The organism is Mycolicibacterium neoaurum ATCC 25795 (genome assembly GCF_000691525.1).
In the GTDB taxonomy this organism is placed as follows: domain Bacteria; phylum Actinomycetota; class Actinomycetes; order Mycobacteriales; family Mycobacteriaceae; genus Mycobacterium; species Mycobacterium neoaurum.
In genome coordinates this window covers 56,549-98,018 of record NZ_JMDW01000022.1, presented here as the reverse complement: position 1 = coordinate 98,018, position 41,470 = coordinate 56,549, and the positions used below count along the sequence as shown (strand labels likewise).

39 protein-coding genes and 1 pseudogene (1 of these 40 only partly in view) are annotated in these 41,470 nt (G+C 66.5%); 14 read left to right on the top strand and 26 right to left on the bottom strand.

The features are described 5' to 3' along the window. Nucleotides 1-37: 37 nt before the first annotated feature. From IC40_RS0124700 to IC40_RS0124665, 8 genes and pseudogenes are all read left to right on the top strand, one after another. Nucleotides 38-1,147: an acyl-CoA dehydrogenase family protein gene (locus tag IC40_RS0124700; protein ID WP_030137341.1), complete on the top strand. Its 1,110-nt coding sequence runs from the start codon at nucleotides 38-40 to the stop codon at nucleotides 1,145-1,147. Nucleotides 1,148-1,197: 50 nt separating this feature from the next. Then, nucleotides 1,198-1,950, top strand: coding sequence for an acyl-CoA dehydrogenase family protein (locus tag IC40_RS0124695; protein WP_191293584.1), 753 nt, complete (start codon nucleotides 1,198-1,200; stop codon nucleotides 1,948-1,950). Between the two features lie 235 nt (nucleotides 1,951-2,185). Next, nucleotides 2,186-2,839, top strand: coding sequence for a TetR/AcrR family transcriptional regulator (locus IC40_RS0124690; RefSeq protein WP_030137339.1), 654 nt, complete (start codon nucleotides 2,186-2,188; stop codon nucleotides 2,837-2,839). 171 nt (nucleotides 2,840-3,010) lie between these two features. Continuing rightward, complete coding sequence (locus IC40_RS0124685; protein WP_030137338.1) at nucleotides 3,011-3,856, top strand: mycofactocin-coupled SDR family oxidoreductase; 846 nt, start codon at nucleotides 3,011-3,013, stop codon at nucleotides 3,854-3,856. Nucleotides 3,857-3,859: 3 nt separating this feature from the next. After that, complete coding sequence (locus IC40_RS0124680; protein ID WP_030137337.1) at nucleotides 3,860-4,927, top strand: NAD-dependent epimerase/dehydratase family protein; 1,068 nt, start codon at nucleotides 3,860-3,862, stop codon at nucleotides 4,925-4,927. 14 nt (nucleotides 4,928-4,941) lie between these two features. After that, nucleotides 4,942-5,110 (top strand): annotated as a pseudogene (locus tag IC40_RS28390) (NAD-dependent epimerase/dehydratase family protein); the annotation flags it as partial. A 183-nt stretch (nucleotides 5,111-5,293) separates the two neighbouring features. Then, the gene (locus tag IC40_RS26690; protein WP_051644434.1) at nucleotides 5,294-6,100 is read left to right on the top strand and encodes a hypothetical protein; all 807 of its coding nucleotides are present in this window, start codon (nucleotides 5,294-5,296) and stop codon (nucleotides 6,098-6,100) included. Between the two features lie 364 nt (nucleotides 6,101-6,464). Further along, nucleotides 6,465-7,826 (top strand): HNH endonuclease signature motif containing protein, encoded by a 1,362-nt coding sequence (locus tag IC40_RS0124665; RefSeq protein WP_030137336.1) that lies wholly within the window; start codon nucleotides 6,465-6,467, stop codon nucleotides 7,824-7,826. Nucleotides 7,827-7,874: 48 nt separating this feature from the next. Here the strand turns inward: IC40_RS0124665 and IC40_RS0124660 are convergent, their stop codons facing one another. From IC40_RS0124660 to IC40_RS0124580, 17 genes are read right to left on the bottom strand one after another with little or no spacing between them, the layout of a single operon-like run. Further along, nucleotides 7,875-10,259, bottom strand: a complete 2,385-nt coding sequence (locus IC40_RS0124660) for a CaiB/BaiF CoA transferase family protein (protein WP_030137335.1) — start codon at nucleotides 10,257-10,259, stop codon at nucleotides 7,875-7,877. 3 nt (nucleotides 10,260-10,262) lie between these two features. After that, complete coding sequence (locus tag IC40_RS0124655) at nucleotides 10,263-11,222, bottom strand: enoyl-CoA hydratase/isomerase family protein (RefSeq protein WP_030137334.1); 960 nt, start codon at nucleotides 11,220-11,222, stop codon at nucleotides 10,263-10,265. Next, nucleotides 11,215-12,348, bottom strand: a complete 1,134-nt coding sequence (locus IC40_RS0124650) for a M24 family metallopeptidase (protein WP_030137333.1) — start codon at nucleotides 12,346-12,348, stop codon at nucleotides 11,215-11,217. The genes IC40_RS0124655 and IC40_RS0124650 overlap by 8 nt, the downstream gene beginning before the upstream one ends. Next, entirely contained in the window at nucleotides 12,338-13,606 is a 1,269-nt protein-coding gene (locus IC40_RS0124645; protein WP_030137332.1) for a M24 family metallopeptidase, read from the bottom strand. The genes IC40_RS0124650 and IC40_RS0124645 overlap by 11 nt, the downstream gene beginning before the upstream one ends. After that, on the bottom strand, nucleotides 13,603-14,772 hold the full coding sequence (locus IC40_RS0124640) for an amidohydrolase family protein (protein WP_030137331.1): 1,170 nt from the start codon (nucleotides 14,770-14,772) through the stop codon (nucleotides 13,603-13,605). The genes IC40_RS0124645 and IC40_RS0124640 overlap by 4 nt, the downstream gene beginning before the upstream one ends. A gap of 41 nt (nucleotides 14,773-14,813) precedes the next feature. Then, entirely contained in the window at nucleotides 14,814-16,031 is a 1,218-nt protein-coding gene (locus IC40_RS0124635; protein WP_030137330.1) for a cytochrome P450, read from the bottom strand. Nucleotides 16,032-16,038: 7 nt separating this feature from the next. Next, complete coding sequence (locus IC40_RS0124630) at nucleotides 16,039-16,233, bottom strand: ferredoxin (RefSeq protein ID WP_030137329.1); 195 nt, start codon at nucleotides 16,231-16,233, stop codon at nucleotides 16,039-16,041. Next, nucleotides 16,230-16,889: a TetR/AcrR family transcriptional regulator gene (locus tag IC40_RS0124625; RefSeq protein WP_030137328.1), complete on the bottom strand. Its 660-nt coding sequence runs from the start codon at nucleotides 16,887-16,889 to the stop codon at nucleotides 16,230-16,232. The genes IC40_RS0124630 and IC40_RS0124625 overlap by 4 nt, the downstream gene beginning before the upstream one ends. Nucleotides 16,890-16,947: 58 nt before the next feature. Further along, a complete protein-coding gene (locus tag IC40_RS0124620) occupies nucleotides 16,948-17,751 on the bottom strand; it encodes an SDR family NAD(P)-dependent oxidoreductase (protein WP_030137327.1) in 804 nt (267 codons plus the stop codon). Next, entirely contained in the window at nucleotides 17,748-18,572 is an 825-nt protein-coding gene (locus tag IC40_RS0124615) for an alpha/beta fold hydrolase (protein ID WP_030137326.1), read from the bottom strand. Before IC40_RS0124615 ends, IC40_RS0124620 begins: the two co-directional genes overlap by 4 nt. Beyond that, the gene (locus tag IC40_RS0124610) at nucleotides 18,569-19,555 is read right to left on the bottom strand and encodes a cyclase family protein (protein WP_036470801.1); all 987 of its coding nucleotides are present in this window, start codon (nucleotides 19,553-19,555) and stop codon (nucleotides 18,569-18,571) included. The genes IC40_RS0124615 and IC40_RS0124610 overlap by 4 nt, the downstream gene beginning before the upstream one ends. Nucleotides 19,556-19,564: 9 nt before the next feature. Beyond that, on the bottom strand, nucleotides 19,565-20,377 hold the full coding sequence (locus IC40_RS0124605; protein WP_030137324.1) for a coniferyl-alcohol dehydrogenase: 813 nt from the start codon (nucleotides 20,375-20,377) through the stop codon (nucleotides 19,565-19,567). Nucleotide 20,378: 1 nt separating this feature from the next. Beyond that, on the bottom strand, nucleotides 20,379-21,689 hold the full coding sequence (locus tag IC40_RS0124600; RefSeq protein ID WP_030137323.1) for an LLM class flavin-dependent oxidoreductase: 1,311 nt from the start codon (nucleotides 21,687-21,689) through the stop codon (nucleotides 20,379-20,381). Next, a complete protein-coding gene (locus IC40_RS0124595; RefSeq protein ID WP_030137322.1) occupies nucleotides 21,686-23,413 on the bottom strand; it encodes an FAD-binding protein in 1,728 nt (575 codons plus the stop codon). The genes IC40_RS0124600 and IC40_RS0124595 overlap by 4 nt, the downstream gene beginning before the upstream one ends. Then, nucleotides 23,410-24,348 carry a 3-carboxyethylcatechol 2,3-dioxygenase gene (locus tag IC40_RS0124590; protein ID WP_081843542.1) on the bottom strand — a complete coding sequence of 313 codons (939 nt, stop codon included), beginning with the start codon at nucleotides 24,346-24,348 and terminating at the stop codon, nucleotides 23,410-23,412. The genes IC40_RS0124595 and IC40_RS0124590 overlap by 4 nt, the downstream gene beginning before the upstream one ends. After that, complete coding sequence (locus tag IC40_RS0124585) at nucleotides 24,302-25,954, bottom strand: bifunctional 3-(3-hydroxy-phenyl)propionate/3-hydroxycinnamic acid hydroxylase (RefSeq protein WP_030137320.1); 1,653 nt, start codon at nucleotides 25,952-25,954, stop codon at nucleotides 24,302-24,304. The genes IC40_RS0124590 and IC40_RS0124585 overlap by 47 nt, the downstream gene beginning before the upstream one ends. Beyond that, a complete protein-coding gene (locus IC40_RS0124580) occupies nucleotides 25,951-26,865 on the bottom strand; it encodes an alpha/beta fold hydrolase (protein WP_042510013.1) in 915 nt (304 codons plus the stop codon). The genes IC40_RS0124585 and IC40_RS0124580 overlap by 4 nt, the downstream gene beginning before the upstream one ends. A gap of 73 nt (nucleotides 26,866-26,938) precedes the next feature. On the opposite strand from IC40_RS0124580, the gene IC40_RS0124575 reads away from it, so the two are divergent. Together IC40_RS0124575 and IC40_RS0124570 are read left to right on the top strand one after the other, a co-directional pair. Next, nucleotides 26,939-27,661, top strand: coding sequence for an IclR family transcriptional regulator (locus IC40_RS0124575; protein ID WP_030137318.1), 723 nt, complete (start codon nucleotides 26,939-26,941; stop codon nucleotides 27,659-27,661). Nucleotides 27,662-27,680: 19 nt separating this feature from the next. Beyond that, a complete protein-coding gene (locus tag IC40_RS0124570) occupies nucleotides 27,681-29,303 on the top strand; it encodes an FAD-dependent oxidoreductase (protein ID WP_030137317.1) in 1,623 nt (540 codons plus the stop codon). Nucleotides 29,304-29,362: 59 nt separating this feature from the next. Here IC40_RS0124570 and IC40_RS0124565 read toward each other — a convergent pair whose 3' ends face one another. The 4 genes from IC40_RS0124565 to meaB all read right to left on the bottom strand — a co-directional run bounded on the left by IC40_RS0124565 (nucleotide 29,363) and on the right by meaB (nucleotide 32,871). After that, entirely contained in the window at nucleotides 29,363-30,280 is a 918-nt protein-coding gene (locus IC40_RS0124565; RefSeq protein ID WP_030137316.1) for an enoyl-CoA hydratase, read from the bottom strand. A 46-nt stretch (nucleotides 30,281-30,326) separates the two neighbouring features. Beyond that, entirely contained in the window at nucleotides 30,327-31,472 is a 1,146-nt protein-coding gene (locus IC40_RS0124560) for a thiolase family protein (protein WP_030137315.1), read from the bottom strand. Nucleotides 31,473-31,486: 14 nt separating this feature from the next. Continuing rightward, nucleotides 31,487-31,900, bottom strand: coding sequence for a Zn-ribbon domain-containing OB-fold protein (locus IC40_RS0124555; protein ID WP_030137314.1), 414 nt, complete (start codon nucleotides 31,898-31,900; stop codon nucleotides 31,487-31,489). A 77-nt stretch (nucleotides 31,901-31,977) separates the two neighbouring features. Then, nucleotides 31,978-32,871 (bottom strand): methylmalonyl Co-A mutase-associated GTPase MeaB, encoded by an 894-nt coding sequence (meaB, locus tag IC40_RS0124550; protein ID WP_030137313.1) that lies wholly within the window; start codon nucleotides 32,869-32,871, stop codon nucleotides 31,978-31,980. Nucleotides 32,872-32,978: 107 nt separating this feature from the next. On the opposite strand from meaB, the gene IC40_RS0124545 reads away from it, so the two are divergent. After that, the gene (locus IC40_RS0124545; RefSeq protein WP_030137312.1) at nucleotides 32,979-33,743 is read left to right on the top strand and encodes an SDR family NAD(P)-dependent oxidoreductase; all 765 of its coding nucleotides are present in this window, start codon (nucleotides 32,979-32,981) and stop codon (nucleotides 33,741-33,743) included. Between the two features lie 56 nt (nucleotides 33,744-33,799). Here the strand turns inward: IC40_RS0124545 and IC40_RS0124540 are convergent, their stop codons facing one another. Beyond that, a complete protein-coding gene (locus tag IC40_RS0124540; RefSeq protein ID WP_030137311.1) occupies nucleotides 33,800-35,155 on the bottom strand; it encodes a class I adenylate-forming enzyme family protein in 1,356 nt (451 codons plus the stop codon). Between the two features lie 81 nt (nucleotides 35,156-35,236). Here IC40_RS0124540 and IC40_RS0124535 point away from each other — a divergent pair, with 81 nt between their 5' ends. Continuing rightward, on the top strand, nucleotides 35,237-35,533 hold the full coding sequence (locus IC40_RS0124535; protein ID WP_030137310.1) for a 2Fe-2S iron-sulfur cluster-binding protein: 297 nt from the start codon (nucleotides 35,237-35,239) through the stop codon (nucleotides 35,531-35,533). On the opposite strand, the gene IC40_RS0124530 is transcribed toward IC40_RS0124535, so the two are convergent. From IC40_RS0124530 to IC40_RS0124515, 4 genes are read right to left on the bottom strand one after another with little or no spacing between them, the layout of a single operon-like run. Beyond that, nucleotides 35,521-36,513 (bottom strand): CaiB/BaiF CoA transferase family protein, encoded by a 993-nt coding sequence (locus IC40_RS0124530; RefSeq protein WP_042510036.1) that lies wholly within the window; start codon nucleotides 36,511-36,513, stop codon nucleotides 35,521-35,523. The genes IC40_RS0124535 and IC40_RS0124530 overlap by 13 nt on opposite strands. A gap of 44 nt (nucleotides 36,514-36,557) precedes the next feature. Continuing rightward, complete coding sequence (locus IC40_RS0124525; protein ID WP_030137308.1) at nucleotides 36,558-37,514, bottom strand: LLM class F420-dependent oxidoreductase; 957 nt, start codon at nucleotides 37,512-37,514, stop codon at nucleotides 36,558-36,560. After that, nucleotides 37,511-37,918, bottom strand: a complete 408-nt coding sequence (locus IC40_RS0124520) for a cobalamin B12-binding domain-containing protein (protein WP_030137307.1) — start codon at nucleotides 37,916-37,918, stop codon at nucleotides 37,511-37,513. Before IC40_RS0124520 ends, IC40_RS0124525 begins: the two co-directional genes overlap by 4 nt. A 34-nt stretch (nucleotides 37,919-37,952) precedes the next feature. Further along, on the bottom strand, nucleotides 37,953-39,530 hold the full coding sequence (locus IC40_RS0124515) for a methylmalonyl-CoA mutase family protein (protein WP_030137306.1): 1,578 nt from the start codon (nucleotides 39,528-39,530) through the stop codon (nucleotides 37,953-37,955). Nucleotides 39,531-39,748: 218 nt separating this feature from the next. Here IC40_RS0124515 and IC40_RS0124510 point away from each other — a divergent pair, with 218 nt between their 5' ends. Together IC40_RS0124510 and IC40_RS0124505 are read left to right on the top strand one after the other, a co-directional pair. After that, nucleotides 39,749-40,585: an SDR family oxidoreductase gene (locus IC40_RS0124510; protein WP_030137305.1), complete on the top strand. Its 837-nt coding sequence runs from the start codon at nucleotides 39,749-39,751 to the stop codon at nucleotides 40,583-40,585. Continuing rightward, on the top strand, nucleotides 40,582-41,470 hold the 5' portion of the coding sequence (locus IC40_RS0124505) for a class I adenylate-forming enzyme family protein (RefSeq protein WP_030137304.1). It continues 605 nt past the right edge of the window; only the first 889 of its 1,494 coding nucleotides appear in the window; its start codon is at nucleotides 40,582-40,584; the stop codon falls past the right edge of the window. Before IC40_RS0124510 ends, IC40_RS0124505 begins: the two co-directional genes overlap by 4 nt.

Here is a 41,470-nt window from a genome sequence, read left to right as displayed (position 1 = left end):
GTCTGCAATGCGAGAGCCGAGCCTGCGAGGCAATCGCATGAGTGCGTTGCACGAACCCGCAGCGTTCCGGTCCGCATTACGGGATTGGCTGTCCGACAGCGACCTGACCCCACCCGACGATCATTCGCTGGAAGGCGACATCCGCCAGTTTGCGCGGGTCCAGAAGGCGTTGTACGAGGCCGGCTGGAGCCGCTATGGCTGGCCCGAGGCGGCCGGCGGACTCGGGGGCCCGGCAATCCTGCGCGCCATCGTCGGCGAAGAGGTGGTCGGCAGACGTCTGGCCGAGCCCGGACCGTACTCGATGATCGAGGTGTTGGCGCCGACGATGATCGACTACGCATCCCCCGAGTTGGCCGCCGAGATGGTGCCCAAGCTGCTGTCCGGTGAGGAGCGGTGGTGTCAGGGGTTCTCGGAGCCGGGTTCCGGCAGCGATCTGGCGTCGTTGACGACGAAAGCAACCCAGGATGGTGACCGTTGGGTGATCAACGGTCAGAAGGTATGGACCAGCTTCGCGCAGTTCTCCCATCGATGCATCCTGCTCACCCGTACCGGTGAGGGCCACCAGGGGATCACGGCGTTCTTCGTCGACCTCGACACCCCGGGCATCAGCGTGCGCCCGCTGCACACCATGCACGGGGTCGACGAATTCTGTGAGGTCTACTTCGACGATGTCACGATCGGGACCGATCGCATCCTCGGGAAGCCCGGTGACGGCTGGCAATTGGCGATGGACCTGCTGCCCTATGAGCGCTCCACCTGCTTCTGGCAGCGCATCGCCTATCTCTACTCGCGATTCGACGCACTGATCGAGGACGTCAAACGGCAGGGTTCGGGCGTCGACACCGACCTCGGCGAGGCGTACCTGGCGCTGCACACACTGCGGTGCCGGTCACGGGCCACCCAACTGCGGTTGGCCGAAGGACACAAACTCGGTGCGGATACCTCCATCGACAAGGTCTTGCTGGCGACCGCCGAACAGCGGCTCTATGACACGGTGCGCGATCTGCAGCCGGGTCTGATCGAACTGGACGACAACGAGTGGCGGTCCGAGTTCTTGTATTCGCGGGCGGCCACCATCTACGGCGGAACGGCCGAGGTGCAACGCAACATCATCGCTCGCCGCCTGCTGGACCTCGGGAAGGAATAGACGTGGACACCCGCGAAGTCGAACTGCTCGAAGACACGCTGCGCAAGACGATGCTCGCCAAGTCGGGCGCCGAGCTGGATGCGGCGTTGGCGGAGCTGGGCTGGGCCGAGATGCTCACCGATAGTCCCGACCTCGCCGTGCCGCTGGTCTTTCGACTACTGGGCGAAACCGGTTCACACGCCTCGGTTCTGGTCGACGTGGTGCTCAACGCCACGGGAAACAGGATCGGTGACACCGTCGAGTTGCCACTGCCCTACGCCAACAACACCTGGGTGGTGTGGGACCGAAGCACCGACCCGCGGCCGTCGGCAACACTCGGCGGGCTGCCGATCTTCCCCGAGGAAGAGGGATACCCGATCCGGATCGCCGAGGCCCGCGTCGCGGTGAGCTGGTGGCTGATCGGTGCGGCGCGGGCGATGCTCAACCTGGCTCGTACACATGCCCTGGACCGGGTGCAGTTCGGCAAGCCGATCGCGTCCTTCCAGGCGGTCCGGCACCGACTGGCCGAGACGCTTGCGGCCATCGAGGGCGCCGAGGCGATACTGACGTTGCCCGCAGTGGACAACCCAGACCTCACCGCACTGCTGGCCAAAGCGGCCGCCGGGAAGGCAGCGCTGACCGCGACCAGGCACTGTCAGCAGGTTCTCGGCGGGATCGGATTCACCGAGGAACATGATCTGCACCACCATGTGGAGCGCGCCCTCGTTCTGGACGGACTGTTGGGGACCTCCCGCGAACTCACCCGCAAGGCCGGAGCCGGTTTGCGGGCGCGCGGCTCGGCGCCGCGACTCGCTCAGCTGTAGGCAAAACACACCAGCTTTCACCAGGTACCGGAGCTTTCTCGGGGAGCCGAGCCCACCCTCGGCCGGAAACGCGTGTTTCCCGGTAGCCCTTCTGAAACTGCGAACTTGAGAATAGTATTCTCTCTATGAGGAAGCTTGAGTCTCCGACACGCACGTCGAGAGGGGGTGGAGCGCGGCAATGCCTGGGTATTCTCCGGTACAGTCCATTCATGTTCTCCCCAGAGGCGAGGCGTCGGTGACCAGCGCAAGCGAGGAACCCGCCTGGAAGCAGCGCGCCGTCGAGCGGTCCATCAAGACCGCCAAACTCCGCGCCGCTCAACGTGTCCAGCGTTTCCTCGACGCTGCCCAGTCGATCATCATCGAAAAGGGCAGCACCGATTTCACGGTGCAGGAGGTCGTCGACCGCTCGCGCCAGTCGCTACGCAGCTTCTATCTCCAGTTCGACGGCAAGCATGAGTTGCTGCTCGCGCTGTTCGAGGACGCCCTCAGTCGGTCGGCAGACCAGATTCGCGCGGCGACGGCCGGTCATACCGACCCGACCGAACGGCTCAAGGTCGCCATCGAGCTGTTGTTCGAGTCCTCGCGCCCCGACCCGACAGCCAAACGTCCGTTGTTCACCGACTTCGCGCCCCGACTGCTGGTGTCACATCCTTCCGAGGTGAAGGTGGCCCACGCGCCACTGCTGGTGCTGCTGACGGAGTTGATGGAAGAAGCGGCTGCCGCCGGCCGACTGCGTCCGTCGGTCAATCCCCGGCGGATGGCGGCGATGACGATGCAGACCGTCATGTTCGTCGCCCAGTCCAGCGGCAGCGACGATGCCACCAACAAGCCGATCACCGCGGCCGAAGTCTGGGATTTCGTGGCGCACGGCTTCGCCACCGAGGACTGACTCGCGCTTCTGAAGCGCGGTTCTCGTCGTGCCGCTACGAGAATCTTGTTCTCTTTATGAGAGAGCAAAAATGTTCACATATGAATCTGTCATTGACACCGCATCCTGCCGATGACAGAGTGCTGAGCAAGTGCCAAGCAGGCCACGAAATCAGCGCAGAATCGAGGAACCATGGCAGGGCGGGTAGAAGGCAAGGTCGCATTCATCACCGGCGCAGCACGCGGACAGGGCCGTAGCCACGCCGTCCGGCTCGCCGAAGAGGGCGCCGATATCATCGCCATCGACATCGCCGGCCCGATCCGGCCCGGCGTCGACACCGCCATCCCCGCCTCGACCCCCGACGATCTGGCCGAGACCGCGAATCTGGTCAAGGGACTCAACCGCCGCATCGTCACCGCAGAAGTCGACGTCCGCGATGCAGCCGCGGTGAAGGCCGCCGTCGACAGCGGCGTCGAACAACTCGGCCGCCTCGACATCGTGGTTGCCAACGCCGGCATCGGCAACGGTGGCGACGTGCTACACGAGACCAGCGAACTCGACTGGGACGAGATGATCGACATCAACCTCTCGGGTGTCTGGAAGTCCGTGAAAGCCGCTGTGCCGCATATCATCGCCGGCGGACGCGGCGGGTCGATCATTCTCACCAGCTCGGTCGGCGGGCTCAAGGCCTACCCGCACTGCGGCAACTATGTGGCCGCCAAGCACGGCGTGGTCGGCCTGATGCGAGGCTTCGCCGTCGAACTGGGCCAGCACAACATTCGCGCCAACTCGGTGCACCCGACCCACGTCAGCACCCAGATGCTGCACAACGAGGGCACGTTCAAGATGTTCCGGCCCGACCTGGAGAATCCGGGACCCGACGACATGGCGCCGATCTGCCAGCTGTTCCACACCCTGCCGGTGCCCTGGGTGGACGCGGTGGACATCAGCAATGCCGTGCTGTTCCTGGCATCCGACGAGGCCCGCTACGTCACCGGCGTCACACTGCCGGTGGACGCCGGTAGCTGCCTGAAGTAGCCGATGTCCGACACCGTCCTGGTCACCGGGGCGTTCGGACTGGTCGGGTCGGCGACTGTCAGGGCATTGGCCGCCGAGGGCCGTGCCGTGGTCGCCACCGACCTCGGCACCGAGACCAATCGGGCCAAGGCGCAAGACCTTCCGAGCGGCGCCCGCGCGCAGTGGGCGGACTTGACCGCACCTGCCGAGGTGCAGCGGCTGATCGACGAGATCGCTCCGGAGGCGATCGTTCATCTCGCCGCGGTGATTCCGCCGCCGATCTACCGCAACCGGGCGCTGGCCCGTCGGGTCAACGTCGATGCCACCAGAACCCTGGTCGACATCGCCTCGGCCGCCGCCGAGCCTCCACGGTTCGTGCAGGCGTCCAGCAACGCCGTGTACGGATCCCGCAATCCCCACCGCAATCCGGACCCGGTGCGCGCGGACACTCCCCCGCGGCCCACCGAACTGTACGGGCAGCACAAGTTGGAATCCGAAGCGTACGTGCGGGCCTCGTCGTTGCCGTGGGTCGTGCTGCGCCTCGGCGGGGTGATGAGCACCGATCTGTCCGCGCTTCCGTTCACCATGGACGCGCTGTACTTCGAGAGTGCGCTGCCCACCGACAATCGCATCCACATGGTCGATGTCCGGGATGTGGCGAGTGCGTTCGCCGCGGCCACGGTCGCCGACGCGGTCGGTGAGATCTTGCTGATCGCCGGTGACGAAACCCACCGCATGCGCCAAGGGGATGTCGGTGCGGCATTGGCGGCGGCGCGCGGGATGCCCGGGGTACTGCCTGCGGGCAGACCGGGTGATCCGGCCAGTGATGACGACTGGTTCATCACCGACTGGATGGACACCACCAGAGCCCAGGAACTGTTGAAGTTCCAACACCATTCCTGGCCCGACATGCTCGACGAGATCCGGGTACAGACCGGCTGGAAGCGGTACCCATCGCGACTGATCGCCCCATTGGCGCGGGCCTTTGTGAGACGGCAAGGCGCCTACCGTGGCGCGCCGGGCCGGTATGCCGATCCGTGGGGGGCGCTGAGCGCCAGGCTCGGTGACACCAGCGTCGACTCCCCGCCCTAGTGACCACCCTGGTGATGGGTGCCAGCGTGTTTCTCGGATCCCACGTCACCCGTCAACTGACCCGGCGCGGTGATGATGTCCGGGTGTTGCTGCGCCGCACCAGCGACACCCGCGGCATCGACGACTTGGACGTACAGCGTTGCTATGGTATGCCTTTTCGACGATGACGGGTTGCGTGCCGCGACCGGGGCAGGACCCAGATGGACCTCGAAATTCGATTCGCCGCGCTGTCGGCGGCCGTAGTGCTGCCGGTACCGGTGCCGGTCTGCCTGTTCGGTGCCTATCAGGACGACACACCTGCACCGGCATCCTGGTGACCCAACGCATCGGTTACGGCAGCGGAAATGTCGAGCGGCACTACGAGAAATGCGTGACTACGCGATGCCCGATCAGCTCGGCCACTACCGCGCGCTGCTGACCGGGGTGGCCCGGTTGGCCGGCGCGCACCGGTCGGGTCGGTTGCCTGCCTCGGTGAATGACGAGTTCGCGTTCGATGCCGAGCGGGTGAGCGTCGGCAAACGTATCCGGTGCGACGATGCCGAACTGCTCGACCGTGTCTGGCGGGTAAGGGATTTCGGCGCGGCCCACCCGGGTCTGTTGCCCGATGTGACCGCATTCGCTGACCGCCCGCTCGACGATGTCGCACGGGTGGCGGCGGCCGAGGACGAGATACTGGCCTGGCTGCAGGACACCGGCGCCCACAACGCGCTGTGTCATTGGAATGCCAACGTGGACAACGCGTGGTTCTGGCGAGATTCCGACGGGGCGCTGCGCTGCGGGCTGATGGACTGGGGCTGCGTCAGCGTGATGAACGTGGCCATGGCGCTGTGGGGTGCGCTGTGCAGCGCGGAGACCGATCTGTGGCGTGAGCACCTGGTTGATCTGCTCGAACACTTCGCGATCGAATTCACCACTGTCGGTGGACCCGAGCTCGATACCGCGCTGCTGCGAACCCAGTTGGTGCTCTACGCCGTCGTGATGGGGTGGCCTGGCTCCTGGACACCCCTCGCATTGTGCGCGGCGATTCCGGATCTGGCCGACGTGGTCGATCGGCGCGATCCACGGATCAGCGGCACCGAGGCGGTGCGGGCGCCGTTGCTGATGCTGTCGAATGTGCTGCACCTGTGGGGAACCAAGGATGTCGGGGTGTTGTTGGGACGCGTGCCCAGGTAAGACCGGAGCGGGCGCCGGGGTTGACGGGTTCGCCCGGCGCATACCGAGCCGTGTCGCGGCCACCCGGACAACGCGCACACAGTGGACCCACGAAAAGGCACACCGAATCTGCGCATCAAGCGCATCCCAGCCTCGACTCGGCCGGTCCCGAGTTCTTCGAGAAAGTGCTTGCGCGGCCGCCACTTCCGGCGTAGACTCGAACACAAGTTCGAAGCAAAGTGGCTCCCACTCTCCAGGTGAGCCCGTGTCGGCGGCACCACGCCGCCGAGAAGGTTCGACCGACCCTGACGAGGGTCCGATCGGGCCGTAGTGCCCTTGTGGGGGCGAGTGTGTGTTGGCCTTGTCCGAAAGGTTGGGTCCCGTGATGGACGCCAGCGATGTGAGTTGTTTTGTTGATGCGCTGATCGATGATCTGGCTCCGGCCGAGGTCCCGGCCGATGCTGCGCATCGCACGTTGTTTCATATGTTGGAGTGTCCGCGGCCGGTTGTTGATGACGAGGCGCTGTTGGCGGTGTTGGCTGCGGCGGTCACGGCGGGCAATCTGCTGGCGTTCGTTGTCGCGTCGGCGGTCGCGGCTGCTGAACGCGCGGGGGTGCCGGCGCGGCGGCATGTGAAGACGGGCACCGATCTGCTGTCCCTGCTGGGCATGGCGCCAGGGGCGGCGGTGCGCGCGGTACGGGTGGGCCGGGCGGCGCACCTGTTACCGGCGTTGACCACCGCGCAACGGCTGGGTGGGGTCGGGATCGAGTTCGCCGACGCCGTCGGCAAAGGCGTCACCCACATCAATGCCAGAACCGAGCTCTCCGAGCAGGATCGGGCGAGCGTAGTCACCAAGCTGATGACCCAGACCACCCCGGCCGAAGTCGCCAAAAAAGCCCGGGCGATCGGCATCGACCGCACCGCAGATCTACCCCAGGACGAGCGGGCGGTACCCGTCGCCGAGGACACCGACCTCAACACCATGACGCTGGTTTTGGGCGAGGAGGGCCGCTACGAGGCCACCCTCAACCTCGACGTCGGAACCGGCGAAGAGCTGTGCGCTTCGCTGGACCCGCTCTGCCGGCCGGTCCCGCTGCCAGACGGGTCACCGGACCCCCGGCCGATCGAGAAACGTCGGGGGGATGCAATCGGGCAGATCCTGCGCACCTATCTGTCGCATTCGACACGGCCGATGTCCGGCGGGGTGCTGCCGCACGTCACGTTGATCCGGCCCGACTCGGCGGTGGGAATGCGCGCGGACGGGTCGGTCGACCGGCGTGGTGTGAGCGGGGACGAGGCCGTCGACCGGCTCGGCTTCGGCGGACCCGTCAGCGCGGCGACCGCGGACCTGATTGCCTGCGATTCCAACCTGACCAATGTGATCGTCGATTACTCCGGGGTGCCGCTCGATGTCGGCCGCGCCGAGCGGTTGTTCACCCCAACAATCCGCAAAGCGCTGGGCGTGCGCGACGGCGGGTGCGCGCACCCAGGCTGCGGTCGGCCGGTGTCCTGGTGCGATGCCCACCACATCCAACCCTGGAGCCACGGCGGGACAACGAGTCTGGACAACGGTGTGCTGCTGTGTCGGCTGCACCACAGCCTGATCCACCACGGTGGTTGGCAGGTCTACCTCGGCCGTGACCGACACCCCTGGTTCATCCCACCGCAGAAGCCAGGTGAGCCCGAACCCCAGCATCTGCGATCGCACAACCGACGCACCATGACCGACCTACCGGCCGCCGCGTAACAAAAGCCTCGAAGCACCTTGAAAACTGAACAGTGAGAGCCGATCCGGCTAACGTGCCACCTTGCGGCTGCCGGGCTCGGTGCCGATCACGCCGAGATCTTCGAGTACCGCGATTTCCTCGGGTGTGAGGCCCAGCTGAGCCAGCAGTTCCTGATTGTGCTCGCCGAGCGTGGGCGCCGCTGCGCGGTGGAACTCGGCGGGTCCTCGTGACAGCGCGATCGGCAGCGTGCTGTGCGGAGCCGCCGAATTCACCGGGTGTCCGACGTACTCGAAGAAGCGGCGGTGTTGCAGCTGCGGCAACTCGGTTTGCCGGTGGGGCTGCATCACTTTCGCGACCGGCACCCCCGCCGTCCAGAGGGTCTCGACGATATCGTCACCGCTGCGGGTCGCACACCAGTCCGCGAGGTGTTCGTCGATCAGATCGTGCTGTGCCACCCGACCGGCGTGGGTGGTCAATGCCTCGGCGGCGGTCCATTCCGGTGCACCCAGGGCCTCCCGCAGCGCCTTCCAGTGCGCATCGGTGGCCACCGCGACCGCCACCCAACTGTCGGCGCGGCCGAACTCGTCGATATCGGCGCATCGGTAGATGTTCTGCGGCGCGGCAGCCGGCCCCCGGTTGCCGTCACGCTGCAACAGCGCACCGTAGGCGGAGAATTCGATCACCTGCTCGGCGGCGATGTTCAGAGCGGCATCGGCCATCGCGGATTCGACGAGTACGGCCTGGCCGGTTCGACGGTGGTGTTCGAGTGCCAGCAGCAGCGCGTTGAGCGCATGGATGCCGGCATTGGGATCACCGACCGAATAGGGCTCGAACGGGGTGCGGTCCGGAAACCCGGTGAGCCAGCTCAGGCCGGTGGCGTCCTCGATGATGTAAGCGAACGCCGGGTTGTCCCGCCACGGACCGTCCAGCCCGAAGCCCGGCATGCGCAACATGATGATGCCGTCACGCATCTGACGCACCGACTCGAAGTCCAGTCCGATCTGATCGATGACCCGCGGCGTGAAGTTCTCCACGACGACATCGCAGGTAGCGATCAAACGCCGCAGCACATCCCGGCCCTGGTCAGTCTGGAAGTCCAGCGTCAGCCCCAGCTTGTTGGTGTTGAGCGCCGAGAAGATGGGTGACCGCTCCCACCACAGTTCCTGGCTGGCCGGGATGCCCGCAATCAACCGGGTGCCGTCGGGACGTGCGGTCGATTCGAGATGGATCACCTCGGCGCCGAGCATGCCCAGGATGTGGGTGCACGACGGGCCGGCCCAGAAGGTGGTCATGTCCAGCACACGCAAACCGCTGAACGGCAACCGGTCCCGATCGGGCGGGTCCGCCGGTGCTCGACGCGGGGCCGGTGCCTTCGCGGTGACCTCGGCGGTATGCGCGCCGAGCGCGGGGGCGGCACTTGGCGGACGCAGGGACACCCCGCCGATGCGGTACGGATGGGCGGGCTGGACGAAGCCGTGCGGGTTGGGCACGAACGCGCCGCGCTCGACGAAATGGTCTACCCCGGTGACATTTTCACCATTGCCCACCGGTGAATTCGGAATGCGGAACGCCGAGGCGAGGTCGCGGACATCGTCGACGTTCTGGTCACGCAGCCAGGCGTAGAGCTCCTCGGCGTGGAGGTTTGCCTGCTCGGTGATGGTCAGCATGGTGTCTTCGTCGATCCAGTCGTCGTGCCCGGACATGGCGCACAGGTCGTGCCACTGCTGGGCGGTACCGCAGCCGAGGCCCACCAGTCCGTCGGCGGCTTCGGCCACGCCCGGCACCGTCGGGCGACGCTCGCTGCGCCAGGGTCGGCCGAGCGTCTCGTAGTAGGTCACGGGATAGTACGTCAGGCAGAGGATCTGAGCTTCCAATGCCGAGAGATCTATCAGTTCGCCGTGCCCGTCGCGCAGGGCGCGCATCCGGAAGGCCTGCGTCATGGCCGCGGCATAGGCTCCGGTCACCCACTCCCCCACCTGACCTCCGACATGCACCGGTGCCCGGTCCTGACTGCCGCGACCGATACCAATTGCGCCGCCCGACCACGCCTGCAGGGTGAACTCGGTGGCCGCCCGGTCGTGCCACGGTCCGTCCAGACCGAACGGTGAGATTGCAGTGACGACCAGATGTGGATACCGGCGGTGCAGATCCTGCGGTGACACGTCGGACTCCGGTGACCACACCACCGCGTCTGCCGAGCCGAACAAGCGATCCAGCAGGGCAGGGTCGGCGATCACACTGCGTTTCCCGCCGGCCAGGAATTGGAAGAGTGCGCCGTCCTCGTCAGCGGCGATCTGCGCCCCCGATGCCGACCAGCGGCGCAGCGGATCGCCCTGCTGCCCCTCGACCTTGATGACGTCGGCGCCACCATCGGAGAGTAGCTTGGTGCAGTAGTTGCCCGCGATACCGGTGGACAGGTCGACGACGGTGTATCCGGAAAGTGGAGCGGTCATGGCCTATTCGGGTTTCGCCCGGTTCTTCTTGGACAACCGGAAGTCCGGTGGGAACTTGTTGTCGTTGTCGTTGACGGCCGCCGACAGACCGGAGTCGATCGACTCGAACATGTCCAGATCATCGTCGCTGTCGTTGGCCACGCCGTTGCCCATCGACTCGAAGAACGCGCTCAGCAGGCTGCCCATGTACTCACCCTGCTGCTGTTTGAAGATCTCGAAAAACATCTTCTGCTGGAACACGGTGTCCACCGGCCTGTTCCGGGCGCATGCCAACGCGTACTTCTGCGTCTCGCCCTCCAGTTGGTCCCGGGCGACGACCTTGTTGAGGAAGTTGCAGTCATACATCTCGGCCGCGGTGAAGGGCCGCCCGGTGAAGACCATCTCCTGGAACTTGCGCAACCCCATCATCTGTACCCAGGTCCACATCCGCGGCCCCCAGCCGTGATAGCGGAACGACGGATGACCGAACAGCGCGTCGTCACTGGAGATCACCAGGTCGGCGTCGGCGCACTGATAGAAATGCCAGCCGTAGCAGTAACCCTTGGCCTCGACGATGCTAATCTTCTTGAAGTCCTGCAGGGCGCGGTTACCGGCCTGGGAGTTGGCATACCACGAACTGATCGTCGCGCCGTTGCGGAAGGTGCCCTTGGGCGGGTAGGTCACCTCGCCGACACCGTCATCCTCCAGTCGCAGCTCGGCCAGCCGGGCCGCGGGATTGTCGTTGCCCTCCATGAACTCCGGCAGATCCGCACCGCTGCCCAGGTTGTCCCCGACACCGCGGATGATGACCACCTTGACGTCGTTGTCGGCGTTGGCGGCGCGCAGGACGTCGGCATAGCGCAGCCGCGCCATCGACGTAGGGGCGTTGAGGAACTCGGGCCGGTTGAACGTGATGGTCGCGATCTTGGTCCGGCGTTCCTTCTCGTAGAGGATGATCTCCTCCGGTGTGGGTCGTTCAGACATGCACAGCCTCACTGGTCGACGGCGTCTGGGTCAGCACCGTGGGCCCATCCGCGCCGATCACCACGGCATCGCGGGTGAACACCGCGCCGACACCGGCCTCCCAGACATACCCGGTCACCGCCAGCACATTGCCCTCGGCCAGCACGTCGCGGTCGGCGGTGGCGCGCAGCGAAGGTGACACCACCGGCGGATCGAATCCGAGGCCGAGGCCGTGCGCCACCGGCATCGCCGGCAGCGGCTCACCGGCGTGGGCGTAGGCGTCGAGCAGCGCGCTGGCCGGGTTGCCGGGTCGACAGGCATCGATCAGCCTGTCCCACAGCTCGTCTCGGCGCCGGTACAACGAACGGACTGCATCGTTCGGTTCGCCCACGGGAAAGGTGCGCGCCACCTCCGCGACGTACCCGTCGGCCAGCACCCCGGCCGAGAGAGCCACCAGGTCGCCCGCGCGAACGGTGCCGTCGAGGCGGTCGCGCCGCCACGGGTGGTCCTTGGAGGTCACCCACGCGGCGTCCTGGGTGGCGGGGGTGCTGACCCCGCCGGCCGCCTCGGCCTCCAGGATCACTCCGGCGAGGTGCTGTTCGCCTGCGCCGGGCGTCAGCTCGGCGGCCCCCTTGGCCAGTGCCTCCTCTGCGACGACCAGTGCCCGGCGTAGCGCGGTGATCTCCTCGGACGTCTTGACCCGCCGGGCGGCCCGCATGGCAGGTTCGGCATCGACGAGTTCGGCTTGAGGGAACACCATCGGCAGCAGTTTGGCGAACATCGGTGTCAGCGCGTCGGTTCCGACCCGTCGTGCGGTGTCGGCGCCCTTCATCTTCTGCATGATCCCGACCAGGGTCATCGGGTTCCAGGCGAACCCGTAGAGATTCTCGTGCGGTATCTCTTCGGGGATGCCCTCGTCCCAGGTGCTGTTCAGGTGGATCTCACCGGTGGCTCGGACATAGGAGCAGATGGGCCCGAACGGCCGGGTGCCCACCACCCACAGTTGCGGTGCCCCGGAGATGTAGCGCACGTTGGCCTGCCGCCCCAGCACCAAGATGTCCAGGTCGTGGGCGTCCATCTGCGCGATGGCGCGCTCGCGACGGCTGACCCGCAGTGCCCGGCCGTCGGCCTCGATCTCAGTTCCCACCGGACACCTCGTAGGGGTCGTACGGATAAGCGGTGAGCGGCATCCAGCCGTCCTCGGTGACCACCACGATCTCCTCGCCGCGGTAACCGCCGGTGCCGTCCTCCCAGACGACCGGCTCGAACACCAGCAGCATGCCTGCCGGGAAGACGAAATTGTCATCCCAGGCCTGCCCGAGATCCGTTCCGATCATCGGCATCTCGGCAGCACTGGTCCCGATCCCGTGGCCCAGATAGAAGTGCGGCAACCACGGCTTCTGCCCGCCGGCGGCGGCGGTCGCCGCGCGTCCGAGATCGCCACAGCTGGCACCGGCCTTGGTCACCGACAGAACGGCGTCGACGATGGTGCGCCACTTGTCGAACTGCGCCTGCTGGGCGGGGGTCGGATCCTGCCCGACGATCCAGGTGCGGCCGTGATCGGAGCAGTACCCGCGGTAGGCGATGGAGACGTCTGTCCACAACACATCGCCCTCGGTGACCTCACGCTCGGTGGTCAGCAGTGGAAGGGCGAGATCGCCGGTGGTGGTCCAGGTGCCTGCCGCCTTGGACGCGGGCATGACCTGCCAGATGGAGTCGAACATATTGGTGGTCGCGCCGAGTTCGAATGTGCGCCGGACGAATTCGGCCGACAGGTCGATCTGACGTACACCGGGTGCGAGCGATCTGTGGATTTCCCCGATGGCCTGCTCGGTGATCTGGCAGGCCCGCCGGATACAGGAGATCTGATCGATGGTCTTGACAAGTTTGGCCGCGCCGATCACCGGTGCGGCGTCGACCGGTTCGGTGGGGAACAGGGCGCTGCCGGCCCGGCGCATCGCACCGGTCAATTCGTCGACGGCGATGGTGGCATCGGCCGGGAGCAGGCGGCGCAGGATCCGCGCGAAATCCTCGACGCCCTCCTCGAACTCCAGATACATCGGCCCGTTGAGGTGATCGTCGGGCAGGCCGGACTCACTCGCAGACCCCGCGCGGAACGGGAGGAACAGATGCGGATGTTCGTCGCCGGCCAGCACGACCGCGACCGGTCGCTCGATATGGGACAACCCGGCATCGGCCAGCGGCCAGCTGATCCCGGTCGCGTACATGACGTTGCTGTTGCCCAGCAGCACCAGGACATCGACGCCCTGGTCGGCCATCGCCGCCTGCAACCGCGCCGACACCTCGCGGCGCATCCGGTCCAGGTCGGGTTCGTCCGGGATGTCCAACCGGCTGTATCCGGTCCGGGCGATCTGGGTGACCCCAGAATGCGTCGCCGCCGTCATGACTGCAGGCCGAGGAACTTCTGGATGTTCGTCGACACGATCTTGGCGGCGTTCTCCGGGCCGACAGCATCCACGACGGTGGCCAGCGACTTCTCCGAGTACCCGAAGGTGGACTCGTTGTGCGGATAGTCGCTGGACCACATCACGTTGTCCACGCCGATATCGTCGATCAGCCGCAGCCCCAGCGGGTCGACCATGAACGAGGCGCTCATGTGTTTGTCCCAATAGTGGCGGATATCTTGCTGCAGTTCGTGATTGAACATATGTCGATAGGAGGCCAGCATGTGCTCGCCGTCCTGCAGCGCGGTCGGCACCCAGGCGATACCACCCTCGAACCAGCCGATCTTGAGCTTCGGGTGGCGGTCCAGGATGCCGGAGAACAGATACTTGGCGAATTGTTCGCGGAACGAATCGACGTTGACCATCATGCCGACGACGACGCTGTTGTTCTCGCATGGCGTCTTGGGTGGGGTCTCCCCGATGTGATGGCTGACCGGTAGACCGGCGTCCTCGATCTCGTCCCACACCGCGTCCAGCGCGGCGCCGCCGTAGTCGTAGATGTTGCCCTCGTCGTCCTTTCCGGGATTGAGCGGCAGCAGGAAGGTCTTGAGTCCGAGGGCCTTCAGCTCTCGGAGGGTGGCCCTGGTTCCAGCGGGATCCCACCAATTGATCAGGCCTACGCCGTAGAAACGCCCGTTGGAACGCTCCTGCAGGTCGGCGATGTGCTCGTTGTAGATGCGGAAAACGCGCTCGCGCAGCGACTTGTCCGGATAGTGGAACAACGCCAGCACGGCGTTGGGGAACGCCAGCTCCTTGTCGATACCGTCCTCTTTGAGCTCGCGGATGCGTGCCTCGATGTTGTTGGACGCGGCACCGGCCAGATCGTCGTACTGCATGAGCACACGGCCGAAGTCACCACCGGTCCAGGCCTTGCCCTTCATCCCGACCATGTAGGCGCCGTCCTCGTACCAGATCCGCGGGGCGGCGCCCTTGAGCTCCTCGGGGAACCGGTCGTAGAAGATGTCATCGGCCACCGAAATGTGGTTGTCGGCGGAGAAGATCTCGGTGCCCGCGGGCAGTCCGGCCGGGCCGTCAGGGGACGCGTGGCCGCGGCGGTCCTTCGGGGCGCCGAATCCTTGTGGCGGATAAAGCGTGGATGTGGTCATTTCCGTCTCCGATTGGGCTGTTGGGCGGGAGTTCGGTTGGCTTACCAGGTCACCGGGAGTTCGTAGACGCCGTAGGCGAGACGGTCGTGTTTGAACGGCACCTGGTCGAACGGGATGGCCAGCCGCATCGTCGGGATGCGACGCAACAGGGTGTGGAAGACGATCTGCAGTTCGGCGCGCGCCAACTGCTGGCCGACGCACTGGTGCCGGCCGTATCCGAAGCCGAGCTGCTGGCTTGCGTTGCGGGACAGGTCGAGCTTGTCCGGCTCCGGGTAGGCCTTGGCATCCCAGTTGGCCGGGGCCAGGTCGATGATCACGCCGTGGCCGGCCTTGATGGTCTCACCGCCGATGTCGATGTCCTCGATGGCAACCCGGCGCTGGCCGTTCTGGATGATCGACAGGTAACGCATCAACTCCTCGACGGCGTTGGCGATGACCTTGGGATCGTCGGCGTTGCGTAGGAAGTCGGCCTGCTCAGGGTTCTCCAACAGGGCCAGGACGCCGATGCCGATCACGTTGGCGGTGGTCTCGTGCCCGGCGATCAGCAGACCGGTGCCCAATTGGGCTGCCTCCTTGACGCTGATCTCACCGGCGTTGACCCGCTCGGCCAGATCCGACACCGCATCCTCGGCCGGATCGGCCTGTTTCTTCTCGATGAGGTCGACCAGATACTGGTGCAGGCTCATCGCGCCCTTCTGCATGGCGTCGGCGGCCGCGTAGCGGGCCAGCCCGGCATTGGCATGCTCCTGAAAGAATTCGTGATCCTCGTAAGGGACACCGAGCATTTCGCTGATCACCACGGTGGGCACCGGCAGGGCCAGCTTGTCGACGATATCGGCGGGCTGCGGACCGGCCAGGATCTCGTCGATGCACTCGTCGGTGATCTTCTGGATCACCGGACGCAGACCCTCGACCCGCCGGAAGGTGAAGGGTTTGGACAGCATCCGGCGGAACCGGGTGTGTTCCTCGGCGTCGGCGGTGAACACCGAGCGCGGACGCTTGTCCACCGTGGAGAGCATGTGCTCGTTCCAGTGCGGGAAGCCGTCGCGCCGGTCATCGACGCTGATCCGGGCGTCGGCGAACAGCGCCTTGGCCTCCTCGTGCCCGGTGATCAACCAGGGCGTGTCACCATTCCATATCTTCACCCGCCACAAACCCTTGTCGCTGTTGAGCATTCGGCGCGGCGGGGCGAACGGACATGCTGGCTCCCGTTCCATCGGGTACTCCGGCACTTCGGTCTCGGTCAGCATTTCAGACATGGATCCCTCAGTCCTGGATGTCGATGGCCAGGGCCGGGCAGGCCGCGGCAGCCGCACGCACGATGTCGTATTGCGCGGCGTCGGGTTCGGGCTCGAGCAGTTCCACAACGCCGTCCTCGTCACGCTGGTCGAACACGTCCATCGCGTTGAGGACGCACTGACCCGACGAGACACACTTGTCCTGGTCCACCGTGACTCTCATGCGGGCCCACCGGTCACCGGCGCCAACCACAGTCCGACGATCGCGTCGATCAGTCCGCCGCCGGCCGCACTCCAGGTCCGCACCACCGGCATCGAGCCGGTGTTCAGCGCCCTTTCACGGTCTGCACAACTGTGCATCAACAGGTTTCGTGCCATGATGTTGCGCTCGTAGCGGACTTCGGCGGGAAGTTCGGGCAGGCATCGGTTGATGCCCTCGATCACCTGAACCAGCGATGCCGAGCTGAGCGCATCACGAACCACAATCCCGTGGTAGGCAGGGTCGGCCATCGCCTGCGCCGCGAAGCGCGCGTACCACGTCGGGTTTCCCAGATCGGCCAGGTGGTCAGTGAGGGGACGGACCAGACATTCCACCCAGCCGCGCAGATCGGTGTGCTCGTCCGTGCGCGCCACCAAGCGTTCCCTGATCTGTTCGATCGGTTCGCGGTGGCGCTGCTCGATGGCGCGGACCAGATCGGTCTTGGTGCCGAAGTGATAGCCGACGGCGGCGTTGTTACCTTGCCCGGCCGCCTCACTGACCTGCCGATTGGACACCGCGAAGACGCCATGCTCGGCATACAGCCGTTCTGCAGCGGTAAGGATGGTCTCACGGGTACTGCTCGTCCGCTCGGTTCGCAGAGGTCGGGCCGCGGTCACCATTACAGTCAACGCCGAATCTGTAATTAAGTCAAGCACTTGATTTAAAACGCGCCGGAGATCACGCCCTGCGGACGATCACTTTCCCGGCCACCGTGCCACCGTCGACCGGGAGCACGGTGCCCGTCACATACCGCGACTTGTCGGTGGCGAAATACAGTGCGGCCTCGGCGACGTCGTCAACGGTGCCCTCGCGCTTGAGCGGTCGGTCGTTGCGCATCTGGGTGCGGATCTTGGCCTCGAACTCCTCGAGGCGCTCCCGGTCCTCTCTCGATGCCGACTTCGCCACGATGGCGGTACGGATATTGCCCGGGGCGATGGCGTTGACCCGAACGTCGTGATGCGCCAACTCGATGGCGGCCGACTTGGTGAACTGGATGACGGCGGCCTTGGACGCTCGGTAGGTCATCACCCCGCCCCCGGCCTGGATGCCGCCGATCGAGGTCAGGTTGATCACCGACCCGCCGCCGTGCTCGGCCATGTGCCGGGCGGCATCACGGGTGCCGGCCATCACGGCGCGCACGTTGACGCGCATGACCGCGTCGAAGTCGGCGAGGTCGTCGTCGAGGAACCGCCGGTGCATGGTGCCCGACACCCCGGCGTTGTTCACCATGATGTCCAGGCCGCCGAACTCGTCGACGGCCGTGCCGATCAGGGTGGCGATCTGCGCGATATCGGTGACGTCGGTGCCCAGAAATCGCGCCGTGGCACCGAGTTCGGTGGCCAGCGTCGCGCCGCGTTCGCCGTCGACGTCACCGAAGACCACCCGGGCGCCCTCGGCGACGAACCGGCGTACCAGACCCTCGCCCAATCCCCCGGCGCCCCCGGTGATGACGGCGACCCTGCTGTCCAGTTCGGCTGTCATGAAGCGCCTTTCAGGAAGTCCAGCAGCACCTGTGCGACGGCTGCGGGTTGTTCGATCTGCGGGCAGTGGCCGGCGTCCTCGATGACCACGGACTGCCCGCCGGGGATCTGCGCGGCGATCTCGGCGGCCCAGCCGGACGGGAGCAGCTTGTCCGCGGCGCCTTCGATGATCAGCGTGGGCACGGTGATGCGCTCATAGGCGCGCTGCGCGGACGGCAGCGCCGGTGCCTCAAGTCCAGGTCGGCGAAACCTGGCCGCCGCCAGTGATTCCCACGCCCCCGGCGCGATGCTGGATTCAAAACGTCGCCGAACATAGGATTCGTCGGCAGCATACGCGGGGTCGGCGAACAGCGCGGTGACGATGCGGCGCATCGCCTCGGGCGTCGCGTCGTAGTCGTACAACGCGGCCGTGTGCTCGTTCTTCTCGATCTCGCCGCCGCCACAGATGGCCACCAGGCTGCGGGCCGACAACAGCGGTTGCCCCGACGTCGCGTCGACCAGCAGGTTGATCGCACCCATCGAGTTGCCGACGAAGTGTGCCGCCGGGACGCCGACGGCGGCGCAGAACGCGGCGATATGGCGGATCCGCATACCGCGGCCGTCGGTGAAATCGACGACCTTCGCGCTGTCACCGAATCCGAGCATGTCCGGTGCCAGCACCCGGTGATGCTCGGCCAGCACGTCGATCACGCGTTCACAGCCCAGTTCCGCGCTGGCTCCGAACTCACCGCCGTGCAACAACACCACCGGGTCGCCGGTACCGGCCTCCAGATAGCTGGTGCGCAGACCGTCGACGGTGATCGTCGTGCGCCGGAGACTCATTTGATGGCAATCGGGCTGACGGGCGCGCCGACCGCGCCCACCACCTTCAGCGGCGGCGCGATGAGCTGGAACTCGTAGACACCGTCGGCGCGGCAGTCGGCGGCCAGCCCGGTCAGATCCCAGTACTCGCCGAGCATCAGACCCATGTCTCGCAGGCAGATCATGTGCATCGGCAGGAAGGTGCCCTCGACGCCGTTGGCCGGGTCGGGATCCTCGACCATCAGATTGTCCGAGGCGACGGCGGCGACCTCGTGATCGTGCAACCAGGAGGCGCAGGTCCAGTGCAGGCCGGAGCCGGCCTCCTGGCCGTCGCCGGTGGACAGGAAACGCGTCCACCAGCCGGTGTGGACGACCACGATGTCGCCGCGGCCGATCCGCACGCCCTGCGCTGCGGCGATGTCGTCGAGTTCGGCCGGGGTGATCGGCCGGCCCGGCGCGCAGAACACCTCTTCGCCGCGGTGGGCCACCACGTCGAGCAGCACACCGCGCGACACGATGCCCTTGCCGTCCACCTTCTCGATACCGCACCGGTAGGCGCCGAAGCTGGTCACCGAGTCCGCCGGGAAACCGTTGTACAGCTTGTCCTCGTAGTACACGTGCGAGAGCGCATCCCACTGCGTGGCCGACTGCAGCGACATGGTGATCATATCGTCGTTGAACCGGAACGGGTTGTCGACGAAGAACGAGCTGAGTTCCTGGGCAACGGATTTGCGGGCCCACTCGGGGGCGTACCTGACCAAGGTCTCGGCATCGCCACCGTCGACGGTCATCACATGGATCGGGTTGATCCGGAACTTGAAGGCGCCCTGCGGTCCGTTGGACCCGAAGTCCCCGCCCAGCGAGATCACCTTGCCACGCTTGACCAGCGTCGCGGCCTCGGCGACCTTCGCCTCGGTGATCAGGTTGAGCGTGCCGAGTTCGTCATCGTCGCCCCAGCGGCCCCAGTTGCGCACGTCATCGGCGATCCGGCGGAAATCCTGCATGGTGGACATCTAGCCGATTCCTTCCAGTGTCGCCTGCGCGATCCGGTGTGCAACGACGCCGCCGTCCACCCAGATCACCTGTCCCGAAATGTAGCTTGCCGCTGGGCTGTTGAGAAAGGCCAGCACCGAGGCCTGTTCGTCCGGTCCGCACACATGGCCCAGCAGCGTGGGGAACGAGTCGAGGTAATCCTGCCCGTAGGCCGAGCGCAGCTGGTCGAGAATCGGGGTCTCGGTGACGCCCGGGCCGGTGCAGTTGATCCGGATGCCGCGCTCGCCGAGCGGGATTGCCTGTGCCATGCCGTAGAGGATGATCGCCTCCTTCGACAGTCGGTAGCCACCGTCGGCGAGCGCCTCGGGATGCGCCTGGCACCACGCGATGCCCTCGGCCATCGACCGGGTCGCCAGCAGACCGGCGGTCACCGCGGCGTTCTCCCGGTAGCCGGCCGCCGCCAGGGAGGACACATTGGCGATCGCCGAGCCGGCCGGCAGCTGCGGCAGCAGCGCCTCGGTGAAATGCCGCATCCCAAGGAAGTTGATGGTCACCACCAGCAGCGGCTTGCCGATCCCCGAGGACACCCCGGCCACATTGAACAATGCGTGCACCGGTCCCTCGATCGCCGCGACCGCGGCGTCGACGGAGGCTTCGTCGGCGAAGTCGACCTCGACGAACTCATCGGGGACGGACGCGGGTCGGCGCAGATCCACTCCGGTGACACGGGCACCGAGGTCGGCCAGTTGCGCGGCCAGATGCGCACCGATACCCGATGCGCATCCCGTCACCACGACCCGGCGCCCGTCATAGCGCCAGCGCTCACCGCCCATATCAGCTTGCGGCCCCGCGCTGTTCCTTTTCCAGCTGCGCAGCCTTCACGCGGCCCTCGTTGATCTCGGCCATCGCCTCGGGGATCTCCCCGGCGGTGAAGTTGCCACCCCGGCCGGTGGGCAGGCCACCGAACGAGTACGTGTCGTCGAACAGCGGCGCATCCCAGTTCTGCCGGCGGCCCTCCACCTTCTCGATGACCGGCTCGAGCCGCTTGGCCTTGGCGGCCCTGGCCTTCTCGTCGCGCTCGATGAACTCGGGCAGGATCTCCTTGCCCATGATCTCGATGGACTCCATGGTGCCCTCGTGGCTGCGCGGGTTCAGCAGCAGGATGATCTCGTCGACACCGCTGGCCTCGTATCCGCGCAGGAACTCGCGCACCGTGTCCGGTCCGCCGATGGCGCCGCGGCCCGGGCCGTAGGCCAGCGTCGGATCATCCTTGACGGCCTGCTCGTAGAGATCCCACACTCCGGTGCGGCCGGGGGTGTGCATACCGGTGAGGTAGTAGTGCATGATGCCGAACGAGAAGAAGCCGCCGCCGATTCCGAGACGCTTGATCGCCTCGTCGTCGTTGCGGGCCACCATCATCGACAGATCGCCGCCGATGGCCAGGATGTTGGGGTTGATCGCCGGCGTGATCGGCGTGGCCTGCTCCTCGAAGTCGCGGTAGTAGCCGTCCACCCGGTCCTTGAGCGCCTCGGGTCCGGTGTAGGCGAAACTCAATGCGCCGATGGCCTTCTGGGCCGCCATCTGCACCGAGGACGGTCGGGTGCAGGCCACCCACACGGGTGGGTGTGGGTCCTGCAGCGGCTTCGGGATGACGTTGCGGGCCGCCATCTCGACATGCTCGCCCTTGAATCCGGTGAACGGCGCCTCGGTCATACAGCGGATGGAGACCTCGAGGGCCTCCTCCCACATGGTGCGTTTGTCGGCAGGGTCGATGTTGAACCCGCCCAGTTCCGCGACCGACGACCCCTCACCGGTGCCGAATTCGACACGGCCGCCCGAGATCAGGTCCAGGGTGGACACCCGCTCGGCGATCCGTGCGGGGTGGTTGATCGGCGGCGGCAGGTGCATCACACCGAAGCCCAGTCGGATGTCCTTGGTGCGCTGGCTGGCCGCGGCCAGGAACATCTCCGGCGCGGTCGCGTGGCAGTACTCCTCCAGGAAGTGGTGCTCGGTGAGCCAGACGGTGGAGAAGCCGGCCTTGTCCGCGGCCTCCACCTCGTCGAGGCCATCGAGGAACATCTGGTGCTCGTCATCGTCGGACCACGGACGCGGCAACGCAAACTCGTAGAACAGCGAGATCTTCATGCGGTTACCTCTCTATTGGAATTTTCAGATATGTGTTGTGCCGCAACGTAGCCGAACGTCATGGCGGGTCCGATGGTGGCGCCGGCACCGGCGTAGCTGCGACCCATGACCGCCGCCGAGGTATTGCCGGTGGCATAGAGGCCGGCGATGACGCCACCGTCCTCGCCCAGCACCCGGGCGTGCTCGTCGGTGACCAACCCGCCCGAGGTGCCCAGGTCGCCGAGGATGATCTGGAACGCCAGATAGGGCGGCTTGCCCAGCGGCGCGAGGTTCGGGTTGGGCAGCGTCGGGTCGCCGTAGTAGTTGTCATACGCGCTGTCACCGCGGTTGAAGTCGTCATCATGTCCGGTGGCGGCCAGGCTGTTGAACCGGTCGGCGGTGTTGCGCAACGCCTGCGGCGGCACGCCGATCTTGGTGGCCAACTCCTCGTAACTGTCGGCGGCCACCACGATGCCGGAATCCAGCCAGGCTTGCGGGATCTTGCGGCCGGTCGGCACCGGCGCGAACGGCACCTTCGGGATCGGCAAATGCCCGCCGACCACGTAGCGGTGGAAGGACTTGATATCGGTCACCAGCCAGCACGGGACGTGGTCCACACCGGATGCCTGACCCTCGATCATGGCGTGCGCGAAGTCCATATAGGGCGCCGCCTCGTTGATGAACCGCACGCCGGCTCCGTTGACCACGAACTGGGCCGGCATCATCCGCTCGTTGAGCATGAACTGCAACCGGCCATCCGGCCAGCACATGGCCGGGAACCACCACGCCTCATCGAGCAGATCGGTTGCCGCGCCGACCTTCTCACCGGCCCGGATCCCGTCACCCAGTGCCGCCGGGTTACCGAAGCTCCAGTCCTTTTCCAACAGCGGCAGATACTGACGGCGCCAACCGATGTCGTGATCGAAGCCACCGGTGGCCAGCACGACGCCGCCGCGGGCCGCGATGCGTAGCGGTTTCCCGTCACACTCGACGACCGCACCCACGACGCGGCCGTCCACATCGGTGATCAATTCGGTCATCGGCGCCGACAACCACAGCGGGATGTCGTGTTCGGCCAGCGCCAGGCGCATCCGGGCCATCAGCGACTGTCCGATGGCGGCCATCCGGTCCCCGAACACCCGGGCCCGGAACATCCGCCAGATCAGCTTGACCAGCACTACCTTGCCACGCCAGTTCTGACGCACCTGGTAGAACAGCCGAAGGTCCTTTGGCGCGAACCAGATTCCCCTGGGCGCCAAAGAGAGCGGGGCGAGCATGTTCTGCTCCTCCGCGCCGAGCCGGCGCAGGTCGATCTCCGGGACGTTGATCGTGCTGCCACGCTCGGATCCACCGGGCAGTTCCGGATAGTAGTCGGCGTAGCCGGGCTTCCAGACGAACTCGAACCAGTCGCTGCAGCGCTCCAGGAAATCCATCATCTCCGGCGCCACGTCGACGTAGGTGCGCAGACGGGCGTCGCTGATTAGACCGTCGGTGATGGTCTTGAGGTACTCGAAGACACCGTCGGGGTCGGGGGTGTATCCGGCGCGGCGCTGCGCGGGTGCCCCGGGCACCCAGATACCGCCGCCGGACAGTGCGGTGGAACCGCCGAACTTGGCCGACTTCTCCACCACCAGGGTGTCCAGTCCGTTCGCCGCGGCCTTCAACGCCGCGGTCAGGCCGCCACCGCCGGAGCCGACGACGAGGACGTCGACGGTGTGGTCGAACCGGGTTGCCGACTCACTCATGAAAGCACCGCCGTCCGGATCGCGAAGCCCGCGATCAGTTCTGGAGCCGCGCGGTAGTAGCGCTGCTCGGTCTTGTATGCGCCGAGTGCGGACAGGGCGGCGAAGGCCGCCACCCAGGTGCGCACCTCGTGCGCGGAATTGCCCGCCTCGGCGGCGATCCACTCGTTGCGCCACCCGTCCACCTCGGCCAGCCGGTCGTTGTCCAGCAGGTCCAGGAAGGCGTGATCCCATTCCGGGTTGAGCGGTTGCAACGGGCTGTCGCCGTGGGCGAAGGCGTGCGCCGCGGCGATCACCGCGTCCTGGCGTGCCGCCCGCGCGTCCGCGCTCATCGGTGCGCCGCCGACGATCCGTTCCAGCGCGGCCGGCGGTGCGGTCGCCAGCGTGGGCACCGGCGGATCATGGGACAGGCCGCCCGATCCCAGCAGCAGCACGCGCTTGTCCACACCGGACAGGTACTCACCGATCGCGGTACCCAGCGCCCGGACGCGCTTGAGCGGGCCCAGCGGGGTGGCCACCGAGTTGATGAACACCGGCACGATCGGCGGTGTCCGGTCGCCGAAGAGGGTGTCCAGCGGCTGAACGGTGCCATGATCGACATCCATTGCCGCCGAGAGCGACACATCCACGCCGGCGTCCCACGCCGCGGTGACCATCGCGGTCGCGATGTCGGCGGCGACGTCGAGCGGGCCCGACCGGGTGCCGTAATCGCCGACGCCGGTGGCCGCGGTGCCGATGCAGAACGGCGGCATCAGCCGATAGAAGAACCCGTTGTAGTGATCGGGTGAGAACACCACGACCAGCTCCGGGTCGAAATCGCGCACGAAGGCCGTCACGGTCTGCAACTGCGCGCTGATGTCCTGTAGCAGGTCCGCGGACGGTCCGGACAGGTTAAGCAGGGGGCTGTGCGACATGCAGCACAGGGCGACGCGCGACATCTGCTTCACCTCCCCCGGTGAGATGCAGCACGCCGAACAGCTGGGCGCTGGTGGCATCGGAGAGCTGGGCGATGCAGGCAGCGGCGATGCACCGGTCGGGCCGCAGGAAGAGCACCGACTCGGCGTGAGCGTCGAAGAATCCCTTCAGCGCACCGGTGCGGTCACCCACGATCGTGACGCCCGGGTCATCGTGGCCGGACCAGTGCAGCTGGGTGTTGGGCCGGGCCTCGATGAAGTTGGCACCCAGCGTCTTCCAGCGGGTGTAGGTGTCCTCGCTCAGCAGGGCACGCGGGTTGTTGTTCCAGGCGAGCACGGCGAATCCGGTGCCCAGGATCTCGTCGAGCAGTACGTTCTGGGCGACCCGGGTGTCGACGGCCGGCTGGATGAACAGTGTGCCCGCCGGTGGCACCGCCGAGGCGGACTCGTTGTGCACCACCGCACCGGTGTCATAACGCGGCATCGGCTTGAAGCGCATCTCCAGCACGTAGCGCTTGAGGGTGGGAACCACCGACGCGGCGCGGATCACCTTGTCCCGCAGGGTGGCCACGTGGCGGTTGGTGGGTGAGATGACCCGGCCCACCAGGGTGGAAAGGTCGATCATGGCGCGTGCGTGCTTGCGCCGTTCGGCATCGTAGCTGTCCAACAACGCGTCATCGGCCTGTCCGTTGACGACGGCGGCTAGTTTCCAGCCGAGGTTGGCGGCATCGCGGATGCCGCTGTTGTACCCCTGCCCCTGCCACACCGGCATCAGGTGGGCGGCGTCGCCGCCGAGCAGCAGCCGGCCCTTCCGGAACGATCCGGCGATGCGGGAGTGATGGGTGTAGACGCGATGCCGGATGATGTCGACCCGGTCGGGGTGCGGGACGAACGGGGCCAGCATGTGCTCGATGAACGCCGGTTGCTCGACCTGCTCGTCGGTTTCGTGGGCGTGGATCATGAACTCGAAGCGGCGGATGCCGTGCGCGATCGAGATCGAGGCGTAGGGACGGTCCGGGTCGGCGCCGACCTCGCTGTTGGGATGCCCGAGCGGGTCATTGACCAGATCGATCACCAGCCAGCGGGTTGCCGAGGTGGTGCCCTCGAAGGACACCCCCATCAGATGCCTTGTCGCACTGCGCCCACCGTCGCAACCCACCACATATCGCGCCCGCACGGACTCGGTGGCACCGGCGGACACCAGGTCGACGGTGACCCCGTCGGCGTCGACGGCGCAGTTCTCCATCCGGGTGCTCCACCGCACCTGCACATGGGCGAACCGGTCGAGGCCGCGCAGCAGCTCGGCATCGACCAGTGGCTGGACGAAGCCGTTGCGTTTGGGCCAGCCGAAACCGGCGTCCGGGGGCGCCATCTCGGCCAGCAGTTTCCGCTTGGCGTCATAGAAGCGCAGGATCTGATTCGGCACGGTGTGCGGCAGGATCTCGCGCACAAGCCCGATCGACTGGAAGGTCCGTAGCGACTCGTCGTCCAGGCCGACACCGCGCGGGTAGTCGATCAGGGTGTCGCGATCCTCGACCACCAGTGTCGAAACCCCCTGCTGGCCCAGGATATTGGCGAGCGTCAAGCCGACCGGCCCGGCGCCGACAATCAGGACGTCGGTGTCGGTCACGGTCGCCCCAGCAGGAAGTCGATGTGCAACCGGTTGAAGGTCTTCGGATCCTCGTACTGGGGCCAGTGCCCGCAGTCGGGCATCACCTCGAAGCGGGCGCCGGGGATCATCTCCGAGATGCGCCGGCCCGCACTGACATCGGCGGTGGGGTCATCACTGGTCCACAGCACCATGGTGGGCGCGGTGATGGCGCCGTACTCCGCGGGCCCCAGCAGGTTGCGCGCCCGGATCTCGGGATCCTGCAGCGCCATGATGTCGCTCATCGCCGAGACGAAACCCGGTTGCTGGTAGACCTTCTGACGGCTGGCGACGATATCGTCGTAACCCTTGGACTTGTCGGCCATCAGCCACTTGATGCGGGCCTGCACGGTATCCCAGTCCGGGTTCTCCGCGGCCGCCATGGACAGCGAGATGATGCGCTTCATCACCTCCGGATCGGCCTGCGACCCTCCGGCGGTGTTGAGGACCAGTCGTGCGATCCGGTCGGGATGATCGACCGCCGCCCGCGCGGCGACCCAGCCGCCCAACGACTCACCCGACAGATGTACGCGGTCGACGCCGATCGCGTCGAACACGGCGAGCAGATGATCGACGTAGTGACCGACCTCCAGCGGATGGCCGGGCTTGTCGGTGTAGCCGTGACCCAACATGTCGATCGACCAGGTGGAGAAGTGCTCGGCATGCGCCTCCAGGTTGCGCACGTATGCCTCGGCGTGCCCACCCGAGCCGTGCAGCAGCACCAGCGTGGGCTTGTTCCGTTCTCCCGCATGCAGATAGCGGGTCCGCACCCCACCCGCGTCGAGGTACCCCTGCGCAAACGCCACACCTTGAAGATCGCTCCAGACACTCTCGTGTTCGGCCTGCACCGTTCCGCCTCTCCCCGCCTCGCCGACCGTCGTCGATAATGCCATTCTCACTTTCGTGGAATGATCTGTGCTAAAATCGCACATCTATGTGCACTATATCTAGAGCATTACTCTCGTGATGTCGCCTGTCAAGGGACCCGCGACCAGCTCAGGGCGCAAACCCACCGACCGACCTGCGGCCGGTTCACAGACACTCGCCCGGGGACTGTCCGCCCTGCAGGCGGTGTCCAGCGCGCCCGCCGGGATCACGGTGGCCGACGTCGCCAATCACATAGGGGTACACAGGACCATCGCCTACCGGTTGCTCAGCACGTTGACGCAAGCCCGATTCATCACCAAGGGCGAGGACGGCCGGTACCGGCCCGCGGCCGCCCTCGCGGTGCTGGGTGCTTCCTTCGACAACAATGTCCGCCACCTCGCGCTGCCCACGCTGCGCCTGTTGGCCGACGAGCTGGGCACCACCGTCTCCCTGCTGGTGGCCGAGGGTGACCAGCAGGTGGCCATCGCAGTGATCGTGCCGACTCTGGTCTTCTACCAACTGTCTTTCCACGAAGGCAGCCGCCACCCCCTCGAGCGCGGCGCCGCCGGTATCGCGCTGTTGGCGAGCATGCCGCCGCGTCCCGGCGAGCGCGAACTGGTCGGGCTGGCACGCGATCAGGGATGGGTGATCACCCACGGCGAGATCGAACCGGACACCTACGGCCTGGCCGTCCCGGTGCGGAGGCGGCCACCGTCGCCGCCGACCTGTATCAACCTGATCTCTCATCGCGAGGACGTCGTCCTTACCGGTCGCGATGCCGTGATGCGCGCGGCCAGGCAACTGTCCGAGATTCTCGGCTGAAACGGAAAGGACCGTGCCCATGCCCGACTCATGGGATCAGGAGTTCGACGTCGTTGTTCTCGGCTCCGGCGGTGCCGGCCTGTCGGCCGCGCTGACCGCCGCGGTCAACGGCGCCCGCGTCGCCGTCTACGAGAAGGCGTCGACCGTGGGCGGGACCACCGCGGTGTCCGGTGGCATCGTGTGGATTCCCGCCCATGACCGACTCGACGGCACTGAGCTATCGGTCGAGGACGCCCTGAGATACCTTGCCGCACAATCGCTGGGTGCCATGGACCAGGATCTGGTCGAGACCTTCGTGCGCACCGGACCGGTGATGCTGGAATACCTGGAACGGCACAGCAATCTGCGGTTCGACATCGCCGAGGGGTTCCCGGACTACAAACCCGAACTGCCGGGCGGTCAACCCGGTGGCGGTCGGTCACTCAATGCCAGGCCGTTCGATCTCGCCACACTGGGCGACTGGCGCGACCGGATCACCTCGTTCCCGGTCGACTTCAGCAATGTCGGTATCGATGCCGAGACCAAGGCGCGTATCCACGCCGCCGTCGACGATCTCGACGGTGACTACTGTGTGGCAGGCACCGCACTGATCGCAGGGTTGCTCATGGGACTGCTCGATCGCGGCGTCGAACCTGTCACCGACGCCCGCGCGCTCGAACTGTACGGATCGGCCGAAGGCATCACCGGTGTACGTATTCGACACGCCGGCAGAGATATTCGCGTCCGATCTCATCAGGCCGTCATTCTCGCGACCGGCGGTTTCGAGTGGGATCCACAACTGGTCGAAGCCTTCCTGCGCGGCCCGATGCGCGGCGCGGTGTCGCCGCCGAACAACATCGGCGACGGGTTGCGGATGGCCATGGCGCACGGCGCCGACCTGGCCAACATGGGTGAGGCATGGTGGGTGCCCGTCGTGCAGATCCCCGGCGACACCCTGGGCGGTGAGCCGCGCAGCCGTAGCGTGCGCTTGGAACGCACCAGGCCGCGCAGCATCATCGTCAACCGCACCGGTAAGCGTTTCCTCAACGAGGCCGGTGAGTACAACTCGATGGCCGGCCCGTTTCACCATCTCGACCCGCGCACCGGATACCTCAACGACCCGGCATGGATCGTCTTCGACGATCAGCACCTCAAGCGGTACGGGTTCCTGGGCATCGAACCCGGCGGCGAAGCCCCCGATTGGTTCAACGCATCGGCGACGCTGGAAGAACTCGGAGCAGCAACGGGTATCGACGCCGCCGGCCTAAAGCGCACCCTGGACGCATGGAATGAGAACGTCGAGAGGGAGCGTGACCCGGACTTCGACCGTGGCGCAAGCGCTTACGACGGATACTGGGGCGACCCGGCAGCCGCCTCGCCTGCACTGCGGACACTCGGACCACTCGATACCCCGCCGTACTACGCCGTGCCGGTCGCGATCGGCGCCATGGGTACCAAGGGCGGGCCGCGCACGGACCGCGACGGGCGGGTACTGCACGTCAGCGGGCAACCGATTCCCGGCTTGTTCGCGGCGGGTAATGCGATGGCCGGTGTGACCGGGAAGGCCTACGGCGGTGCGGGGGGCACACTCGGCCCCGCGATGACCTTCGGCTACCGCACCGGGTACACCGCCGCAACCGGCGAATCCGCCCCCACCACCTAGCGATTTGTGGAGTCTCACCCGTGATCATCGCGGGCGAGACTCCGCAAACCGCAAGAAAACTAGGGCTGGTCCTTGACGGCGGCCTGCGGCGGGCCCGCGGTGCGCCAGTCCTGCAGGCCGTCCTCGGCGAGCCCGACCGGGAAACCGTTCTCGTGCACCTGCGACCAGTGGCTGTGGTTGAGCTGATGCATGGTGAAGCAGGCGTTCAACGAGTTGTAGAAACCCTGGTTGTCTTGCGTCTGGTTCACCGACTCCTTGATGAGCAGCGCCGCCATGGTCGGCACCTTGGCGATGCGGCGGGCGAATTCGACGGTCTTGTCCGCGAGTTCGGCGGCCGGGAAGATCTTGGAGACCATCCCCAGGGCGTGGCCCTCCTCGACCGAGAGGGTGTCGCCGGTCAGCATCAGCTCCTTGGTCTTGCGAGCCCCGAACTCCCACGGGTGCGCGAAGTACTCCACGCCGCACATACCGAGTCGGGTGCCGACCACATCGGTGAAACGGGTGTTGTCCGCCGCCACGATCAGGTCGCAGGACCACATCAACATCAGCGCCGCGGCATAGACGTCGCCGTGCACGGAGGCGATGGTGATCTTGCGCAGATTACGCCAGCGCCGGGTGTTCTCGAAGTAATGGTGCCACTCCTGCAGCATCAACTTCTCGGCGCCGTCGCGGGTGCCGCCGTTGACGGTGAAGCTCGGGTGCTGGTCCGGTCCCGGTGAGTACTCGGCGATCTGGACCTTCGACCCGACGTCATGGCCGGCCGAGAACATCGGGCCGTGCCCGCCCAGGATGACGACCCGGACGGTGTCGTCGGCCTCGGCGCGCAGGAAGGCCTCGTGCAGTTCGACGAGCATGCCGCGGTTCTGGGCGTTGCGCGCCTCGGCCCGGTTCAACATGATCCGGGCGATGGTGCCCTCGTCGAGGGTTTCGTAGGTGACGAACCGGTAGTCGGACTCAGCAGTGCTTTCCAAAGCCATGGAGCGATACCCTATTCCGTTGGGATGCCGTTACCGTGCGGATCGCCTAGAGCGACAAGATGGTCGCCGAAGCGGTGCCCGGCGCGCCGTACACCTGGGCCAGGCCGACGCGCGGATTGCCCGGCACCTGCCGCTCCCCCGCCTCACCGCGCAGTTGCCGCACCAATTCGTGCATCTGGCGGAGGCCCGAGGCGCCGATGGGCTCACCGTTTGCTATCAGGCCACCGTCGGTGTTGACCGGGATCGACCCGGTGATCTCGGTGGCACCGTCGATCAGCATCTTCTCCTGCTCACCATCGGCGCACAGTCCGGTCTCGGCCATGTGGATGACCTCGGCGCCGGCGTCGGTGTCCTGCAACTGCGCGATGTCGACATCCTCGGGCCCGATACCGGCGGCCTCGTACGCCGCCTTGGCCGCAAACACCGTGGGTGAGGGGTCCTCGTCCAGCGGTGCCGAGGTCGCATGCACCTCGTAGGCACCGAAGGTTCTGGTGCGGATCTCGCTGGCGCGCACGAAAACCGGCTTGTCGGTGTACTTGTGTGCGATGTCCGCGCGGCACATGATGACCGCGGCGGCACCCTCGTCCGGGGCGCAGAACATGTACTGGCGCAGCGGGTAATTCAGCACCGGTGAGGCCATGATCGCCTCGACGGAGATCTCCTTGCGCCGGAATGCATTCGGGTTCAGCTCGCCGTTGCGGAAGTTCTTGTTGGCCACCCGGGCCAGCGTCTCCTCCGAGATGCCGTGCGTGTGGATGTAGTGGTTGGCCTTCATCCCGAAGAATTTGGTCGTGACGAACTGACCGTTGTTGGCGTACCACTGCGGAAGGGCCAGCTTGGCCGGATCGTCGGTGAAAGCGCCACGCGGATGCTTGTCCAGGCCGATGGCGATGCCGATATCGTACTTACCCAGCCGGATGGTGTCGGCGGTCTGTTGGATCGCCGATGCCGAGGTGGCACAGGCATTGAACACGTTGGTGAAGGTGATGCCGGTCAGGCCCACCAGCCGGGTCACGGCGTCGGGATTGGACACCTCATAGCTGCCGCCGAAACCGAACTGGATGTCCTTCCACTCCACACCGGCGTCGGTCAGGGCGCCCTGAATGGCCTCGGCACCCATCTCCATGGCGGTCTTGTCGAACCGGCCGAACGGGTGGATACCGACACCGATGATGGCAACGTCATTACTCATCTGAAGTCCTCTGTCTAGACCGGCTTGAACCAGAACGTGACGAGCTCATCGCCGTCGGCATCGGTGGCGAAGGGCGCCATGGTCAGTTCGACCTCCATGCCGAAACTCAGCTTCTCCGGGTCGTTCTCGGTGAGGCGTCCCTCGACCCGGATCACATCGCCCAGTTGGACGAGTCCGACCCCGAACGGCTCGAAGTCCTTGCCCGTCGGGCCGGCATACGGTGCACCCGGCGGGAATCCCTGTGTCGTCCAGGCGATCACGGTGCCGCGGCGGGGCAGCAACTGATCCGACATCTCGGCCTTGCCGCACTTGGGACAGTACATCTGGCGCGGGAATGTCGTCGCCGAACAGGCACCGCACCGGCTGCCGATCAATTGCGGGCTCTCATCGGGCCAGGTGGAGATGTCGGGGGCAAGCGCCTTCTGCATCAGGCTCCTCGGATGCCGTGGAAGAATACATTTACTGTTTCGCACAGTAGCATTTCTCTATATCGGAAACCATATTCTCATTCGGCTTCCACCTGCGCACCGTCCAACAACCGAGCCGTCGCGGCATAGACATCCAGGTGCCCGTCGGCCACGGTGGCGGCCAGCTCGTCGAGGCCTGGGTGGGACCGCAGCACGGTCTGAGCCAGTGACAAGATCTGCAGGCGCGCCCGGGCCTGGCGACGGTCGGCGGTGTCGGCGCGGTGATGAGCATCCACGGCGGCAGCGAGTTCCTCGATGCCGACGTTCTGGGTCGCGCTGATCTTGAGGATCGGCAGGCCGGTCTCGATGTGCAACTCGCGGGCCGTCCGTTCGGCGCCATCGCGGTCGGCCTTGTTGACGACGATGATGTCGGCGACCTCCAACAGCCCAGCCTTGGCGGCCTGGATCGCATCGCCGGCGCCTGGGTTGAGGATCACGACGGTCGGATCCGCGACCGCGGCGATCTCGATCTCGGACTGCCCGACGCCGACGGTCTCCAGCACCACGAGGTCGTAGCCCAACGCCCCCAGCAACGTGATCGCCGCGGGTACCGCCGCCGCCAGCCCGCCGAGATGCCCGCGCGTGGCCACCGACCTGATGAGGACATCCGGATCGTTGATGTGCGCGGCCATCCGGATCCGGTCCCCGAGCAATGCTCCCCCGCTATACGGCGAGGACGGGTCGACGGCCAGCACCGCCACCCGCAATCCGCCGGCGCGGTACGCCGCGACCAACACCGCCACAGTGGTGGATTTCCCGGCCCCGGGCGGGCCGGTGATGCCGATGGTGCGCACCCGACCGGCGGGCAACTCGGCCAACACCGCGGCGCGGCGGTCACTTTCGACCAGGCTGAGCAGCTTGCCGACGGCGCGCAGCGAGCCACCGCGGGCCGCCGCGAGAAGCTCGGTGATGGTCTTCTCGCCAATGGTCATTGCGCGCGACTCGAGGGCGCTGCGGTCCACAATCACCGCCCCTTCGAACTCGTTGAGAATGCTATTCTCCCTCGCGAAGAGTAATAGTTGCAAGAAGGGGTTCACACATGGATATCGCCGGTAGCTCGGCGCTCGTCGTCGGCGGCGCGGGAGGACTCGGAGAAGCGACGGTACGGCGGCTGCACGCCGCCGGCGCCAAGGTGGTGGTCGCGGACCTGGCCGACGAGAAGGGCCCCAAACTCGCCGATGAGCTCGGCGTCACCTACGTGCGCACCGACGCCACCTCCGAGGAGTCGGTCAATGCCGCCATCGCCGAGGCCGAAGCGCTGGCGCCGCTGCGCATCTCGGTGGACACCCACGGCGGTCCGGCCGCTGGTGGCCGGTTGATCGGCAAGGACGGATCTCCGCTGGGTCTCGACGGCTTCGAGACGACGGTCAAGTTCTATCTGACCGCGGTGTTCAACGTGCTGCGGCTGGCCGCTGCGGCGATCGCCCGCACCGAGCCGCTGGAAGAGGGCGGGCGCGGGGTCATCGTCAACACCGCGTCCATCGCCGGTTATGAGGGCCAGGTCGGTCAGCTGCCCTACGCCGCGGCCAAGGGCGGCGTGCTGGGCATGACCCTGGTGGCCGCTCGGGACTTGTCCCCGTTGGGTATTCGCGTCAACACCATCGCCCCGGGCACCATCAACACCCCCGCCTACGGAAAGGCAGCCGATCAGCTCGAGCAGTACTGGGCGCCACAGATCCCGTTCCCCAAGCGGATGGGCCGCAGCACCGAGTACGCACAGCTGGCGCAGAGCATCATCGAGAACGACTACCTCAACGGCGAGATCATCCGCCTCGACGGTGCGCTTCGATTCCCGCCCAAGTGATCCTGGGATCAACAAGGCTCATCCGATACCGGTCCGGCAATGATCCTCGGCGCGGCTCAGGCGCCGAGTGCATCGCGCAACACACGGCGCAACACCTTGCCCGACGGTAGTCGCGGGATCGTATCGACGAACACCACCCGTCGCGGTCGTTTGTAGGACGAGAGACGCTCGGCCACCGCGTCGATCAGCTCTCGCTCGGATACTTCGCCCGCAGCGGCGACAGCCGCCACCACGATCTCCCCGTCGGCCTCGTCGGGCACTCCGAACACCGCGCAGTCGGCGACCGATGGATGCCCGTGCAACACCGCCTCCACCTCGGCAGGTGCCACCTGGAATCCGCGGACCTTGATCATTTCCTTGAGGCGGTCGGTGATTCGCAACCAACCCTCGTCGTCGAGTTCACCGACGTCTCCGGTGCGATACCAGCCTCCGTCGAACGCCGCGGCGGTGTCGGCGGCGGGTAGGTAACCCGCCATCACCGACTCGGACCGCACCTGGATCTCGCCGCGGTCCCCGATGCGCACCTCTACGCCGGGTACGGGCTTGCCGACGGTGTCAAGTCGGGCGTCATCGATCGGGCAGCACGCGATGACCGGCAGTTCGCTGGCCCCATACGCCGACACCCACTGCACTCCGATGCGTTCGGTGACCGCATCGGCCACACTCCGGGTGACCGGGGTGGCACACCACATGATGTAGCGCAGCGAGGACAGGTCGTAGCGTTCCAGGTCCGGGTGTGCGGCGATGGCCAGGGCGATGGGGGCGACGGCCATCTCGATCGTGATGCGATCGTCCTGGATGTGGGTGAGCATGCGGTCGATGTCGAACCTCGGATGCAACCGCATCCAGGCGCGGGCGTCGAGCACCGTGGCGATGTTCAGCAGCCCCAGGATGTGCGAGGGCGGCGTCATGATCTGCATGCGGTCGGCGGCGCCCAGCCCCAGTGCGGCGCGCCAATGCCGCACCGCCGCAGCGAATGCCGCGTGGGTGTGGCGTACCGCCTTGGGCATTCCGGTGGTGCCCGAACTGAAGACGAACAGCGCGTCGGCCTCGGGCGGTACCACTTGCCGCGCGCAAGATCGGCTCATGATGGGCGTATCGAGGTGCACCATGGGAACGAACTCCGCCAGCAGCGCGACATCCCCGACACCGAGGACCGGTGACGTCAAAGCGAACGCATGGGCGACCTCGGCGCGTTTCCACGCCGAGCTGATCAGGACGACCGCGGCACCGAGCCGCCAGACGGCGCGCAGGGCGATGACGAACTCGGGCCGGTTCGAGGACATCAGCGCCACCCGGTCGCCGGCGCGCACCCCATGCTCGGCCAACGTGGCCGCCATCCCCTCGGCCGACGCGTCGAGCTCGGCCAGCGTGTACTCCCGCTCCTCATAGGCGAGGACCGATCTGCTCATCGATGCCATCAACCGACTACTTTATCTGAAATGGAGAATGATATTCTCCTCAAGTCAGAACCACTCGCTCAGGAGATCTCGATGACGGCCGAACCCGTGCCTGCCGACGAAGTCACGATCGTGCTCGACGGCGCCAGCACCACGATAGTGCCGACGGCGGGCGACACTCTGCTCGAGACCGCGCGCCGCGCCGGGTTGACGCCCCCGTTCGCCTGCGAGGCAGGCAACTGTGGCACCTGCATCGCGAAGTTGACGCAGGGTTCGGCGATCATGCGGGTCAATGACGCACTCGATGAGGACGAGGTCGAGGAAGGTTATGTGCTCACCTGCCAGGCGATCCCGGAGCCGGGACCACTGACGGTGAACTACGACGACTGAACCGCCTCGAAGGCCGGCGCGGGCCGATACTCGGGATCGAAACCGGCGATCCGGATCGGGCTGGCCACCAACCGGAAATCGCCGGCGTCCACCACCACCTCCTGGGTGTCCTCCAACGCCTCCGGCAACGAGCGCACCGCTGCGGCAGGGATACCCAGCGGTTTGAGCCGACGTTCCCAGTTGACCGCGGTGTCACCGGCCAGCGCGGCTGTCACCACGGCCAGCACATCGTCGCGGGCGGCCGCCCGCTCTGCCATGGTGGCGAACCCGGTCAGCCCGGCCTCGGCGGCGAACGACCGCCAGAACCGGTCATGGGTGATGAACAGGGCCAGGTGGCCCGCTGCGGTCGGGAAAAGCTGTGCGGGAACATAATACGAGTGCGCACCGAACGGGTGGCGCTTGGGCGCCACACCGTCGTTGAGATACGCCGCCGCGCGGTAATTCAGCTGGGAGAGCATGACATCGCGCAAGCACACCTCGACCTGACCACCCTGGCCGGAGACGATCTTGGCCAGCAACCCCAGTGCCGCGGTCAGCCCGGTGGAGTTGTCGGCGGCCGAGTAGCCGGGCAGGGTGGGCGGGGCATCCGGGTCGCCGGTCATCGCGGCCACCCCCGTCGCGGCCTGGATGACGTAGTCGAAGGCCGGGTCGTCCCCGCCGTCGAGCCCGTAACCGGTGAGCGCGACGCAGACGATCTTCGAGTTGTGTGCGCGTAGCTTCTCGTAGGTGAGGCCCAGCTTCTTGATGGCCGAGGGTTTCATGTTGACCAGCAGCGCATGCGAATCCGCGACCAGCTCGGCCAGTCTGGCCTGACCCTCGGCCGAGCGCAGATCCAGACACACGCTGCGCTTGTTGCGGTTCAGGCTGGCGAAATAGCTGTCGCTGACCTGCCGGGAGATCTCCCCACCGGGCGGCTCGACCTTGATGACCTCGGCACCCAGATCCGCCAGCAACATGGTGGCGTACGGACCGGCCAGCATGACACCGACCTCGATGATCCGGATGCCGGCCAGCGGACCCGAGGTCACGACACCGCCTTGGCGAGCTCGGCGATCACCTCGCGGGTACGGTACTTCGACGCGATCAACTCGTCGCGGCTGTCCCCGATCGGTAGGAGACGCACCGAGAGATCTGTCACGCCGGCATCGGCGAAACTTTGGAATCGACGCAGGATCTCGTCCTCGTCGCCGGCGGCGCAGAGATCGCCGACGGTGCGGGCGTCACCGCGGTCGAGCAATCGCTGATAGTTCGGCGAGGTCTCGGCCTCGGCCAGGATGCGGTTGGCCCGCTCCTTGGCCGACTCGATCTCGGAGTTCGCGCACAGTGTGACCGGGATGCCGGCGACGATGCGGGGTGCGGGCTTGCCCGCGTCGGCGGCGGCCTTGTTGATCCTGGGTGCGATGTGCTCGCCGATGGCCTTCTCGTCGGCCATCCACAGCGAGGTGCCGTCGGCGTGCTCACCGGCGATCTGCAGCATCACCGGGCCGAGCGCGGCCACCAGCACCGGCATCGGCGTCTCGGCGGCGAGCGCAGTCGGGTTGTGCACGGTGAAGTGGTCGTTCTCCACGTCGACCGGACCCGGGCCGGCGATCGCCGCGTTGAGCACCTGCAGATAATCGCGGGTGTAGCCGGCCGGCTTGTCATACGGCAGTCCCAGCATGTCCCGGATGATCCAGTGGTGCGACGGCCCGACGCCAAGGGCCAGCCGGCCGCCGGACACCGCGTGCACCGAAAGCGCCTGTCGGGCAAGTGCGATGGGATGCTGCGCCTGCAAGGGCACCACCGCGGTGCCCAGTTCGATGCGGGTGCTGTGTGCGGCCATCAGCGCCACCATGGTCAGCAGGTCGAAATCGTCGGGCACCTGCGGCATCCATGCGGTGGCCAGACCCGCCGAGTCGGCCCACTCGATATCGGAGATCAGCTTGGCGACCTTGCGCGCCATGTCGCCACGCTCGGCCCCGATCATCACGCCCAGTCTCATGATGCGTGTTCCCCTGCCTTTTCCGTCAGCGCGCGCACCTCGGCCACCAAGGTGTCCAGCGCGGTACCGGTCGGGAACACCGCCGCCGCACCGGCATCGAGCAGCTTCTGCACATCGGATTCCGGGATGGTGCCGCCCACCACGACGGCGATATCACCGGCATCGGCGGCACGCAACGCATCGACGGTGCGCTTGGTCATCGCGACGTGCGCGCCGGAAAGAATCGAAAGCCCCACCAGGGCAACGTCTTCTTGCAGCGCGATGGACACGATGTCCTCGATGCGCTGCCGGATGCCGGTGTAGATGACCTCGAAACCGGCATCGCGCAGGGTGCGGGCGACGATCTTGGCGCCGCGATCGTGACCGTCCAGACCGGGCTTGGCCACCAGCACGCGTGTCGCCATCAGCTGTGCCCTCTCTTCTTCGCGCAAGCGCTCATCAGAAAACCACCGGCTGCACGAACTCGCCCCACACGGCCTTGAGCGCGGAAACCATCTCCCCCACTGTGCAATAGGCGTTCGCGCAGTCGATGAGTTTGTGCATCAGATTGTCGTCTCCCTCCGCTGCTCGGGACAGCGCAGCCAGGGCCTCTTTCACCGCGACGTCGTCACGTTCGGCCTTGACCTTCGCCAGTCGAGCGAGTTGTTTGTCACGACCCTCGGCGTCGAGTTCGTAGGTGGCCAGATCTGGCGCCGGCTCGTCGACGACGAACTTGTTCACCCCGACCACGGGCCGCTGTCCGGATTCCACCTCGTTGTGGATCTTGAACGCCTCGTCGGCGATCAAGCCCTGCAGATACCCGTCCTCGATGCAGCGCACCATCCCACCGTGGTCCTCGAGATCACGCATGATCTCGATGATCTTCTCCTCGGTGGCGTCGGTGAGCGCTTCGACGAAGTACGAACCGCCCAGCGGGTCGGCCACTTTGGTGACGCCCGTCTCGTAGGCCAGGATCTGCTGGGTGCGCAGCGCCAGCGTCGCCGACTCCTCGGACGGCAGGGCGAAGGGCTCGTCCCAGGCGGCGGTGAACATCGACTGCACGCCGCCGAGCACCGAGGCCAGTGCCTCGTAGGCGACCCGCACCAGGTTGTTCTGCGCCTGCGGCGCGTACAGCGAGGCCCCGCCCGAGACACAGCCGAACCGGAACATCGCGGCCTTGTCGGTGGTGGCGCCGTAGCGCTCCCGCACGATGGTGGCCCACCGCCGCCGTCCGGCCCGGTACTTGGCGATCTCCTCGAAGAAGTCCCCATGGGTATAGAAGAAGAACGAGATCTGCGGGGCGAACTTGTCGATGGTCATCCGTCCACGCGCGACGACGGTATCGCAGTAGGTCACGCCGTCGGCGAGGGTGAACGCCATCTCCTGCACGGCATTGGCGCCGGCATCACGGAAGTGCGCACCGGCCACCGAGATCGCGTTGAACCGGGGTACCTCGGCAGCGCAGAACTCGATGGTGTCGGCGATCAGCCGCAACGACGGCTCCGGCGGCCAGATCCAGGTACCGCGCGAGGCGTACTCCTTGAGGATGTCGTTCTGGATGGTGCCGGTGAGCTTTTCGCGTGGCACACCCTTCTTCTCCGCGGCGGCCACGTAGAAGGCCAGCAGGATCGCCGCGGTGCCGTTGATGGTGAAGCTGGTGCTGATCTTGTCCAACGGGATGCCGTCGAACAGGATCTCGGCGTCGGCCAGGGTGTCGACGGCGACGCCGACGCGGCCGACCTCCTCCCCGTACTCGGGGTCATCGGAGTCGTAACCGCACTGGGTGGGCAGGTCCAGGGCCACCGACAGACCGGTGCCGCCCTGCTCGAGCAGATAGCGATACCGCGCATTGGACTCCTCGGCGGTGCCGAAACCCGAATATTGACGGAAGGTCCAGGTCTTGCCGCGGTAACCGGAGGCGAAATTTCCGCGCGTGAACGGGTACTCGCCCGGGGCCGGTGGGTCCTGCGCGCGGTCGGCCGGCCCGTACACCGGGGCCAGCGGGATACCCGACGGGGTCACGACATCATCGCTCATCGTTGGATAACGTACTTCCAAAAAATGAGAATGCCAATACCGGCGTCGGAAAACATGCACCGTGTGGCCCCGAGAGTTCGGGTGCGCACGCGACCACGAGGTCGCGATGCGACCCCCGTTGCTCCCCCTCGCCAGCCTATGGTTGATTATGGCACTTGCTGAAAATGAGAATGGCAATACCATCTACCGCAGGAACGGCCGCCGTCCAAGGAGTCCCCATGTCCCGCGAGCACCACCCGCTTGCCGACCGCACATTGCTGGTGTCGGGCGGCAGCCGCGGCATCGGCTTGGCCATCGCGCTCGGCGCGGCTCGCCAGGGCGCCAACGTCGTGCTGTTGGCCAAGACCGCCGAACCGCATCCGAAGCTGCCGGGCACGGTGCACACCGCTGTTGCCGAGGTACAGGCCATCGGCGCCGAGGCCATCGCCGTCGTGGGCGATGTCCGGAACGAAGAGGATGTCGCCCGGGCCGTGGACGCCGCGGTGCAGTCCTTCGGCGGTGTCGACATCGTCGTCAACAACGCCAGCGCCATAGCGACAGAAGCCACCGAATCGCTTTCGGCCAAGAAGTACGACCTGATGATGGACATCAACGTGCGCGGTACGTTCCTGCTGACCAAGGCAGCACTGCCACACCTGCGCGCGTCGACGGCCGCACATGTCATCACCCTTGCGCCACCGCTGAACCTGAATCCGTATTGGCTGGGCGCGCATCCCGCCTACACCGTGTCGAAGTACGGGATGACGCTGTTATCGCTGGGCTGGGCACAGGAGTACCACGATTCCGGTATCGGGTTCAGCTGCCTGTGGCCGCAGACCTACATCGCCACCTCCGCGGTGACGAACATGGCCGACGGCGACAACCTGGCATCGGCCTCGCGCAGTCCGGAGATCATGGCCGACGCCGCGGTGCAGATCCTGACCGGTCCGCCCGAGAAGTCCAACGGCCAGACCTACATCGACGCCGACGTCCTGGCCGAGGCGGGAATCACCGACCTGTCGCGTTACGGCGGTGGGGATGACCCCATCTGGGATATCTTCGTGGACAAGTCATGAGTATCTCGCTGCTGCTGGAGATGGCGTCCTCGGCCAACCCGGACGCCACCGCGATCGTGTCCGGTGACCTGCGGCTGACCGTCGAGGAACTGAGCGCCCTCGCCGATGGCGGCGCCGGCGTGGTGGCAGCCACCGGCGCTGGCCACGTCGCCTATGTCGGGACCGGCGGCGCCCTGCTGCCGCTGCTGCTGTTCTCGGCCGCCCGCGCCGGAGTGGCCGTGACACCGTTGAACTATCGGCTGTCCGCCGACGGGCTCCGCGCGTTGATCGACCGGCTGCCCGACCCGCTCGTCGTGGTCGATGACGAGTATCGCGCCGCGGTCGGTGACGGCTACCGGGTGATCGGCTCCCGAGAGTTCCTGGCCCGGGCGCGCACGGCCGAACCAGCGGCCGAATTCCCCGACCCCGACTCCGTCGGCGTGGTGTTGTTCACCTCGGGCACCACCTCGGCGCCCAAAGCCGTTGAGCTGACCCATAACAACCTCACCAGCTATATCACCGGGACGGTCGAGTTCGGTGCCGCCGCCGAGGGTGACGCCGCCCTGATCTGTGTACCGCCGTACCACATCGCGGGGGTGTCGGCGGCGCTGTCGAACCTGTACGCCGGCCGCAAGATGGTGTACCTCACCCAGTTCGACGCCCGCGAATGGGTCCGGCTGGTGGAGACCGAGGGCGTCACCTCGGCCACCGTCGTGCCGACCATGCTGGACCGGATCGTCACCGTGCTGGAGGAGCAGCGCACCGCGCTGCCGACCCTGCGGACGCTGGCCTACGGCGGGTCGAAGGTGGCACTTCCGTTGGTGCGCAAGGCCCTTGAGCTCCTACCCGCGGTCGGCTTCGTCAACGCCTACGGTCTGACCGAAACCAGTTCGACGATCGCGGTGC

What these genes read in the sequence shown, in the direction of transcription:
- IC40_RS0124700 (WP_030137341.1), top strand. Translation starts at nt 38, where the DNA reads ATGAGTGCGTTGCACGAACCCGCAGCGTTCCGGTCCGCATTACGGGAT.
- IC40_RS0124695 (WP_191293584.1), top strand. Translation starts at nt 1,198, where the DNA reads ATGCTCGCCAAGTCGGGCGCCGAGCTGGATGCGGCGTTGGCGGAGCTG.
- IC40_RS0124685 (WP_030137338.1), top strand. Translation starts at nt 3,011, where the DNA reads ATGGCAGGGCGGGTAGAAGGCAAGGTCGCATTCATCACCGGCGCAGCA.
- IC40_RS0124680 (WP_030137337.1), top strand. Translation starts at nt 3,860, where the DNA reads ATGTCCGACACCGTCCTGGTCACCGGGGCGTTCGGACTGGTCGGGTCG.
- IC40_RS26690 (WP_051644434.1), top strand. Translation starts at nt 5,294, where the DNA reads ATGCGTGACTACGCGATGCCCGATCAGCTCGGCCACTACCGCGCGCTG.
- IC40_RS0124665 (WP_030137336.1), top strand. Translation starts at nt 6,465, where the DNA reads ATGGACGCCAGCGATGTGAGTTGTTTTGTTGATGCGCTGATCGATGAT.
- IC40_RS0124660 (WP_030137335.1), bottom strand. Translation starts at nt 10,259, where the DNA reads ATGACCGCTCCACTTTCCGGATACACCGTCGTCGACCTGTCCACCGGT.
- IC40_RS0124655 (WP_030137334.1), bottom strand. Translation starts at nt 11,222, where the DNA reads ATGTCTGAACGACCCACACCGGAGGAGATCATCCTCTACGAGAAGGAA.
- IC40_RS0124645 (WP_030137332.1), bottom strand. Translation starts at nt 13,606, where the DNA reads ATGACGGCGGCGACGCATTCTGGGGTCACCCAGATCGCCCGGACCGGA.
- IC40_RS0124640 (WP_030137331.1), bottom strand. Translation starts at nt 14,772, where the DNA reads ATGACCACATCCACGCTTTATCCGCCACAAGGATTCGGCGCCCCGAAG.
- IC40_RS0124635 (WP_030137330.1), bottom strand. Translation starts at nt 16,031, where the DNA reads ATGTCTGAAATGCTGACCGAGACCGAAGTGCCGGAGTACCCGATGGAA.
- IC40_RS0124630 (WP_030137329.1), bottom strand. Translation starts at nt 16,233, where the DNA reads ATGAGAGTCACGGTGGACCAGGACAAGTGTGTCTCGTCGGGTCAGTGC.
- IC40_RS0124625 (WP_030137328.1), bottom strand. Translation starts at nt 16,889, where the DNA reads ATGGTGACCGCGGCCCGACCTCTGCGAACCGAGCGGACGAGCAGTACC.
- IC40_RS0124620 (WP_030137327.1), bottom strand. Translation starts at nt 17,751, where the DNA reads ATGACAGCCGAACTGGACAGCAGGGTCGCCGTCATCACCGGGGGCGCC.
- IC40_RS0124615 (WP_030137326.1), bottom strand. Translation starts at nt 18,572, where the DNA reads ATGAGTCTCCGGCGCACGACGATCACCGTCGACGGTCTGCGCACCAGC.
- IC40_RS0124610 (WP_036470801.1), bottom strand. Translation starts at nt 19,555, where the DNA reads ATGCAGGATTTCCGCCGGATCGCCGATGACGTGCGCAACTGGGGCCGC.
- IC40_RS0124605 (WP_030137324.1), bottom strand. Translation starts at nt 20,377, where the DNA reads ATGGGCGGTGAGCGCTGGCGCTATGACGGGCGCCGGGTCGTGGTGACG.
- IC40_RS0124600 (WP_030137323.1), bottom strand. Translation starts at nt 21,689, where the DNA reads ATGAAGATCTCGCTGTTCTACGAGTTTGCGTTGCCGCGTCCGTGGTCC.
- IC40_RS0124595 (WP_030137322.1), bottom strand. Translation starts at nt 23,413, where the DNA reads ATGAGTGAGTCGGCAACCCGGTTCGACCACACCGTCGACGTCCTCGTC.
- IC40_RS0124590 (WP_081843542.1), bottom strand. Translation starts at nt 24,348, where the DNA reads ATGTCGCGCGTCGCCCTGTGCTGCATGTCGCACAGCCCCCTGCTTAAC.
- IC40_RS0124580 (WP_042510013.1), bottom strand. Translation starts at nt 26,865, where the DNA reads ATGGCATTATCGACGACGGTCGGCGAGGCGGGGAGAGGCGGAACGGTG.
- IC40_RS0124575 (WP_030137318.1), top strand. Translation starts at nt 26,939, where the DNA reads ATGTCGCCTGTCAAGGGACCCGCGACCAGCTCAGGGCGCAAACCCACC.
- IC40_RS0124570 (WP_030137317.1), top strand. Translation starts at nt 27,681, where the DNA reads ATGCCCGACTCATGGGATCAGGAGTTCGACGTCGTTGTTCTCGGCTCC.
- IC40_RS0124565 (WP_030137316.1), bottom strand. Translation starts at nt 30,280, where the DNA reads ATGGCTTTGGAAAGCACTGCTGAGTCCGACTACCGGTTCGTCACCTAC.
- IC40_RS0124560 (WP_030137315.1), bottom strand. Translation starts at nt 31,472, where the DNA reads ATGAGTAATGACGTTGCCATCATCGGTGTCGGTATCCACCCGTTCGGC.
- IC40_RS0124555 (WP_030137314.1), bottom strand. Translation starts at nt 31,900, where the DNA reads ATGCAGAAGGCGCTTGCCCCCGACATCTCCACCTGGCCCGATGAGAGC.
- meaB (WP_030137313.1), bottom strand. Translation starts at nt 32,871, where the DNA reads ATGACCATTGGCGAGAAGACCATCACCGAGCTTCTCGCGGCGGCCCGC.
- IC40_RS0124545 (WP_030137312.1), top strand. Translation starts at nt 32,979, where the DNA reads ATGGATATCGCCGGTAGCTCGGCGCTCGTCGTCGGCGGCGCGGGAGGA.
- IC40_RS0124540 (WP_030137311.1), bottom strand. Translation starts at nt 35,155, where the DNA reads ATGAGCAGATCGGTCCTCGCCTATGAGGAGCGGGAGTACACGCTGGCC.
- IC40_RS0124535 (WP_030137310.1), top strand. Translation starts at nt 35,237, where the DNA reads ATGACGGCCGAACCCGTGCCTGCCGACGAAGTCACGATCGTGCTCGAC.
- IC40_RS0124530 (WP_042510036.1), bottom strand. Translation starts at nt 36,513, where the DNA reads ATGCTGGCCGGTCCGTACGCCACCATGTTGCTGGCGGATCTGGGTGCC.
- IC40_RS0124525 (WP_030137308.1), bottom strand. Translation starts at nt 37,514, where the DNA reads ATGAGACTGGGCGTGATGATCGGGGCCGAGCGTGGCGACATGGCGCGC.
- IC40_RS0124520 (WP_030137307.1), bottom strand. Translation starts at nt 37,918, where the DNA reads ATGGCGACACGCGTGCTGGTGGCCAAGCCCGGTCTGGACGGTCACGAT.
- IC40_RS0124515 (WP_030137306.1), bottom strand. Translation starts at nt 39,530, where the DNA reads ATGAGCGATGATGTCGTGACCCCGTCGGGTATCCCGCTGGCCCCGGTG.
- IC40_RS0124510 (WP_030137305.1), top strand. Translation starts at nt 39,749, where the DNA reads ATGTCCCGCGAGCACCACCCGCTTGCCGACCGCACATTGCTGGTGTCG.